Annotated in this window: 45 protein-coding genes, 1 tRNA gene and 2 pseudogenes (1 of these 48 cut by a window edge); 28 read left to right on the top strand and 20 right to left on the bottom strand. The window is 62.1% G+C overall.

Going from position 1 to position 51,018, the window contains the following annotated elements; translation table 11 throughout:
* The 3 genes in view from FJ936_RS03785 to FJ936_RS03795 are tightly spaced (at most 9 nt apart) and all read left to right on the top strand, a layout consistent with a single transcriptional unit that may run on beyond the window.
* On the top strand, positions 1 to 554 hold the 3' portion of the coding sequence (locus FJ936_RS03785; RefSeq protein WP_015316313.1) for an ABC transporter ATP-binding protein. It extends 589 nt beyond the left edge of the window; 554 of the gene's 1,143 nt are visible here — the last part of the coding sequence; its start codon lies beyond the left edge, outside the window; it ends in the stop codon at positions 552 to 554.
* A gap of 9 nt (positions 555 to 563) precedes the next feature.
* Positions 564 to 1,532, top strand: coding sequence for an ABC transporter permease subunit (locus tag FJ936_RS03790; RefSeq protein ID WP_015316314.1), 969 nt, complete (start codon positions 564 to 566; stop codon positions 1,530 to 1,532).
* Complete coding sequence (locus FJ936_RS03795; RefSeq protein ID WP_015316315.1) at positions 1,529 to 2,347, top strand: ABC transporter permease subunit; 819 nt, start codon at positions 1,529 to 1,531, stop codon at positions 2,345 to 2,347. Before FJ936_RS03790 ends, FJ936_RS03795 begins: the two co-directional genes overlap by 4 nt.
* A 25-nt stretch (positions 2,348 to 2,372) precedes the next feature.
* Here the strand turns inward: FJ936_RS03795 and FJ936_RS03800 are convergent, their stop codons facing one another.
* Positions 2,373 to 4,226 carry an AsmA family protein gene (locus FJ936_RS03800; protein ID WP_140614648.1) on the bottom strand — a complete coding sequence of 618 codons (1,854 nt, stop codon included), beginning with the start codon at positions 4,224 to 4,226 and terminating at the stop codon, positions 2,373 to 2,375.
* Between the two features lie 204 nt (positions 4,227 to 4,430).
* On the opposite strand from FJ936_RS03800, the gene FJ936_RS03805 reads away from it, so the two are divergent.
* Positions 4,431 to 6,389, top strand: coding sequence for an acetoacetate--CoA ligase (locus FJ936_RS03805; RefSeq protein ID WP_141906112.1), 1,959 nt, complete (start codon positions 4,431 to 4,433; stop codon positions 6,387 to 6,389).
* 245 nt (positions 6,390 to 6,634) lie between these two features.
* Here the strand turns inward: FJ936_RS03805 and FJ936_RS03810 are convergent, their stop codons facing one another.
* The gene (locus FJ936_RS03810; protein WP_141906113.1) at positions 6,635 to 10,501 is read right to left on the bottom strand and encodes a PAS domain S-box protein; all 3,867 of its coding nucleotides are present in this window, start codon (positions 10,499 to 10,501) and stop codon (positions 6,635 to 6,637) included.
* 248 nt (positions 10,502 to 10,749) lie between these two features.
* Here FJ936_RS03810 and FJ936_RS03815 point away from each other — a divergent pair, with 248 nt between their 5' ends.
* From FJ936_RS03815 to FJ936_RS03845, 6 genes and pseudogenes are all read left to right on the top strand, one after another.
* On the top strand, positions 10,750 to 11,208 hold the full coding sequence (locus tag FJ936_RS03815; protein ID WP_015316319.1) for a phasin: 459 nt from the start codon (positions 10,750 to 10,752) through the stop codon (positions 11,206 to 11,208).
* Positions 11,209 to 11,559: 351 nt separating this feature from the next.
* Positions 11,560 to 11,636 (top strand) — tRNA-His (locus FJ936_RS03820).
* Between the two features lie 129 nt (positions 11,637 to 11,765).
* Positions 11,766 to 13,127, top strand: a complete 1,362-nt coding sequence (locus FJ936_RS03825) for a DUF6538 domain-containing protein (RefSeq protein ID WP_015316320.1) — start codon at positions 11,766 to 11,768, stop codon at positions 13,125 to 13,127.
* A 1,279-nt stretch (positions 13,128 to 14,406) separates the two neighbouring features.
* The gene (locus FJ936_RS03835; RefSeq protein ID WP_141906114.1) at positions 14,407 to 14,898 is read left to right on the top strand and encodes a DUF4142 domain-containing protein; all 492 of its coding nucleotides are present in this window, start codon (positions 14,407 to 14,409) and stop codon (positions 14,896 to 14,898) included.
* Positions 14,895 to 15,482 carry a cytochrome b gene (locus tag FJ936_RS03840; RefSeq protein WP_140793558.1) on the top strand — a complete coding sequence of 196 codons (588 nt, stop codon included), beginning with the start codon at positions 14,895 to 14,897 and terminating at the stop codon, positions 15,480 to 15,482. The genes FJ936_RS03835 and FJ936_RS03840 overlap by 4 nt, the downstream gene beginning before the upstream one ends.
* Positions 15,483 to 15,732: 250 nt before the next feature.
* A pseudogene (locus tag FJ936_RS03845) lies at positions 15,733 to 16,446 on the top strand (zincin-like metallopeptidase domain-containing protein); the annotation flags it as partial.
* A 164-nt stretch (positions 16,447 to 16,610) separates the two neighbouring features.
* On the opposite strand, the gene dinB reads toward FJ936_RS03845, so the two are convergent.
* On the bottom strand, positions 16,611 to 17,696 hold the full coding sequence (dinB, locus tag FJ936_RS03850; RefSeq protein WP_141906143.1) for a DNA polymerase IV: 1,086 nt from the start codon (positions 17,694 to 17,696) through the stop codon (positions 16,611 to 16,613).
* Positions 17,697 to 17,752: 56 nt separating this feature from the next.
* Positions 17,753 to 18,259: an SOS response-associated peptidase gene (locus FJ936_RS03855; protein ID WP_141906144.1), complete on the bottom strand. Its 507-nt coding sequence runs from the start codon at positions 18,257 to 18,259 to the stop codon at positions 17,753 to 17,755.
* Positions 18,260 to 18,319: 60 nt separating this feature from the next.
* Between FJ936_RS03855 and FJ936_RS03860 the strand changes: the two genes are divergently transcribed.
* Positions 18,320 to 18,910: an SOS response-associated peptidase gene (locus FJ936_RS03860; protein WP_141906116.1), complete on the top strand. Its 591-nt coding sequence runs from the start codon at positions 18,320 to 18,322 to the stop codon at positions 18,908 to 18,910.
* A 149-nt stretch (positions 18,911 to 19,059) separates the two neighbouring features.
* Here FJ936_RS03860 and xth read toward each other — a convergent pair whose 3' ends face one another.
* From xth to ligD, 3 genes are read right to left on the bottom strand one after another with little or no spacing between them, the layout of a single operon-like run.
* The gene (xth, locus tag FJ936_RS03865) at positions 19,060 to 19,863 is read right to left on the bottom strand and encodes an exodeoxyribonuclease III (RefSeq protein ID WP_141906117.1); all 804 of its coding nucleotides are present in this window, start codon (positions 19,861 to 19,863) and stop codon (positions 19,060 to 19,062) included.
* Positions 19,864 to 19,867: 4 nt separating this feature from the next.
* Positions 19,868 to 20,128, bottom strand: a complete 261-nt coding sequence (locus tag FJ936_RS31235; RefSeq protein WP_348643151.1) for a hypothetical protein — start codon at positions 20,126 to 20,128, stop codon at positions 19,868 to 19,870.
* Positions 20,043 to 21,698 (bottom strand): DNA ligase D, encoded by a 1,656-nt coding sequence (ligD, locus tag FJ936_RS03870; protein WP_210245815.1) that lies wholly within the window; start codon positions 21,696 to 21,698, stop codon positions 20,043 to 20,045. Before ligD ends, FJ936_RS31235 begins: the two co-directional genes overlap by 86 nt.
* A gap of 602 nt (positions 21,699 to 22,300) precedes the next feature.
* Between ligD and FJ936_RS03875 the strand changes: the two are divergent.
* The 4 genes and pseudogenes from FJ936_RS03875 (at position 22,301) to FJ936_RS03895 (ending at position 24,697) form a co-directional block, all read left to right on the top strand.
* Positions 22,301 to 22,626 (top strand): annotated as a pseudogene (locus FJ936_RS03875) (DUF736 domain-containing protein).
* Between the two features lie 507 nt (positions 22,627 to 23,133).
* Positions 23,134 to 23,817, top strand: a complete 684-nt coding sequence (locus tag FJ936_RS03885) for a hypothetical protein (protein WP_246680399.1) — start codon at positions 23,134 to 23,136, stop codon at positions 23,815 to 23,817.
* Between the two features lie 129 nt (positions 23,818 to 23,946).
* Entirely contained in the window at positions 23,947 to 24,141 is a 195-nt protein-coding gene (locus tag FJ936_RS03890; RefSeq protein WP_141906118.1) for a DUF6499 domain-containing protein, read from the top strand.
* 55 nt (positions 24,142 to 24,196) lie between these two features.
* Positions 24,197 to 24,697, top strand: a complete 501-nt coding sequence (locus FJ936_RS03895) for a DUF2285 domain-containing protein (protein ID WP_140793386.1) — start codon at positions 24,197 to 24,199, stop codon at positions 24,695 to 24,697.
* Positions 24,698 to 24,719: 22 nt separating this feature from the next.
* Here the strand turns inward: FJ936_RS03895 and FJ936_RS03900 are convergent, their stop codons facing one another.
* Positions 24,720 to 24,902: a hypothetical protein gene (locus FJ936_RS03900; RefSeq protein WP_246680400.1), complete on the bottom strand. Its 183-nt coding sequence runs from the start codon at positions 24,900 to 24,902 to the stop codon at positions 24,720 to 24,722.
* A gap of 393 nt (positions 24,903 to 25,295) precedes the next feature.
* On the opposite strand from FJ936_RS03900, the gene FJ936_RS03905 reads away from it, so the two are divergent.
* From FJ936_RS03905 to hxsA, 4 genes are read left to right on the top strand one after another with little or no spacing between them, the layout of a single operon-like run.
* Positions 25,296 to 25,571, top strand: a complete 276-nt coding sequence (locus FJ936_RS03905) for a hypothetical protein (protein ID WP_140793388.1) — start codon at positions 25,296 to 25,298, stop codon at positions 25,569 to 25,571.
* Positions 25,568 to 26,977: a His-Xaa-Ser system radical SAM maturase HxsB gene (gene hxsB, locus FJ936_RS03910; protein ID WP_141906119.1), complete on the top strand. Its 1,410-nt coding sequence runs from the start codon at positions 25,568 to 25,570 to the stop codon at positions 26,975 to 26,977. Before FJ936_RS03905 ends, hxsB begins: the two co-directional genes overlap by 4 nt.
* Positions 26,974 to 28,083 (top strand): His-Xaa-Ser system radical SAM maturase HxsC, encoded by a 1,110-nt coding sequence (gene hxsC / locus FJ936_RS03915; RefSeq protein WP_141906120.1) that lies wholly within the window; start codon positions 26,974 to 26,976, stop codon positions 28,081 to 28,083. The genes hxsB and hxsC overlap by 4 nt, the downstream gene beginning before the upstream one ends.
* On the top strand, positions 28,080 to 28,625 hold the full coding sequence (hxsA, locus tag FJ936_RS03920; protein WP_141906121.1) for a His-Xaa-Ser repeat protein HxsA: 546 nt from the start codon (positions 28,080 to 28,082) through the stop codon (positions 28,623 to 28,625). The genes hxsC and hxsA overlap by 4 nt, the downstream gene beginning before the upstream one ends.
* Before the next feature lie 439 nt (positions 28,626 to 29,064).
* Here hxsA and FJ936_RS03925 read toward each other — a convergent pair whose 3' ends face one another.
* On the bottom strand, positions 29,065 to 29,874 hold the full coding sequence (locus tag FJ936_RS03925) for an SDR family oxidoreductase (RefSeq protein WP_181171506.1): 810 nt from the start codon (positions 29,872 to 29,874) through the stop codon (positions 29,065 to 29,067).
* Positions 29,875 to 30,298: 424 nt separating this feature from the next.
* On the opposite strand from FJ936_RS03925, the gene FJ936_RS03930 reads away from it, so the two are divergent.
* Positions 30,299 to 30,529, top strand: coding sequence for a hypothetical protein (locus FJ936_RS03930; RefSeq protein ID WP_246680401.1), 231 nt, complete (start codon positions 30,299 to 30,301; stop codon positions 30,527 to 30,529).
* An 842-nt stretch (positions 30,530 to 31,371) separates the two neighbouring features.
* Here FJ936_RS03930 and FJ936_RS03935 read toward each other — a convergent pair.
* The 11 genes from FJ936_RS03935 to FJ936_RS03985 all read right to left on the bottom strand — a co-directional run bounded on the left by FJ936_RS03935 (position 31,372) and on the right by FJ936_RS03985 (position 45,088).
* On the bottom strand, positions 31,372 to 32,892 hold the full coding sequence (locus tag FJ936_RS03935) for a zinc-binding dehydrogenase (protein WP_181763088.1): 1,521 nt from the start codon (positions 32,890 to 32,892) through the stop codon (positions 31,372 to 31,374).
* Positions 32,893 to 32,901: 9 nt separating this feature from the next.
* Positions 32,902 to 33,339 carry an SRPBCC family protein gene (locus tag FJ936_RS03940; RefSeq protein WP_141906123.1) on the bottom strand — a complete coding sequence of 146 codons (438 nt, stop codon included), beginning with the start codon at positions 33,337 to 33,339 and terminating at the stop codon, positions 32,902 to 32,904.
* Positions 33,340 to 33,375: 36 nt separating this feature from the next.
* Positions 33,376 to 35,562 (bottom strand): flotillin family protein, encoded by a 2,187-nt coding sequence (locus tag FJ936_RS03945; protein ID WP_141906124.1) that lies wholly within the window; start codon positions 35,560 to 35,562, stop codon positions 33,376 to 33,378.
* Between the two features lie 83 nt (positions 35,563 to 35,645).
* Positions 35,646 to 37,862 (bottom strand): ABC transporter permease, encoded by a 2,217-nt coding sequence (locus FJ936_RS03950; protein WP_141906125.1) that lies wholly within the window; start codon positions 37,860 to 37,862, stop codon positions 35,646 to 35,648.
* Positions 37,855 to 38,640 (bottom strand): ABC transporter ATP-binding protein, encoded by a 786-nt coding sequence (locus tag FJ936_RS03955; protein ID WP_141906126.1) that lies wholly within the window; start codon positions 38,638 to 38,640, stop codon positions 37,855 to 37,857. The genes FJ936_RS03950 and FJ936_RS03955 overlap by 8 nt, the downstream gene beginning before the upstream one ends.
* 22 nt (positions 38,641 to 38,662) lie before the next feature.
* Entirely contained in the window at positions 38,663 to 39,910 is a 1,248-nt protein-coding gene (locus FJ936_RS03960) for an ABC transporter substrate-binding protein (protein ID WP_140793408.1), read from the bottom strand.
* A gap of 50 nt (positions 39,911 to 39,960) precedes the next feature.
* Positions 39,961 to 40,989, bottom strand: a complete 1,029-nt coding sequence (locus tag FJ936_RS03965) for a branched-chain amino acid ABC transporter permease (RefSeq protein ID WP_141906127.1) — start codon at positions 40,987 to 40,989, stop codon at positions 39,961 to 39,963.
* Positions 40,986 to 41,987: a branched-chain amino acid ABC transporter permease gene (locus FJ936_RS03970; protein ID WP_181763091.1), complete on the bottom strand. Its 1,002-nt coding sequence runs from the start codon at positions 41,985 to 41,987 to the stop codon at positions 40,986 to 40,988. Before FJ936_RS03970 ends, FJ936_RS03965 begins: the two co-directional genes overlap by 4 nt.
* A 62-nt stretch (positions 41,988 to 42,049) precedes the next feature.
* Positions 42,050 to 43,381, bottom strand: a complete 1,332-nt coding sequence (locus tag FJ936_RS03975; RefSeq protein ID WP_141906129.1) for an amidohydrolase family protein — start codon at positions 43,379 to 43,381, stop codon at positions 42,050 to 42,052.
* A gap of 52 nt (positions 43,382 to 43,433) precedes the next feature.
* Positions 43,434 to 44,213, bottom strand: a complete 780-nt coding sequence (locus tag FJ936_RS03980; protein WP_140793417.1) for an alpha/beta fold hydrolase — start codon at positions 44,211 to 44,213, stop codon at positions 43,434 to 43,436.
* Positions 44,210 to 45,088 (bottom strand): fumarylacetoacetate hydrolase family protein, encoded by an 879-nt coding sequence (locus FJ936_RS03985; RefSeq protein WP_141906130.1) that lies wholly within the window; start codon positions 45,086 to 45,088, stop codon positions 44,210 to 44,212. The genes FJ936_RS03980 and FJ936_RS03985 overlap by 4 nt, the downstream gene beginning before the upstream one ends.
* 190 nt (positions 45,089 to 45,278) lie before the next feature.
* Here FJ936_RS03985 and FJ936_RS03990 point away from each other — a divergent pair, with 190 nt between their 5' ends.
* From FJ936_RS03990 to FJ936_RS04025, 8 genes are all read left to right on the top strand, one after another.
* Positions 45,279 to 45,950: an FCD domain-containing protein gene (locus tag FJ936_RS03990; RefSeq protein ID WP_140793419.1), complete on the top strand. Its 672-nt coding sequence runs from the start codon at positions 45,279 to 45,281 to the stop codon at positions 45,948 to 45,950.
* A 766-nt stretch (positions 45,951 to 46,716) separates the two neighbouring features.
* Complete coding sequence (locus tag FJ936_RS03995; RefSeq protein ID WP_141906131.1) at positions 46,717 to 47,043, top strand: DUF736 domain-containing protein; 327 nt, start codon at positions 46,717 to 46,719, stop codon at positions 47,041 to 47,043.
* Between the two features lie 287 nt (positions 47,044 to 47,330).
* Positions 47,331 to 47,612 carry a helix-turn-helix domain-containing protein gene (locus tag FJ936_RS04000; RefSeq protein ID WP_141906132.1) on the top strand — a complete coding sequence of 94 codons (282 nt, stop codon included), beginning with the start codon at positions 47,331 to 47,333 and terminating at the stop codon, positions 47,610 to 47,612.
* 17 nt (positions 47,613 to 47,629) lie between these two features.
* Positions 47,630 to 48,685: a replication initiator protein A gene (locus tag FJ936_RS04005; RefSeq protein ID WP_141906133.1), complete on the top strand. Its 1,056-nt coding sequence runs from the start codon at positions 47,630 to 47,632 to the stop codon at positions 48,683 to 48,685.
* Positions 48,682 to 49,173: a DUF2840 domain-containing protein gene (locus FJ936_RS04010; RefSeq protein ID WP_141906134.1), complete on the top strand. Its 492-nt coding sequence runs from the start codon at positions 48,682 to 48,684 to the stop codon at positions 49,171 to 49,173. Before FJ936_RS04005 ends, FJ936_RS04010 begins: the two co-directional genes overlap by 4 nt.
* Positions 49,170 to 49,715 (top strand): S26 family signal peptidase, encoded by a 546-nt coding sequence (locus FJ936_RS04015; RefSeq protein WP_140789503.1) that lies wholly within the window; start codon positions 49,170 to 49,172, stop codon positions 49,713 to 49,715. Before FJ936_RS04010 ends, FJ936_RS04015 begins: the two co-directional genes overlap by 4 nt.
* 36 nt (positions 49,716 to 49,751) lie before the next feature.
* Entirely contained in the window at positions 49,752 to 50,081 is a 330-nt protein-coding gene (locus FJ936_RS04020; RefSeq protein ID WP_140789501.1) for a DUF736 family protein, read from the top strand.
* Positions 50,082 to 50,191: 110 nt separating this feature from the next.
* Positions 50,192 to 50,854, top strand: a complete 663-nt coding sequence (locus FJ936_RS04025) for a lytic transglycosylase domain-containing protein (RefSeq protein WP_246680408.1) — start codon at positions 50,192 to 50,194, stop codon at positions 50,852 to 50,854.
* The last annotated feature ends 164 nt before the right edge of the window (positions 50,855 to 51,018 follow it).

Consider the following 51,018-nt stretch of genomic DNA (forward strand, 5'->3'; position numbering starts at 1 on the left):
ATCTGCAGCAGGAGCTTGGTCTCACCTTCGTCGTCGTCACCCATGATCAGGAAGAGGCGATGACGATGGCCGATCGCATCGCCATCATGGATAAGGGCGAGGTGATGCAGGTGGCGACGCCGCCGGAAGTCTATGAAGCCCCGACCTCGCGCTTCGTCGCCCATTTCGTCGGCAACGTGAACATGTTCGAGGGCAAGGTTGCCGAACAGGCGGCCAACACGACGCGCATTACAGGCCCTAGCGGAGCTCAGATCGTCGTCGAGAACGGTGGCGCGGCTGCGAAGGCCAATGCGGATATCGTCTTCGCCGTCAGGCCGGAGAAGATCAGGGTCTCGTCTAAGAAGCCGGCCGATGCCGTCAACGCGCTGGAAGGTGAGGTTTACGACATCGCCTATCTCGGCGACATGACTGTCTATCACGTCAGGCTGGACGACGGGCAGATCGTGCGGGCAAGCGCCTTGAATGCGGCCCGTGTGACCGAGGATCCACTGACCTGGAACGACCGTGCCTGGGTGTCTTTCCGGCCCGACGCCGGCGTCGTGCTGGCACGGTAGGGGACGGTCATGTCCAACATCGCCGTTACCGATGCCGCCGCGCCACCGACCGCCGCCAATCCGTTCCTGACGCGGCTCGGTGCCGGCTTCGTCAGCCGGCTCGTCATCATCGTTCCCTATCTCTGGCTGCTGTTCTTCTTTCTTGTCCCCTTTGTCATCGTCTTCAAGATCTCGTTGTCGCAGACGGCTATCGCCATGCCACCCTATACGCCGGTGCTCGATTTCAGGGACGGCGTTTCCGGTTTCTTCGCCGGCTTTCGCGACCTCAACTTCGACAATTATGTCTGGCTGACGCAGGACGCACTCTATTTCAAGGCCTATCTCACCAGCGTGGTCATCGCTGCCATCTCGACGGTGCTGACCCTGCTGGTTGGCTATCCCATCGCCTATGGCATGGCCCGCGCTCCGGCGACAATCCGCCCGACATTGCTGATGCTGGTCATCCTGCCGTTCTGGACGTCGTTCCTGATCCGCGTCTATGCCTGGATCGGCATCCTCAAGCCCGAGGGCCTGCTCAACCAGCTGCTGTTGTCGTTGCACATCATCAACCAGCCGCTGGTGATCCTCAACACCTACACGGCCATCTTCATCGGCATCGTCTATTCCTACCTGCCGTTCATGGTGCTGCCGCTTTATTCGTCGCTGGAAAAAATGGACTATTCGCTGATCGAGGCAGCCAAGGACCTCGGCTGCCCGCCGACGTCAGCCTTCTGGAAGATCACTTTTCCGCTGTCGCTGCCCGGCGTCATAGCCGGCTGCCTGCTGGTGTTCATCCCGGCCGTCGGCGAGTTCGTCATCCCCGATTTGCTCGGCGGCTCGCAGACGCTGATGATCGGCAAGACGCTGTGGAACGAGTTTTTCGCCAATCGTGACTGGCCGGTGTCGTCGGCCGTTGCCGTCATCCTGCTGCTGCTGCTGATCGTACCGATCGTGTTGTTCCAGCATGCCCAGGCCCGCGCGCAGGAGCAGGACAAATGAACACCACCTGGAGCCGCTTCAACATCACCTCGATCACGCTCGGTTTTGCCTTTCTCTATTTGCCGATCGTGCTGCTCGTCGTCTTTTCCTTCAACGAGTCCAAGCTCGTCACCGTCTGGGGCGGCTTTTCCACCAAATGGTACGTATCGCTGTTCCACAATCAGGGCCTGATGGACGCCGCATGGGTGACCATCCGCGTCGGTCTGATTTCAGCGACCGTGGCGACCGTTCTCGGCACAATGGGGGCCCTGGCGCTGACCCGCTACACACGCTTCCGGGGCAGGGTCCTGTTCTCCGGCATGATCTTCGCGCCATTGGTCATGCCTGACGTCATTACCGGCCTGTCGCTGCTCCTGCTGTTTGTCGCCATCGGCATGGATCGCGGCATGACGACCGTGATCCTCGCGCATATCACCTTCACGATGTGCTTTGTCGCTGTTGTCGTGCAGTCGCGGCTTGTCAGCTTCGATCGCTCGCTGGAAGAAGCCGCCATGGATCTTGGCGCGCCACCTGTGAAGACCTTTTTCCAGATCACCCTGCCAGTCATTCTGCCGGCGATCGTGTCCGGCTGGATGCTGGCCTTCACGCTGTCACTGGACGACCTGGTCATCGCCAGCTTTGCTTCGGGCCCTGGCGCCACCACGCTGCCGATGAAGATCTACAGCCAGGTCCGCCTCGGTGTGACGCCGGAGATCAATGCCGCCTGCACCCTTCTGATCGCGATCGTCACGGTTGGTGTCATCATCGCTTCCGTCGCCAATAAGCGGCGCGAGGTGCAGCGGCAGCTTGACGAGCGGGCCGCGCAACGCGGTTAGAAGCGTTTCAACTGAGGGCCGGGCCTTATTCGCCCGAAACGCCGCGGCTGATGGGTGAAATGAACGGCGTGCTCCAGGTTCCGCCGACGAAAAACGACGACTGGTTGGGCCCCTGCTGGCCGCTCTTCTGCGTTGCTGGCTGATCCGGCTGGATGACACCGCCCGACAGCGCCAGTCCGCGTCCTGCGTAGGATGCGATGCCGGAAAGCCAGATCTTGTATTTCGCCGAATTGGCCTCGGCCTTGTCCAGTCTGGCCACGCCTCGCGAAATGGTTGCCTTCACTTCGGCGCCATCGATGGGCAGCGTCCCGTCCGAGACATCGTCGAGCGCGAAGAAGCCGCCTTGTTCGGTATGCTTGAGAAAGGCCGGCAGGTTGAACTTGCTGAGCGCGCCAGGGCCAAAGGTCGCCGAGACAGAGCCGTCGGCGTTCTCAAAAACCGAATCCCAGGTCCTTCCTGGTCCCTTGAGGATGACCGAGACGGTGCCCGTGCCGACCGGCACCAGCCGGGTCATCCCGGCCGCGGTGCCGAACGCCCCGCCATCGACATCGGAGGCCAGCAGCCGGATCTCGACCTGGGTGCCCTCGGGCTTGCGGTCGAAACGAAGGCTAGTCTGGATGTTGCCGCCGAAGGCGGAGGCGTCGGATATGTCGAAGACGGAAAGGCCATCCTTGACCTGCGCGGTGGCCGCGACATCGGCAAGCTGGATGCTCCCTGCGGTCGCATGCGCCGCCGACAGCCTGAGATCGAGGTTGACCCGGTCGGCGAAACTCGTGTCGATCTGACCTGGTTCGCCGCTGCTCGCCGGTCCCAGCGACGTGAAGGCGGATAGAAACGACCTGAGGTCGAGCGTGTCGAAGGCAAGTGTGCCCGAGATCACCGGCTGTGCCTCGCCAAGCGACACGTCCAGCGCACCCATGCCCGGATTGTTGTCCAGCGCCAGCGCCGTGTTCTCGAACTTGACGCGTCCGGCCGATGCCGTGACCTTGCTGGAAATGCTGACCGAGCCGATCGCGGCGCTCGGCGCGATGCCGGCCTGCGACCATTCCAGTACGCGGCGCAGCGAAGGTGCCGCGAATTTTACCTGGCCGTCGAAATAGGCGTTTTCGGACATGCTGGCCGTGCCGTCGAAGGAAAAGGTGGCCGGCGCCGCCTTGAAGGACAGGGTCAGCGGCGCCATGCCCCCGGCAAACAGCACCAGCGGCCTCGGCGAGGCGGCGTCCACGGTCACGCTTTCGCCACGCCAGATCCCGGTCGCGGACAGTGTCGCATTGCTGTTCATCGCCGCCCAGTTGGCCTGGCCGCTAAGACTGCTCAGGATCTCTTCATCCTTGCCGTTGACGGACGCCACCATGCGGCCGTCCCTGAACTCCACAGTGCCGAACGTGTCGGCCGGCAGCTTGTCGAGGTCGGGCTTGGCGGGGTCGGCGTTGACCAGGCCACGGGCCGCATCGATGGAGCGCGCGATGCGCCCGCCGGTCGGCGCCGTGGGCAGGAACAGACCGTCCGCCGTGCGCTGGACCCGGATCGTCGGCCGCACCAGCCGTGCCGTGGAAAACACCACATCGCCCTGCAATGCCGCCATGGCCGAGAGGTCGACCTCGACCCGTTCGGCTTCGACGACCGGCGGCGCATCGCCGTCGGTCCATTTTGACAGCGTCACATCTGTCAGGATCGCGCGGAAATTCGGCCAGACCTCGATTCGTGGCGACCCCTCGATGGCAACCCGGAAGCCACTCCAGGCGCTCAATTCCCACGCGATGCGGTCACGCACGATCCGCGTCGAGGCGATCAGCGGCAGGGCCGCGACCACCAGAGCGATGACGATCGCAGCAGCGCCGATCGCCCATACTCCGCGGCGGATCAAGGATGATGGCATATAGCCCCGTATGCTTCCATTCCGACAAAAACGAGCGTCCGACGGGTATAACCCCTGTCGTCACTACGACTTAGGGCCGACGCATTTCAAGTCTTTATGGCCCGGCGATGGCATTTGCGCACACCTGACCGCATCGACCCAACAAAATCTTGCTCTGCCGCGCAGCGATATGCATAAGCGATGGCGACCGTGGGAGGATCGATCATGGCTGGCGAACTACCGCTCTGGACCCCGACGCAAGACCAGATTGATGCCTCGTCATTGACCGCTTTCATGAAGGCCGCGGCAGCGAGTACCGGCAGTCCATTCTCGTCCTATGCCGACCTCCACCTCTGGTCGGTCGAGAACCGGGAGGCGTTCTGGGGTCTCGTCTGGGATTTCTGCGGTCTTGAAGGCGACAAGGGTGAACGACTGCTGCTCGACGGCGAGAAGATGCCCGGCGCCACTTTCTTTCCGGACGCGTCTTTGAATTTCGCCGAAAACCTTCTGAAAAAGACCGGCGCTGGCGAGGCCATCGTCTTTCGCGGCGAGGACAAGGTCGAGAGGCGGCTGTCGTGGAATGAACTGCATGGCCTGGTCTCGCGCCTGCAGCAGCTTTTCCTGTCGCTCAAGGTGAAGAAGGGTGACCGTATAGCGGCGATGATGCCCAACATGCCCGAAGCCGTCGCCGCCATGCTGGCGGCGGCCTCCATCGGGGCGGTGTGGTCATCCTGTTCTCCCGATTTCGGCGAGCAGGGCGTGCTCGATCGGTTCGGCCAGATCGAGCCAGTCATCTTCATCGCGCCGGACGGCTATTGGTATAATGGCAAGGCGATCGAGGTCGCCGACAAGATCAAGGCGGTCGCGGCCAGGCTCGGCGGCGTCCGCAAAGTCCTGCTCGTCGACTATCTCGGCACCTCCGCCGACGTGGCTGATACCATCGACAAGGCGGTGGCGATGGAAGAGGCCCTGTCGCCCTTTGCCGTCAGGCCCGTCACCTTCGAGCGGCTGCCGTTTTCGCATCCGCTCTACATCCTGTTTTCGTCCGGTACCACCGGCGTTCCCAAATGCATCGTCCATTCGGCCGGCGGCACGCTCATTCAGCATGTCAAGGAACACCGGTTGCATGCCGGCCTCGGCGATGGCGACCGCTTCTTCTATTTCACCACCTGCGGCTGGATGATGTGGAACTGGCTGGTTTCGGGCCTCGCTTCCGGCGCCACGTTGCTGCTCTACGACGGTTCTCCCTTCTATCCCGACGGCAATGTGCTGTTCGATTTCGCCGACACCGAGAAGATGACCTTTTTCGGCACCTCGGCCAAGTTCATCGATTCCGTGCGCAAGGCCGGCCTCAAGCCGATCCGCAGCCATGATCTGTCGACGATACGCGCCATATCCTCCACCGGATCGCCGCTTTCGCCCGAGGATTTCCGCTTCGTCTATGATGGCATCAAGAAGGACGTGCACCTTGCCTCGGTGTCCGGCGGCACCGATATCGTCTCGTGCTTCGTGCTCGGCGTGCCGACCCAGCCAGTCTGGACCGGCGAGATCCAGGGGCCGGGCCTCGGCCTCGCCGTCGACGTCTGGGACGATGACGGCAAGCCGGTCCGGCAGGAGAAGGGAGAGCTGGTGTGCACCAGGGCTTTCCCGTCCATGCCGATCGGCTTCTGGAACGATCCCGACGGCAGGAAATACCAGGCGGCCTATTTCGAGCGTTTCGACAATGTCTGGTGCCATGGCGATTTCGCCGAATGGACCGATCATGGCGGCATGGTCATCCATGGCCGCTCCGACGCGACGCTCAACCCCGGCGGTGTGCGCATCGGCACGGCCGAGATCTACAACCAGGTCGAGCAGATGCCGGAAATCCTCGAAGCGCTGTGCATCGGCCAGGATTTCGACAATGATGTGCGCGTCGTGCTGTTCGTGCGGCTTGCCGCCGGCGTCAAGCTCGACGACGATCTCGAAAAGCGCATCCGGGCCAAGATCCGCAGCGGCGCCAGCCCACGCCATGTTCCGGCCAGGATCGTCGCCGTCTCCGACATCCCCCGCACCAAGTCGGGCAAGATCACCGAGCTTGCGGTGCGCGACGTGGTCCACGGCCGCGCCATCAAGAACAAGGAAGCGCTGGCCAACCCGGAAGCGCTGGAACTGTTCCGCGACTTGCCGCAGCTCGCGCAGTGAACGCGACCGGCATGGTTAACGAAATATGTCGCACGAATTTACCTAGATTTCACGAGTGGTACACATTCGTAAATTTTTTGGCGACCCGGTAAGGACTTGTTAAGGCCCGGCGTCGATAGTCGCACGTAACTTGAGGGAGAAATCCCGTTCCTCAGCCCCGAGGATCTGAATTCAGCTCAAGCCCCGTTGTGACAGCAATCCAATTTCCTAAGGCGTCCTTACCGGGCGCCTTTTTTCTTGGCTTGCTATTCCGCGAGCACCCGGGTCGAGGGAAACGCAACCTCCACCAGCGTGCCTTCGCCGGGCGTCGAATTGATGGTGAAGCGGGCGCGGTTGGCTTCCACCATCGCCTTGGTCAGCGGCAGGCCAAGGCCGGTGCCGTCGCCGCGCCCACGCTTCAGCGCATTGATCTGCTTGAACGGCTTCAGCGCCTGCTCGATCTCGGCCTGGCTCATGCCGATGCCGGTGTCGCGGACCCGCATGACGACGTCGCCCGAGGTCTCGTAGGCGGTCGAGACGATCACCTGGCCGCCGGCCTGGGTATAGCGCACGGCGTTGGACAGGATGTTGAGCGCGATCTGGCGCACGCTGCGCAGGTCCGCCACCACTTCCGGCAGCCGCGAGGCGAAGCTGGAGCGGATGATGACGCGTTCGCGGTTGGCCTGGGGCTGCATCATCGCCACGGTTTCGGCCAGTGTATCGTTGAGCGACACCGCCTCATAAGCCATTTCCTGCTGGCCGGCCTCGATCTTCGAGATATCCAGGAGGTCGTTGACCAGATCGAGCACGTGGTTGCCCGAGCGGTTGATGTCGCGCAGATAATCGCGGTAGCGGTCATTGGCCACCGGCCCGAACTTCTCGTCGACCATCAGTTCGGAAAAGCCGATGATGGCGTTGAGCGGCGTGCGGATCTCATGGCTGATGCGGGCGAGGAAATCTGTCTTCTGCGAGGAGGCGCGTTCGGCCACCGCGCGCGCCTGGGTGAGATCCTCTTCGGCTCGCTTCCACTGCGTGATGTCGCGCACCACGGCACAGAAGCCGCTGTCGTTGGGCAACCGGCCGATGGTCATGAACAGCGGGATGAAGCGTCCCTGTGCTTCGCGGCCGATCACCTCGCGGCCGTCATTCAAGACGCTCGCCACACCAGGCTCCGACAGGCCGGTGAGATAGTCGCGCGCCGCGCGCTGGCTCTCGATGGCAAACAGCGAGGCGAAGGGCTTGCCGGTCACCTCGTCGCTGTCGAAACCGAACAGCGCCTCGGCCGGGCGGCTGATCGAACGGATGGTGCCGTCGCTGCCGATCAGCACGACCCCGTCGGTAGCTGTGTCGATGATGGTGCGCATCTCGGCGATGCGTGCCTTCAGCTCGGAAATGTCGGGCTGCGTCGGCTCCTCGCCGATCGCATGCGCTGCCGCGGGCGCATCATCCTCGCCGGAACGGCGAACGACCAGCATCAGGGCCTTGCCGTCGCGCCAGGGCACGGAGCGCAGGATGGCGTCGATCGGGAATTCCTGCCCGTCGCGCGTCTTCAGCCGCAGCGCCCGGTCGCTGCCGTCGGAGGCGCCGTCATCGGCATAGGGATCGGCAAACAAAGCGCCGAGGCCGCCCGCATCCTCGAGGTCCTCCAGCGTCGCGTACCTGGTCAGGTCGAGGAATTCCTCGTTGGCATAGTGCAACTGGTCGCCTGAATGGATGATCAGCGGCACCGGCAGCTTGCCGAGCAGCGATGTATCCGGCGTCTTGTTTTCTGTGCCGACGGAAAAAGCCGACGGCATGAACCCTTCGGTCTTGAGCGGCGGTACCTGCAGCCGTGGCGGCTGGATGAGCGTCTCGGCCGCGTGATGCGTGCCGCCGGTTCCGCCGGTGGCCGCAATCGCTTGATCGCCGGATGCAGTTGCTTCGTCGCCGGCCCAATCCTCGTCATCCTCGGCGTCGCGAAAATCGTCTGACGTCATACTGTCGTCATCAGCCGGTGCCTCGCCATCCTCGGCCGTCGCTGCCTCTTTGTCGCTGTCGTCGGCGGCATAGTCGAGCAGGGAGCCCGAGGCCTCGGTCGGCGGGGATTTGGAGGCCGGCGCCTGTTGTTCGGCCTGGTCCGGTTGCGCACCGTCGAGCCGCGCCAGATCCCTCTGATCCTCGGCATCGCTTGGAGATTCGCCCGCATCCGGCTGGTCTTCCGCATCGGGCGCCGGCATCTCATGCGCCGGGCCGCTCGCCGGTTCCTGGCTCGAATCTGCTGGTTCGGCGTTCGGGGTGGCGGTATCCGCCCGCGGCTTCGCATCGGTCTCCGGCTTGGCCGCTTCGTGCGGTCCGGGCAAAGACCCTGTTCCGGCACCTTGTTCCGCCTGTCTTGCCGGCTCGGCTGCCGCTGGCGGCTCTGCCGCGGAACTGTCTTTCTTCAGCCGCTCGCCGATCTCGCGGAATGCGCTGCGTTCCAGCGAGGACAGCCCCTTGTCGTTGGCCGGCTGCCGGTGTTCGGCCAACCGGATGACCTTGTCGGCAAAGCGCCGCTCCGGTTTCGGGACGATGGTCAGTGCCGGCACTTCGCCCTTGAACGGATCCAATGCCTTTGGTTCTTCGGCCTTTGGATCTTCCGGCACTGTCTCCACGGCTTCCGGCTTGGGTGCCGCCTGCATTCCGCCATTGGGAACCAGGGCCATGCCGATCGCTTCCGGATCGACGACCGCATCCCCGCTTCGCGCGACGCCGAAGCCGCGGAAGCCTTCGAAGGCGCGGCCGCGGCCATAGACAGGCAATGCCGCCAGGTCGACAGGGATCTTCAGGTCGGTACCGACGACCGGCCACAGCACCGAGCGGCCGGACCAGGTGTCGCGCCGCTCCAGCAGGCCGGCGATCTCGCCGGATGCATCAAGGCCGAAGGCCGCCGCCACATCCCGGAAGCGCCGGCCGATCACGTCGGCGGCCGGATGGCCGACGATATCGGCGAATTCCGGCGACAGGGCGCTGAACTTACCCTCGGCGTCGGTCCGCCAGACAAAACGCAGCGGTGCGGCCGAGCGGTCTATCGTCCGGGTGGCCACGGTCGCGGTCGGGGCTACAGGCGAGGTGGCCTCGTCCTGCTTTACACTGTGCGCCGCAGCTTCGGTGCCGACCGCCTCTGCCACGCGTTTCGGTTCGGGCGCGGCTGGCGCGTCGTCTTCTCCGGCATTGAAATACCAATGATCGTGCTGCCCTGGCGTGCCCGCCGCCGGCTGATCATTGTCGGCGGCAACGGGTGTCGGCCCGGCCGGCTCCTCGATTTCCTGCGCTGTCGGTTCCGGCATATCGCCAGCCATGGGCCCGGAAGGGACGTGTTCGTGCTCGGTCGCGGCAACGGCGGGCAACCGCTCGCTCGCCTCTGTCGCGGCGGTTGCCGCCATCCGAACGCCAACCTCCTCGGCGGGGCTTTCCGTGGTCGCGGGCGAACCGTCCGCCGGAGCCGCGCTGTCCTCGAGTTGGTCCTCGTCTATCACCACCAGCAGATGCCGCTCCGGCGTCAGCCGGGCGAGGCCGGCGGGGTAGGAGGTCCTGCCGCCCGGAACGAGGCGCTTGACGATGCGCTCGCCCTCGGCCGCGACGTCGGCCACCAGGGCGGCCAGTGTCGCGGGCTGGATGCCGAGCGCCGAAAATCCCTCCGAGGCGGCCTCGACATTGCCCTTGGCATCGATGAAGGCGATGAAATGGCCGTCTTCGGTAAAGCCGCTGATTGCCCGGCCGGCGATCTCGGCGGCACTGCGCGAGCCGGTCTGCGCGGCCGGCACCGCCAGCATGATGGCATTCTCGCCGTCGGGTAGCGTCACGGCACTGGCAAGAAAGCCGACGGCGCGACTGGTCATGCCGGTCGCCAGGCGCACGGTAATCGATCGATCGACGCCGATCTGGGGAAAACCGCTGGTCGCCATGATCTGGCGGCGTGCGATCAGCGGCAGCCGCGCCGAAGCCCCGATGATCGCTTCGATATCGGGATAGCCGAACATGGCGGCGCCCGGCCCGTTGGCCCAGATCACCTGCTCGAGGTCCACCGACAGGATCGCGATTGCGTCGCCGGCGGCAAACCGCTGGCGGACCGCGTCAAGCACGGCGACGTCGAGGAAGGAATATTCGGACGGCATGCGCTTGGCGAACCCTCACGGAGCGGCGAATTTGCAGTTAACGCTTTGTTAATAAAAGCCGCAGCCACGAAGGTCCACAAGCCAGAACGTGCAAAGGCTGAATTTTGGCCGTTTGGTTAACGGCCCAAAACATTTTTTTGTGCACTGCAACAAAGATATTGCAATGCACAAGATTTGCCTTTATGTTGCCATCATACATGAACGAGACGGCTTTCTGTCAAAGCCGCTGCCGCTGAAAAGGATGGAAAATGTCCAGGACCAAGACCGCCGAGACGATCGAAAACGTTGAATTCCCGAGCTTCGACGCTTCCAAGGCCACCGACCAGATGCGCGCTTTCGCCGAAAAGGGCGTTGAGCAGTCGAAGGAGGCCTACGCCAAGCTCAAGACCGGTGCCGAGGAAACCCAGAAGGCCCTGGAGTCGACCTACGAAACCGCCAAGGCTGTTTCCAGCGACCTGTCGCTCAAGACCATCACCGCGCTGCGCGCCAACGCGGAGGCCGGCTTCTCGCATCTCGAAGCCCTGATCGGCGCGAAGTCGCTGTCGGAAGTCATCGAGTTGCAGACCGCGTTTCTGCGTAAGCGCGTCGAACTGACCGTCGAGCAGGCCAAGGACTTCCAGGCCGTTGCCTCGAAGGCGGCCGAGGACGTCTCGAAGCCGATCAAGACCGCCTTCGAGAAGGCGATCAAGGAAATCAAGGCCGCCTAACAAGTGCGCATCGTCCGCGGATGCAACAAAAGGTCGCATTTTGTCGGACAAATAGATGTGAGACAGTGGCGACCGAGCGAATACCCGGCGAGTGGAACCTCCTCCCTCTGCTCTTCGGGGTGACCAGCCAGCACCTCCTCCCGCTGGCTCGTAACAGGAAAAGGCCGGCACCTCCTCCCGCCGGCCTTTTTCTTTGCCCGGCGAAAGGGGCGCCGCTGTAGGGAAGTGGCCTTTGCTTTGCAAAAGCCTTGAATTAGAATTCATAAGCCCGTAAGGACGCATCGCCGAACGAAAGAGCGGATCGCGGAGAGTGAACCTTCCACCCCGATCCTGCTACTAACGTTAAGACGTGCCGTTGTAGCTCAGATGGTTAGAGCGCCGGATTGTGGATCCGGAGGTCGCTGGTTCGATCCCAGCCAACGGTACCACTAGCATTCTCCACCAAGCTATTGATCTTACTGCATAAAATGTCGCATTCTGCCGAGGGTATTGCCCCGTTTTGAGCTTTTGTGCTACCTATTGTGCTACCTATTGTGCTACAAATGGTACGCTAAGACATGGGAAGACGCCGCGAAGAGCAAGACCCTGACCGCTTCCTTAGGGTGCGAGGCAGCCATTTTCACTACTACCGCCGCGTCCCAAAGGAACTCCGGGATCTCGATGAGCGTGGTGAATTCGTTCGTCGCGCCTTGGACACGATTGACCGGTCGAAGGCCCGAACTGCCCGCGATCTTCATGAGGCTGCCGACAACGCGCTTTGGTCCTCCCTTATGGTGGGAGACAATCCTCAAGCCGCACGCATTCGATACCAGCGAGCGATCAAACGCGCGGAAGCCTTGGGGTTCGTTTACCGGCCGCTCGCGGACATCCTTATTGCCGAGCCGCTCGACACAATCTTGCAGCGCGTCGAAGCCACGATTGGAAAACCTCACAGCTCACCACTGATCGACGCGGTCAGCGGTGCGGTAGCCCCACCTGACGATAAGATATCAAAGGCGCTGCAACTCTATTTTACCGACATTGCTCGCGACGAAATCCGCAGCAAAAGCCCAGATCAGAGAAAGCGGTGGAAGGCAAAACGCCAAATGAGCGTCGACGTCTTCATAGCCTTGGTAGGCGACAAGCGAATGGGCGAGATCACCCGCGACAACGCGCGGACGGTCCACAAATATTGGCTGGACAGAATTGCGCCTGAGAAGGGGAGGGCCGACCGCTCGGCGTCGACCGGCAACCGAAATATGGGTAATCTCCGGAGCCTTTACGCCGATTACTATCGGCATATTGGGCTTCCCGAGCAGAAGAACCCCTTCGCCGACCTGTCATTCAGCGACAAGTCGAAGCGCTCTCGGCCTCCATTTCCAACCGACTGGATTCGCGACAAGATATTTGCACCTGGCGCGCTGGCGACGCTCAATGACGAGGCACGCGGCATCGTGCTTGCCTTCGCGGAAACGGGTGCCAGGCCAAGCGAACTCGCCAACCTCCACGCCGGTGTCATCCATCTTGATCATGAAGTGCCCCACATTTCGATCGAGCCACGTGACGACCCTGATGATCCGCGCGAGATCAAGACCGCTTCATCGGTGCGCAAGGTGCCTCTGATCGGTGTCGCTCTCGAGGTGTTCAAGAAGCATCCGAAGGGCTTTCCGCGGTACAAGGATCGTGAGGCGTCCTTATCAGCGCTGCTCAACAAGCACTTCGAGACCCACGGATTGTTCCCGACCGACAAGCACACGGTGTATTCGCTGCGGCACTCCTTCGAAGACCGTATGAAGAATGCCAGGCTGGACGAGGAACTGCGTCGCATGCTGATGGGCCATACAATTGACCGGCCAAAATATGGCGAGGGCGGTGAGATGAAGATGTGGCAGGAAGAACTCATGAAGATCGTTCTGCCCTTTGATCCCGCGATCGTTTAGCGCGCTGTCGCACCACCGCAAGCCGATCCTGCTTCGCCTGGTAGTCCTGCTGTGCGCGTTCGAGATAATCGTATAACGGGAGCCATGCCTCACCCTGCTCACCTCGCGCGACGATGATCTCGGCAACGCGATCGAGCGCGCGCTCAATCCGCTCAACCGTGATCGGCCGCGCTGTTGGCGAGCGCCGCTTCACGGATCATCCTTTCTGGTCCTCCACGCACAAAGCATATCGTCTGAGTAAGCGGACTTTTTGCAGTACGGGAAGGATGTGTCTCTGGTCGGCGGCGACCGGCGGCTGCGGCGTACATTTCGGACAAATCGCTGACCATACCGGCTAAGAGAGGGTAGCCTCAGAGCGCTACCGCCAATACAGCGCTGCAACTGAGTTCGTCTGTTGAAGCGACTTCGCACGCGGCCAGCAGGTTCAAATCCTATCCCCGCAACCAATTGGGGCGGTTTTTTGGTAGTGGGTCAGTTTGAAAATTCGCCTTCAAATAGCCAGCCCTGAATGCCACAATTGATACCATGAACCCCAAAGTAGAAATCAAGGCTTGGATTGTCCCCGTTTGGACCGAGAATGAGCCTCCCATGGCCTTCTGCTGGATCGCTGGATACGGCGACCCCACCGAAGCACAAGAGGCAGTGAGACGAAAAATAGGGGAAGCCGATATCGGGAGCCCGTCCCCTGTGTCAAATCCTACCGCTGACAAGTTGGGGTCCGGCCCGGCGAGGTTTGGTTACTATGACCGATAAGAAACTGACCCACTAGCGCCGGGTTTGTCGGAGTAACGGAACGGCTTGACTTGTTCTCAATGCGTTCCCATTTTGGTCTTCCCTAACGTAATTGGCCGGCTCAAAAATGTGCGGACGAGTTTTTGTAAAGACCACAATCCCCGACATGGTTCGTCGGTTCGAATTCGCCCATCCTGGCGAGGTCGAACGGCTGGGCATGGCATGATTATCCGAAGGGAACGGCTATGACCAGAAAACAGCGGTTCATCCGCGCGCTTATATGGGGCAGCATGTCTAGCGCCGTCCTTGCTGTTCTGTTCGGGGTCGCCATCAGCATGTTGAACGTTCGATGCTATGATGACCCTGGCAAGGGCAATTGGGACGCCGCAAGCAATATGTGCGTTCCGTGACTGACTATCTGGCAGATAGCCGCCCTAGCGGCTTCATAAATTCAAACTGACCCACTACCGGTTTTTTTGGCCGTTGATGGAACAAGGATCGGGAGCATCCGTTCGGGTCGGCTCCTAGGTCTCCGAAAGGCTCTGCCATGACCACACATCGCATCTTCGCTGTCGTAGCATTCGCTGCCGGCATCACTGCCAGCACCCAGGCACTCGCCAAAAGCGATTCAGATTTTCTGACCGATGCCATCAAAGGCGACAATTCCGAAGTCGCTCTTGGCACCCTTGCCACGCAAAAAGGCGACAGCAAAGGCGTCAAGGCGTTCGGCCAAACGCTCGTAAAAGACCATGGCAAGGCCAAGAAGCAGGCACTGGCTGTCGGCAAGAAAATGGGTGTTGCCGACACCGACGATCTCACCGACGAAGCAACTGCCGAGATGACGAAACTGAACGGACTTTCGGGGACGGCTTTCGATCAGGAGTTTGCCACCTACATGGTGTCCGACCACCAGAAGGATATCGCCGAGTTCCAGGATGAGGCGAAGACCGGCAGCAGCAAGGTCGCTAAGCTCGCCAAGAAGACCTTGCCGACACTTGAGAAGCACCTGAAAATGGCGCGCTCACTGGCCAAACCATGACGAGCGAGTCCGGCGTCAAAAGTCGAACGATCGAGCTGGAATACTACGACCGGCCTACACTCTGGTTTCATTGGCTGACGGTGGTTTTCGTCGTCCTGTTGTTCGGTACTTCGCTGGTATGGAACTACGTCACGCCGCATGACCGATCCTGGCGCCCTCTCTTGGAGGGCACGCATGTCTCACTGGGAATCCTGTTCGCCGTCCTAATTCTTGCCCGGATCACATGGCGGCTGACAGGCGGCCGGCAATTGACGCCGGAGGTCGGGCTTTCGGGAACGCTCTCCCGGCTCATGTACATCGTCCTGTACGTGTTCCTTGCCGCAGAGAGCGGGCTGGGCTTCGTATTGCGATGGGCCCAGGGAGAGGAGTTTACGTTCTTCGGACTATTCACGATTCCTGCCTTGATGGCGCAGAATCGAGACCTCGCCCACACTTTCGAAGAGCTTCACAACTATGTCGGATGGGCGATTGTGATCTTGGCGGCAGGGCACGCCATTGCGGCGCTCATTCACCATCACGTTTTGCGGGATAAGGTTTTTGGCAGAATGTGGGTTCGTCGTCAGCAGACGACTAAGGGCAGGTAGCTACCGTCCGCAGGTCACTCAAGCCGGAGACCGTTTCGGAGCCACATTTTGATCGGATGTTGCCGCACTTCGCTGGATGTCATCGGCCAGTGAGGACAACCCAGATCGGGCTGTCGTCCTTGCTACACAATTCGAGGCTTCGCCTTGGCGCAGCGGCACCAGGGTCTCGGCGTCAAAATTCGAATCCACGATGTGGCCGCCGAGTATGCAGGTTCGAAGCGCAGCGGCACCAGGGCCGGAGCATCGATCTGCAGCACACGGGTACGTGACATTCAAGCAGGCGCTCGAACTTGGCGGCGGGGTTCGCAAGGGCGAGACCGGGTCTATGGTGGTCTTCGCCAGCCGCTTCACCAGGACGGAGACGGACACCAGGGCCGAGGAAATCGACCGCGAGATTCCGTTCCTCAAGGCGTATTCCGTTTTCAACCTGGCGCAAATCGATGGTCTGCCCGACCAATTTTATCGGCGGCAGGCAGAGCCGGTGCGCGATCCGATCGCCCGGATCGAGCATGCCGACCAGTTCTTTGCCAATACCGGGGCGGCAATCCGGCACGGCGGGGATCGCGCCTACTTCGCCCCGGTGACGGACCATATTCAGATGCCGCCGTTCCAGACGTTCCGGGACGCCGCTTCGTACGTTGCCACACTCAGTCACGAGGTCACCCATTGGACGTCGGCGCCGCATCGCGTGAACCGCGACCTTAGCCGCTACGCCAAAGATCGCAGCGAGCGAGCGCGCGAGGAACTGATTGCCGAGCTCGGAAGCTGCTTCCTCTGCGCCGATCTTGGTATCGCGCCCGAACTTGAGCCCAGGCCGGACCACGCGAGCTACCTCGGCTCATGGTTGAGAGTCCTCGGCGACGACAAGCGCGCGATCTTCTCGGCCGCTGCCCATGCGCAGCGCGCCGTGGCTTTCCTGCATGGCCTTCAGCCGGAGGCCGCGGAAGAATGCGAGGCCGCCTGATGTTCTCACGCATCAAACTTCGGAGGGGGAGGCCATGTGCCTCCCGTGTTCTTCGCATGGCCAAGCCCTCCGACAAGTGTGAAACCCTCCAGATAAACTCGCGAAATCGATCCCCACGCGTGCTGATCCGCGGAGCCGGAGGCCATTTCCTTTTCGCGGCCATCCTAAAGTTCGAACCGAAGTTGCCGCTGTTCCGGCGGCAACACATCGCCTAGGGACGAAAGTGTTACGCCCAACAGCCGGATTTCCTTCTGTACCGGAAACACCGACCTCAGGAGATCGGATGCGAGACGTTCGAACTCGAAGAACTCGATTGGCACCGACACGGTGCGGCTGCGCGTGATCTGCTGGAAATCGGCAAATTTGACCTTCAGCGTGATCGTCCGACCGCGGATGCCCTTGCCTTCACAGTATCCCCAGACCTTGGCTGTCAACGGCTTGAGCTCGGCGATTGCTGCAGCGAGCTCGATGATGTCGGCTGCGAACGTATCCTCGGCGCCGATCGATTTGCGCGGCCGATCCGGCTCGACCGGGCGTTCGTCGATGGCGCGCGCGATCTGATAGTACCAGAGCCCTGACTTGCCGAAATGCTGCTGCAGGAAGGGAAGCGAGCGGTCCTTGAGGTCGGCTCCGGTCTCGATGCCCAGCGCCTCCATCTTGGCGGCCGTCGCGGGACCGACACCATGAAATTTCTTGATTGGCAACGTCTCCACGAAGGCCGGCCCATGGCGGGGCGTGATGACGAACTGCCCGTTTGGCTTGTTCTGGTCGGACGCCATCTTGGCGAGGAATTTGTTGTATGAGATGCCGGCGGAAGCGGTGAGACCCGTCACCAGCAGGATTTTCGCCCGGATCATTTCGGCGATCGTCGTGGCAGACGAAAGGTTGAGCCTGTTCTGCGTCACGTCCAGATAGGCCTCGTCGAGCGAGAGCGGTTCGATGAGATCGGTGTGTTCGGCGAACACCTCTCGGATCTGGCCCGAGACCGACCGGTAGACGTCGAAGCGAGGTGGCACGAAGACCAGCTCGGGGCATTTGCGCTTTGCCGTGATGGAAGGCATCGCGGAACGAACGCCGAAGGCGCGGGCCTCATAGCTTGCGGCAGCCACCACGCCGCGCGCGGCCGCTCCGCCAACGGCAAGCGGCTTGCCGCGCAGCTCCGGATTGTCGCGCTGTTCGACGGACGCGTAGAACGCATCCATGTCGACATGGATGATCTTTCGATGTTCGGAGCTGCGGTCAGGGGACATATGGCTGCCATGCGCGTCGGCAGGATATGTGCTTCGTGCCACCGGATCCACAACACTCAGATCGCAAATTCAGCCTGCGCGCGGCCCTGATGGAGGCTAGAAATCCGAAAACTGTCCTTGGGAAGGGGACGAAGCACTTCGTGTTCGGGACGCGTCATGTCCAGCCACGCCGAGCGCTGGTCTCGGCGCAGCACCGCCATCTGGCGATCATGATAAGTCGCGATGTCGTCATTGGCCTGGATCGTGAGGATCGCGTAGGCTTCCGGCCAATCGCGCGTCGCCGGCCGCCAGATGCCGGCGAAATAGAACCAGTCACCGTTGGCGAGCCGAAAGCTGTAGTTCTTCCCCTGGCTGCGGTGCCGGAATTCGGACGCCGGCACGAGGCAGCGATGGCTCGGGAATGATCGATCCTCCGCGCGCACCACAGTGAAAGGGCGCCCGCCTGGTTCCTTCGGTTGAAGTCCCCACGTCAGCTTGAGCATCTCAACATCGCCGCCGTGGCGTCTTATGATGACGCGGGGTTCATCGAGCGGAGTGTCGGAATCGAAAACTGTTGCGCTCATCGCCAAAAGAACATAACAGGAACGCAGCCATCGCGCAATGCCGCAGAGACGAGATGAGACATGTGCAATGATTATCGGCTGATGGTGGACGTCGCCTCGATCGTGGAGGATTTCGCCGATCTCAAGATCAAGATCCGCTTCAGTGAAGGAGCGCCGAACATCCAGGCGCGCGAGGACATCAAGATAACCGATATCGGGCCGATCATCCGCCCGGTCGACGGCGCGAGCGGCGAGGCTGACCTTGTTCAGCGCCGGTGGAGCTGGCCTGGACCGAACAAGAGGCCGGTCTACAACTTCCGCTCGGACGGTCGCGAGTTCGCGTCAAACCGCTGCCTAATACCAGCCGATGGGTTTTATGAATTCACCGAACCAGCAGAGAAGAGCAAGAAGCGCAAGGACAAGTGGCTCTTCACCAAGCGCGACGAGCCGGTCTTCTGCATTGCCGGGGTCTGGCGCGATACCAGTGATGTCGGGGAGGCGTTCACCATGCTCACGATGGAACCTGGCCCGGACATCGCGTCATATCACGATCGGCAGATCGTGATCCTGGAGCGCAAGGATTGGGCGAGCTGGCTTGATCCCTCCGTGTCCGCCAAATCCCTGATCAAGCCGCTTCAGGCGGGGACGCTGGTCGTGGAGCAGGTCGGGTGATGTGAGGCGGTGCGCCGCTCAATGCTGCCGCGATTTGGGCGGAGGCATTCTAGGCGCACCAAGCCTGTGGGCCCCGCGGCTATATGGCGCGAAGGTTTCATCATTGGCGAGCAACCAACGCCCCAGCCGAGACCGGAGCTGAATCGTCGTCAGGCCTTCGAACGGACGCGAGGCGGTGCCTTTTGCGAGAGCTCGATCCAGACCGGCGCGTGATCGCTGCTTCTTTCCCAGCCGCGCACCTCGACGTCGACCTGGGCGTCGATCAGCCGCTTCTTCAGTGACGGGCTCAGCAGAAGGTGGTCGATGCGCAGGCCTGCGTTGCGGCCGAAGGCATTGCGGAAATAATCCCAGAACGTGTAGATCTTCTCACCGGGATGACGCGCGCGCAGCGCGTCGGCCCAGCCTTGTCTGAGCAGCGTCGCGTAGGCGGCGCGCGCCTCGGGCGCGAACAGGGCATCGTCCAGCCAGCGCTCCGGCTTGTAGACATCGAGTTCGGTCGGCATGACGTTGAAATCGCCTGCCAGCACCACCGGCTGATCGGAGCCGAGCAATTCTGCCGCGTGGTCAATCAATCGCTCGAACCAACGCAGCTTATAGTCGAATTTCGGGCCAGGCTTCGGATTGCCATTCGGAAGATAGAGACACCCGACAATGATGCCATTGACTGCTGCTTCGATGTAGCGGCTATGGCCGTCGTCGGGGTCGCCCGGTAGGCCGCGCCGCGTTTCGTGAATCTTGCCGACGCGGCTCAGGATCGCGACGCCGTTCCAGCTTTTCTGGCCATGCCAGATCACGTCATAGCCAAGGTCGCGGATTGGCCCTTCGGGGAACTTCTCCTGCGGCGCCTTCAGTTCCTGAAGACAGGCAATGTCCGGCGCTGCCTCTTCCAGCCAGCGCAGCAGCACTGGCAGGCGGCCGTTGACGCCGTTGACGTTGTACGTCGCGATCTTCATGGCGTTATAGATCCGGGAGGAACTGATCGGCCCGGCCCCATCCCGCGAGGGCCTTCGATGCGGCGCGCTTCTTCAACTCGGGCGCATCGCCGACATGGAAATGGGAGGGCGCATCGATTGTCTTCATCTCCGCCCAGGTGACCGGTGCCGCGACCGGGGCTCCTGGCCGCGACCTGGCGCTATAAGGCATGATCGCCGTTGCGCCGCGCTGGTTGCGCAGATAGTCGACGAAGATCCGTCCCTTCCGTTTCGCCTTCGACAACACGGCCGTGAAGTGGGCGGGGTCGCTCTGCGCGACCGCCTGTGCAAGGCCCTGAGGCGAAGGCCTTTACCTCAGGCCATTCAGCTCGCGGCGTGAGCGGCGCGATTACATGCACGCCCTTGCCCCCGGTCAGCATCGGGAAGGTGGTCAACCCAAGGGACTTTAGTATATCGCGGAACTGGAATGCGGCAGCGCGAACCGCCTCGAAATCCAGTCCCTCGTCGGGGTCGAGGTCAAAGACGAGGCGGTCGGCCTTCTCGACGTCTTCGATGCGCGCTCCCCATCCATGGAACTCGATCGTTCCCATCTGGACACAGGTCACAAGCCCCTCGGCGTCGTCGACGTAAAGATAGGGCTCCTCGTGACCATCCTTTTCGGTGATCCCGACGTGATGGACCTTGTCGCCGAAGCTCCCCGCGTCATGCTTTTGAAAAAAACATTTCTTTGCTCGGCCCTGCGGGCAGCGGACAAGACTGATCGGCCTGCTGCCGGCCCAGGGAAGCATGATCGCGGCGACGTCGGTGTAATGATCGGCAAGCTGACCCTTGGTGATGTTGGATTCAGGGTAGATCACGCGGCCGCGATTGCTAATCGCGATCGTTGTCGTTGTCGTTGCCGGCGGCAGTGTCGCTGTGCGGTGTTCCGTCTCGAGCACGACCGCTTCCGGTTTCTTGTCCTCGCGCAGGCCGAGATAGCTTGGATGCCGCAGTGTTCCTTCATTGGTCATCTCGGTGAAGGCGATCTCGGCGACAAGCCTGGGAGGCAGCCAGTGCGCGCCGCGAACCTCCGCGCGCGGCGCTTCGACCGTGGCGTCCTTCTGCTCGAGTGGGGCCATGGTCTTCATCAGCCGGGCCATCTCGGCAGCATCAAAACCGGTCCCGACTTTGCCGGCATAGCGCAGCTTTCCGCCGTCATGGACCCCAAGGATCAGCGATCGAAAGGCGCGATCCTTGTCTGACGGGGTCCAGCCGACGAGCACGAATTCCTGACGTTTGATGCACTTGATCTTCAGCCAGCTTCCATCGCGGGCTCCGACATAGTCCGAATCCGCCAGCTTCGAGACAACCCCCTCGAGGCCGGCGCCGCAGAAGCGGTTCAGCAATTCTTCCCCCCGGCCCTGGATGTGATCGGAGTAGCGAAGGATGGGGCTCTTCGCCGGCAGGATTGTCTCCAGTTTCTCCTTGCGCTGCAGAAGCGCCAGCCTCGTCAGGTCTTCCCCGTCGAGTTGGAGCAGGTCGAAGGCATAAAAATCGATGCTCGCGGGAGCAGCCTTTAACGCGTTCTGCAGCGCCTGGAAACTGGATCGTCCCTCGGTGTCGATGACGACGGCCTCACCGTCGATGAGGGCGGAGCGAACCTTAAGCCTTCGTGCCTCGGACAGGATTGAGGGAAAGCGGTCCGACCAGTCCAGACCGGAGCGCGTATAGGCGCGCGCCTCGCCGCCGCCCACAGCGACAAGAATACGATAGCCATCGTATTTCATTTCGTGGATCCAGCGGTCGCCGGCGGGGACTGTGTCGACCAGTTTTGCAAGCTGGACCGGCTGGAATGCAGGTGGCGCCAGAATGGCCAAGCCGCGCGAGGCTGGCTTCGTGGGGCGAGTGGAAACGCCTTTGATGATTGGGCGACGCGACGCTGACTTGCTCACTTGACCTGGCTCAAACCAGACCCAACTGTGTCTACCATTATCGTCTTCCTGTTCCGTAGCTGCGCCGTCAAGACGTTCTACCTGTAACGCTTTGGTGCGATTTGCGATCCTGAGCCGGGCAGAATTCGGCGTTTCACCTGAAATTGCGCGTCTTGACCTTGATGTTGTCGATGTGGGCGCGGTCGCGCGACTTGCTGCCAATTCATGATCCGCTCCATCCTAAAACTCCGCCAACGCTAACGCCGCCACAGTCTTTGTGTTCGATTGCACGGAGCGCGCCGATCACCTCTCGAACGGGCTGATCTGGCCGAAGGGCGGCTGAAGCCTCGATCGCCTATGCCGCAATGGCGCGTCGCGGGTTTCTTCCCCTGGGCAAAGCCCATTCCTCGCGGAACCAAGAAACGCGCGCCTGCGCCATCCTCCGCTGTGCTGCGGTCGCAAGCGATGCGGCGGCGGTCGCCTCCGGCCTCACGATCCCAATCGAGGCCGCATGGTGCGGGCTCGCAAACGAAGAACGGAGACTGAAAATGGCTACCATCGGCATCTTCAAGAAGACCAATGCGAACGAGTTCACCGGCGAGATCGTCACTCTCAGCGTCCAGGCCAAGGGCGTGCGCATCGTCCCCGACACCCGGGCCAACGGCGAGAATGCCCCAAGCCACCGCGTCCTGGTCGGCAAGGCCGAGATCGGCGCCGCCTGGTCCAAGCGCTCCAACGAGGGTCGCGATTATCTCGGCCTCAAGCTAGACGATCCGAGCTTCACCGCTCCGATCTACGCAACCTCTTCGCCGACGAGGAAGGCGAGGGCCACAGCCTGATCTGGTCCCGCCCCAGCCGCCGCAACGGCGAGTGAATTGGCAGACGCCCCGCCCGGTACCGGGCGAGGCGTCTCCTGATGATGACTGCCAAACCTTGCTACGATCGATCAGAACGGCTGGCGAGCCGCACGCCCGCACCACCACCATTCTCCGGGATGAACTGAATACCTGCGGATTCGAATGCGCGTCGCAACGCGTCAATGGTCACTCTGTTTGCACTTATTGGACCGGTTAGAGGCTCTAGTCGTTTGATTGTAGCGAGCGAGACCTTGGACCGTTCGGCAAGCGTTTTCTGATCCCATTGAAGCAAAGCACGCGCGGCTCGAACCTGTCCGCTTGTAAGTTCGTATATACCAAAAGTATCATTTGATGCCATAGGGCTTGATTTTTTACCTGCATTCACTTAAATCACCGCTAGTTGCCACCGCCGGCGACCCAGGAGAGATGATCTCCAGGTCGCTTGGGCGGCGGTGAAACGGTCGAGCAGGTGCAGGAACACCTTGCCCGACCTGACCAATGCCAAGCTGTGTGGAGCTCGGATCATGGCTGATTCCGACAATACCACGACTTTGCCTTCCGTCACGCGCGAACGGGAGCTGCAATCTCCGTTGGTCAGGGGCGATCTTCGGGCGTCCACCACTCCGGTCATCGACGACCAGCCGTCAGCCGATCCCGCGTTTGTCCTATCCCTTGCCTGGATTGAAGCGCACGTTGCTATGCTTGCTTCCTGTGTCCGGCAGCAGCAGGCAGAGGACGTGCTCTTGGAGCGCGGCGCGCCCTTGTCTATCGGCGAAGTCATCGGGCGCGGGGCGGGGGCTAACGCCGACCGAGATTATATTGATTGCTGCGAGGAAGAGCAGGACGATGCTGCAAAGGCTGACGCCTTGTTGGCTGAGATTGCGGCGACGCCTGCCCAATCGCTGGCAGGTGTGATCGCCAAGCTTGCGGTCGTGGTTCGGGAAGCGAATGACAACACCGACATGGTCGAATTTCCCCTGCCGCACATCCGTTCGGCCTTGGCCGATCTCCGGGGTCTTACGCAGGACGCGATGTGCGATCAGCCGGCCGGCTGGCCCACCGGCGACCAATGGAACGGCTCGCTGTTCGAACAGTCTGCATCATCTTTCGCCGCCTGGCGCGCCTTCAGTGCGTGGAGCCAGGGTGATGATGACGCCTATCGTGCCTGGACAAACGTGTTCAAGGCACTGCAAGGCGCGAGCCAGTAGGTCTCCCAAAAGTTCTAACCTGACCGCCTGACCCGGGGTCTCTCCTCGTCCATTCGTCAATGACGGAATCCAAGGATTTCGCTCAACACCGCGTCCCCCTATCAAATCCTTGAGAAGGGAAGGACGCGGATGAAGCCCGATACATCGCAGTGGCGTGACCCACAGGCATATGCATTCATCAAAGGCGCAGCCGCCGATGAGATCGCCTGGGAGTTCCTGCGACGCAACCCGCACTATCAGCAGGACTTCGCAACCTCCCGCTCGGCTAAGTCGAGGCGCGCATTAGGCAAGCGCTGGGGTTTGCAGTTTCGCCGCTCGGCCTGACCAGTCCGCGGTCGAGCAGCCCGTCTATTGGGCGCCTCAGATCGATCCTGGGGTCGTGAACCTTGTCGAGGTTCCACCGGATCTGCAAGCGCGGGAGGGCAGCGCCTTCGACGTACCGTTGGCCATGGGCCGGCATGATGAGGTCGGCCTTCACATGCGTTCGTCGCTTGGCGGTATGCAACTGGCGCTTCTTGGCGATACGAAGCCAGGCGAACCGCTTGCCGCCATCATACCGCTGGACGACATGGCGTACGACCGGCTGCAAGCCATTGAGCGGTTCATCCGCTCGATCCACAGGCAGCAGCTTCCCGACGCTCGATTGACCGCAGCCCAACGCCGGCGCCTAAGCCATATGCTGCGATGCCTCGATGGCCGGGAAGAGCAGGCATCCCATTTTGAAGTCGCTACCGCCTTGTTCGGTCGGCGACTGGTCAGTGCCGTCGACTGGCACGACTCGGCTTTTCGATATCAGACGCATCGCTTAGTGCGGGACGGCCTGAACATGGTCGAGCGCGGCTATCGCCAATTGCTGCGCGCGCGACGGCGCCTTTCCTGAAGGGGTTTCGACGCCGCCCGGCTCACGTGTTGCGTGGTCTGCAGGCCAGGCCTGTGAAATCCAGATGGTTCGCACCGCTGTTGTCGACCATCTTCAGCTTGTTGTCGGAACTACCGTAGGAGATGGTGTGGCCGACGCGCGGCGCGGTCAGCGCCGCCTCGACCAGGCACACGCAATCGGCAAAAGACAGGTACGACCACAACACGCGGCGGCGGCAGGAATTGAGTTTTTATGCTTACCGGGTGATGGCAGGAGTCGGCCGGTAACTTGCGTAGGTGAGTCTCGCGGAGAGGCCGAGGGGAAGAATAGCCACAGGCGCCGCCAACAGCCCGTTGCCGATGACTTGCTCGCGAAGCAACGCCGTCGGCCATCAGAAGCAGGGTGAGCACGATCGAGATGCGGAGCATCAGGTAGCTCATTTTGTTGCGTCCTCCTTTGGAGCACTCATCCTTGAAATAGGTATTCTGGCGGACCTGCAAGTATGGGTTGGAGCTGAGTGTGCGAAATACGCCGTAGTCAACGCCGATTCTGAAAGCGCTTGGTCAAATATGCCATTGATTGTTTATTCCGACCCGCGCATTATCGCGCGGGGCGGGATATGACAAAATTGCCTAGAGCTGCTGAATTAGACTTCGTGGTGGATGTTTCGCCACAATTTGAAAAGCACGTCAGTTCGGCGATGCTTCGCCTTCAGGTACATTACCCCGCGTGCAGGTTTGCTTGGCGCGACGGCGGGATATCAGTACGCGGTTCAAGCGACGTCACCGAAGAGCGGTTTCGAAAAGACGTTTTGCACGCTGTCTATCGTGAAAAGGTCTACGCCGAAACACTGACTATGCGCCAGGCGCTCGTCGCCGCGGTCACCAGCCGATGAACGTCTGGCCGTTGAAGTTCCGCGACATGTCGGACGGTTCGGTATTGTTCTGCGACGATGCAGGCGGATTCTTCAAGTCAACCCATGGCTTCCTGGATCGGTATGCCGCCGACAGCCTGGCTTCACTCGATGGAACGTTCCTTAGGGAAGGCAACCACGTATTCGATCGAGAGTTCGACCTTCAGTGGACGTCGTTCGCCTACAGGTGGGCGAGGCGGCAGGCGCGCACGACGAGAATGAACTACGTCATCCTCGTGCCGACGCTTAGGTGCAATCTCGCTTGCGGTTATTGCCAGGTCTCTCGCGCTGCTGAGAATGCTCGCGGATTCGATTGGTCGGACGAGACCCTCGCCAGTGTCCTTTCGTTCCTCGACCGCTTGGAAGGCCCGGATATCAAGATCGAGTTCCAGGGAGGTGAGCCCTTGCTTCGAGTTGATATCCTAGAAGCCGTTCGGGACTTCTGCCGCGGAAAGTTTACGCGGTCTCAATTCGTCGTCTGCACGAACCTGCAAGCACTGGAGGAGCGTGAATGGGCCTTCCTGGATGCCGACGACACTTTGATGAGTACGTCGCTTGACGGAGACCGTCTGACGCATGAGCGTCAGCGGACCCACAGCAGTGCAGTCACCGATGTCTTCTTTCGAAATCTCGAGGCAGCCGTTTCCCGCTATCCAGAAGGGAAAATTTCGGCCCTGCCCACCGTCGATGTCGCCAACCCGCCGGACTTCGACGCGCTGCTGGACAACTATGAACGCTACGGAATTCGTTCAGTCTACCTGCGCCCGATCAACCACCAAGGATTCGCACGAAAGATTCAACAGGGCGTCAATGTCCTCGCGCGCTGGAATCGCCTCCATTCCGACTTCATCGACCTGCTGATCGCTCGCAATCACCGGACCGGGCGTTTCATGGAAGAGTACTACTTCAGCCAGTGCCTGAGGCGCGTGCTCCGCTTCGATGCCGATAACCACGTCGACATACGAAACCCGAACTTCTTCGCCTCCGACTATGTCGTGATCGATCACGACGGCCGCTTTTACCCGACCGACGAGGCCCGGATGCTGTCCAGGATTGGCCGCATCGATCTCAGCATTGGTGACGTCAGCACTGGAATCGACAGAGCGAAGGTCGACGTTCTCAATTCGGGAGCACTCAACCACTTCGATCCAGATTGCGTCCACTGCGCCTACCAGCCGTTCTGCGGCACTGACGTCATCGACGACATTTCCCGGTATGGCCGGATTGACGTTCCGCGGCCTGACACATGGTTCTGCGGCCGCCACTTGTCGCTATTCGACAAGGTCTTTGAGGTCCTCTACCGGAATGACGAGCCGACGCGCGCCTCGGTGGCCGCCTGGCTCGGCGTGGGTCGCTGGGACGACAGCATGGCGCCCACACACCAATGATACCCTTGCGCATCAAGGTGGAGGCAAACGCTGACCAGCCTTTCGTGGTCCGGCTTCGCTCGTTTGAGGCCGATGGCCGCGAACAAAAGACTGAACAACTGAATCCTTTCGACGTGGCGCTGGAGCGCGTCGGCCCGGAAGGCGCCGACTACGTCGGCGAGGGCGGTCCGATACGAATTCTAGGCATCGATCCTGCCAAGGTCGATGGAGACGTGCTGCTCGTAAACCCGTGGCGCGGAACCGCGGACCGCCTCATCCGCAGTTCATCTCTGCACAACACCTTCCTGGTGACGGAGCGGTGCGACCAGGTATGCCTGATGTGTTCCCAGCCACCCAAGAAGCATCATGTCGACCTGTTCACGTATTTCGAGACGGCGGCGTTGCTGGCCCCAGAAGGCGCGACGATCGGTATTTCCGGCGGCGAGCCGACGCTTTTCAAGGCACAGCTCTTCGAGCTCTTGAGGAGGGTTTTGGACGCTCGCGCTGACCTATCCTTCCACGTCCTGACGAACGGCCAGCATTTCGAAGAGGGCGACTGGCACGCGATGAACCTTATCGATCGGGGCAGGGTTGTCTGGGGTATCCCTCTCTATTCCCGCGATCCGGCCGTTCATGACCAGATCGTTGGCAAAGAGGGTGCACATACGCAGCTGCTGAAGAACCTGGCGCTTCTGTGTTGTCTGGGTGCGCAGGTTGAACTTCGCACGGTGCTTATGCATCCGAACGCTGACGGACTGCCAAGTCTGGCACGATTCATCACGTCGAGGCTGCCCTTCATCCGAACCTGGGCGCTCATGCAGATGGAGAACATTGGCTTCGGCCGCATGAACTGGAAGGACCTCTTCTACGACAGTTCGGAAGGCTTCGATGTAGTCGGCCGTTCCCTCGATCTCGTGAGGAGCCGCGGGATAGACGCCTGGCTTTACAATTTCCCGCTATGCACGGTGCCCGAAGGATACCGTCATCTGGCGCCGGCCACGATCTCCGACTGGAAGCGTGCCTATCGAGACGAATGCGACGGATGCTCGTTAAAGGCCGTGTGCGGAGGATTTTTCGATTGGCATCCAGCTAACCATGGATACAGCAATTTGGGGGCAATCCAATGAAGAAGCGGCTTTTCACGATACCGTCGCTGCTCGCGGCGGGATTCTTGCCAGCCAATGCACAGGCGCTGCCTACTAAGCAAACGTTGGACAGCGACCTCGGACAGACGAAATCCCTCTTCGACACCTTCAAGCTTGACCACCTGTACACGCTGGCCGGACATAGCAGTCACAGCAGCCATAGCTCGCACTCGAGCCATAGGTCGTCCACGGGCGGCTATTCCTACGTCGCGCCGGCGCCGAGCGAAGCGGCTCCGCTGTATAGCGCTCCCTCAACGCCCGCGCCGACTTACCAGGCGCCCGCGACCGCCCCAACGCCTGCGCCCCTCAAGACGCTCCCGGGCAATGCCTACAAGTTCAAGGAGATCGTCCAGGAGGTCCAGTTCGCCCTGCTCGCATTCGGCTACTACAGCGGCGAGCTAGACGGCGAGATGAATCCTGAATTAAGGGCGGGGCTGCTGCGCATGCAGGCGGACTACTCGCTGAAGGTCACCGGGACGATCACGCCGGAGACGCTGACTGCGCTGAGGATAGAGGCCAGATAGGGCTCCTACCCTGCAGGGCGCAATAGAACGAGGCCAGGCCGATTTCGAAACCGTGAACCCACTTAGAAGCCGACACAGCGATAGCCCTGTTTCCCACATGTCCGGCCGCACCTCTGATCCCACCACAGGCGGTAATCACAGGATCAAAGCAATCGGCAAATCGAAACTGCCGCGGGATCGTGGCCTAAGAACCTTGAAGCGGATTGCATACGTCCGGCCCAGGAGTGACCGCGGTCGCCTCATGTCGGCCGTTAAGGTCAGCTTTGCCCTGCCTGAAGAGACATCGCTTTCAACCACGCCGGACGTCGCCTTTGCGCCTTATCCTGGCCGTTCACAGTGCATGCTGAGCACCCTGTGAGCGGACCGGCCGCTTCGGTGGGCTCGCGGCACGTCCACTTGGCTCTGGTGCTCAAGTGGGACAGAACGGGCCGGGCTGGCGTTAGCGATACCGAGACGCTAGTTCGGCCCCGCGACCGGCATCGAACAGGACCCGATTTGCGTCCGCGACAGCGGAGAACTTGCCCTTTTGCTCCAAGGCCGGAATGCAGACCGTGTCACCCTGCCGGAGGCCGGCCAAGGATGCCTTAACGACGTCGGCCGGCTCCATCACCGGCACATTGGGCCTGAGGACCGGTTTGCCGTCGATGTCATGGAATTCTGTCCTGACGACTGCGGGACAGAGCGCCTGGACGAGAATTCCTTTGCCTTGGAGTTCAGCCGCCAGGAGCTCGCTGAAGGTGGTGACGAAGGCTTTGGTGGCGGCATAGACAGAGCGCTTCGGCATGAACGGGGAGTTCATGCTTCCACTGAAGCTGAGCAGTGAAGAGACATTGATGATGGCGCCTTCGCCGCGCGCAATCATCGCAGGAAGTGCCGCATGCGACAGACGCATGACGGCAGTTACCTGCACGGCAACCTCTTCCTGGGCGCGGTCGATCGAGAGTTCGACAAACGGCATGTAAGTCTGGAATCCGGCGTTGTTGACGAGTAGCGATACGTCCCCGGCCCGGATCCGCTGCTCTACCGTGTCGATGCCCTCCGACAGCGCCAGATCGGCGACGATGATTTCCGCGTAGGCGCCGCCGGCCTTGATCTCGCGGGCTACCGACTCGAGCCGGTCGCGTCGGCGGGCGACGAGCACGATGTCGTAGCCGTCGCTGGCCAGGCGCTCGGCAAAAGCTTTGCCGATTCCGGAGGATGCGCCGGTAATGACAGCGACGCCCAAAGAACTCCCTGTGGAATTGGTCACGTCCGTCCTCCTATGGCTGGTGCCGATGAATTGACCATGATCGTCCAACAATACCGCTTGCGGTCGGTTTTGTACTGCCAATCTCGTCCTGAGCTCAGAGCGGAGCTGCTCCTTGAAGGCAAGATGCGGCTTTCTAACGGGCATGCCGAAAGCGGATCGTTCGCTTCAAGGCGGTCGAGGGGCCATGGGGGAATGCCTTTGTGCGGGCAGGCATTAGAAGCTCCTAAATGGGAGGGATGTCCTCTGTTAAAAAAGTCAACTCACCACATTTCCCGAGTGCACACGCGCGCCTGACAGCACACCCGATCACGCCAAAATCAATTGCGGAATTCACACGCCTGTCGCACTGTCCGGGGTTCGTAGCTTTCGAGGAGGAAAGGCTATGTTGTACCCCGGTCAGTGCTTGGGGCCGTGCGAGATCGATATGCTCTCTCGCGTGTGCCGCATTGTATGCAACGAGAACGGCACTCCCCTTAAATCGCAGCAGGCCCAGCGCATCGCGTCCCACCTGCTCAAGCTGTTTATGAACGGCCTGATAACCGAGGAGGAACTGCTGGACGCCGAGAGGAACCGGGCCGGACGGCTAAAGCAGCCGCTCCAGCATCAGCCTCCGCCCCAGAACGTCGTGGCCGACAGCCAGCTGCACCTCGGCTAGGAAGTTGCCCAGCTCCCCGGCCGGTGCCGCCTGCCTTTTCATAGACGGAGCGAAGCAATTGAGGCAGAGCTTGTGAAGGCTGGAGCAGGCGCTGAAGCCAGCCAGTTCACAGCCGCTGTCCTGAACGAGGTAATTAAAGGTTGGGTGATGTCGGAGCTCAAGTTCCGCACCTCGTCGAGCGAGAGCAAGGTAGCGCCCAAACTAAAGGTCTGGATTGACGTCCGCTCAGCCTTCCCACTGTTGGCCACGCGGCGCGGTGCCGCGGTGGCCGCCAAGACCGGCCGTAAGCGCCGAGGCTTTCCCCGTGCTATTTGCCTACGATCCAGTCCAGCAATCCGGGATCTACGATCGGAGAGCCGGTATATACCCGGACAAGTTCCTCAGCGTATTTTCGCCACTCGCTCTCCGGGATGCTTTCTTCCAAGACCGATTTTTGAAAGGTCCTCCTCAAAATATTCGCATCGAGTGCTGACAGTCCGTGTTCGCCATTTTCCCTCGTGCCCCACGAAGGCGAAAGTCATTCCTCGTGCGCGGCCGCACGATAGCAATTGGAGATGGTTCGGCGAGTCAAAATCCCGTGCTGGCCTGTCAGTCGGCCCAGAAACGGACTTCCGCTGCAACGCCAGCTTTGCGCCTCATATCGGTCGTCGAAGCCCGTCTGAGCGTTCTCCAAAACGGACCCTGCGAGCGCTAGCGGTTGGTCGGGGTTACGCCGACAGCAACCATTCGCAACGCCTTGAAATGAATGGCGGCAATAGCGACCGCCAGCTTCGTGTGACGCCGCTGCGCGGGCGGCACCGCGAAGGGCGGTGCCGCCCGTACTCCGATTGTGAAAACTTGTCTCAAACCTTTAGCACCAGCGCGCCGGTCGTTCGTCGAGACTCCAGATCGCGATGGGCCTGAGACGCTGCTGCAAGATCGTAGGGCCGTGGATGCTCGACCTTGACAACGCCCAGTCGGAGCGCGGCAAAGAACCGGTTCAATTGCGGAGCAAGCTTTTGCGGTGTGTCCGTATAGTGAGCGTAGTTGGGCCGGGAAATCGTGACGGACTTCGAGGAGAACCGACCAATGTCCCAGTTGCCGACTGGGCCTGAAGCCTGGCCAAAACTAACGAGATGGCCTCGTACCCCGAGCGCTGCCAGCGACCCGCCGAAGGTGTCGTTTCCGACAGCATCATAGGCGACATCCGCCCCGGCGCCGCCAGTCAATCGCATAACCGCCTCGGCGAAATTCTCTCGCGAATAGACGATGACGTGATGAGCCCCCAGCCGTTCGACGATCCGCGCCTTGTCGTTATTCGACACCGTCGCAATTACCGTCGCACCGAGATGGCGAGCCCACTGCACCAGCAATTGGCCGACGCCGCCGGCGGCGGCATGGACAAGCACAATCTCGCCCGGACGGACAACATGGACGTCGTGCAGCAGAAAACTCGCGGTGATGCCTTTGAGCAGCCCGGCGGCGGCAATGTCATCGGAGATATCATCGGAGAGTTGGACCAAAAGATCGGGCACCATGTTGCGCCGCTCGCAATAGGCGCCGACCGGTGGACATGCATAGGCGACACGGTCGCCGACAGAGAAGCCCGACACCGCCGACCCAACCGTCTCGATGACGCCCGCCGCCTCCATGCCCGGAACGCCAGGCGGCTGCAGAAGGTCGAAATAGCCGGTGCGGCAATAGACGTCGATGAAATTGACACCGATCACCGTATGGCGGATCTGCACTTCGTTCGGCGCCGGCCACGGCAGTCCGATTTCCCTGAGCCGCAGCTCTTCGGGTCCGCCATAGCGCTCGACAACGATCGCCCTGGTTGTTGCGGCCTGACCCTCAATGACCGTTGGCACGACGGGCGGCACACCTGCCGATGGCGCAGGAGCGGCAACCGCCCGGGAAGCCCTCACATCGATCGGCGAGCCGACGCTTCGCTCTCGTAGAAGATTGCGCATGGCCGCGAAGCCGGTCTGATAGATGCCTTCGGTGACCAACCTCACCAGCTCGTCGCGGCGATGCGCCGGCGGGGTGAACTCGGAGCGCCATTCCCAGAAAGTGGCATTGCCGTCGGTCACCGGCTTCAGCCGCATCGAGGCGACATAGCCCATCAGCGGCAGCGGCGCTTCGAGCAGGCAATAGCTCAGCCGCCGGTCCTTGTCGGACAGCGCCAGCAATTGCTCGCGCAATTCGCCGCCATCGTTCAGCCTGAAGTGGCGCACTGAGCCTACCGCGTCGATCGGCTCGCCGCCCTCGATCTCGCTGAAGGCAATCGCCGGATGCCAGCGGTCATGGCCGTTGAAGTCGCGCAGGATCGCCCAGACCTCGTCGACCGGTGCCTCGATGATCGTGCTCTGGCAGACCTTGACCATCGGCCGGCGTCAGCGCCCGAACCGATGTTTCAGCGCGGCCAAGGCGGTCTGGAACACGCCATGGCCGATCTGATGCATCAGGGCGGCCTCGCGATCCGGCGCGCAGTCGAACTCCGCCTGCCATTCGGCGAGCGTCAAATTGCCGTCGGTGATCGGCGTCAGCGACAAGGTGGCGACATAGTTCTCGACCGCCATCGGGCTTTCAAGGATGGCGTAGCTGCAGGATAGGTCGTAGTCGGACAGCGCCAGTAGCCTTTCGCGGATACGCCCGCCGTCCTTCAGCGTGAAACTCCGGATGCAGCCGATCTGGTCTGCCTGCGCGTTCTGCTCGATGCGGCTCTCGACGACGAACGGCGCCCAGCTTGGCAATGCGTTGAAGTTGCGCACAAGCTTCCAGACTTCCGCCGCCGGCGCTGGAATGACCGAGGAGACATAGACCTTGGTCATTTCGAATAGCCGCCGATATTTGCCACTGCAATCCCGTCAGTGATCGCGGTCGTCATCGTCGTCCTTGGTGGGTTTGCCCTTGCCCTTCTTGTCGCGGGTCAGGCTGGCAATATCCTTGGCGTCGCGCAGCACATCGGTCATGCGGCCAAGCGAGCCGCCCTCGATGCCGATCTCCTTCATCAGATTGTCGATCATCGGCGCCTGCACGCGGTAGCGCAGCGCGGAATCGATAACCTCGTCGGTGACGTTGCGGTTGCCGCCAGTGCCACCGTTGAGGCCGTCGACATGCAGGATCTTGATGCCGTCGATCTTTTCCATCGGCTTGACGCTTTCGCGGATGATGCCTTCCATGTGGTCGAGCAGCTTGCCGCGCAGGCGCCCGGCCCTCGCGCCTTCGGAAAGGATGTTCTCGGCCTCGTTGAGTTGGCGGTGGCCAGCGGCGTCGACCTCGTAGCGCTGGGCGGCGGCAAGGGCGTGGATCTTCTCCGATTCGGCCGAAGCGACGGCGGCGATCTTCTGCGCCTCGGCCAGACTCTTCGCCGCCTTCATCTCGGCGTCCGCTGCGGATGTGATGCGCAGCGCCTCGCGTTCGGCCTCGCGCTGCGCACCGATCAGGTCGGTCAGCTTGCGACGCTCGGCGATCTCGCGTTCGCGGGCGGTGAAGGCCTGCTCCTCGGCCTGGACGGCCTTGGCGCGCACGGCTTCGGAAGCGGCGATGGCGGAGGAACGCTCCTGCGTCTTCTTGGCGATGTCGATCGCCTTCTGGATCTCGGCGATCTCGATCTTCTGGTCGCGGTCGACGCCGAGCTGCCTGATGTCGCGATCCTTAATCAGCCGCGCTTCCTCGATGCCGCGCTCGGTGGTGATGCGGGCGCGTTCGACCTCTTCGCCGGCCGAAATCTCGGCCTCCTCGAAGGCCTGGCGCTTCGCGATCTGCAGTGCTTCGAGATGACGCTCCCTTGCGATCCTGACCTCGTCGATGGCACGGTCCTGCGCGATGCGCGCCGTCTCGGTCGCCTGGTTCTCGACGATCTCGGAACGACGCTTTTCCGCCTCGGCCCGGGTCACCTGCAGCGCCTTTTCGGCGAGGGCGATCTGGCGCTCCAGCTCGGCGACCTCGAGCAATTTCTTGCGCTCGATCTCGAGCTGGCTCTGCGTGCCCTCGCGCTCGATGCGGGCCTTCTCCAGCGATAGTTCGAGCGCGATCTGCTCGCGCTCGGTCAGCTCGCGCATCTTCATCTCGGTTTCGTCGAGTGAACGGCGGCGCGCGATCTCGCGGCGCTGCGTGTCTTCCTCGCTCTTGATGCGCTCCTCGGTGATGTTGCGCTCCTGGTTGAGCCGCGATTTCTCGACCGCCTCGCGCGACGAAAGCTGTGCCTGCTCAGATTCCTGGTCGCGTAGCGCCCGATCGATGGCCAATTCCGAACGTTGCGCGGCGCGGCGGATCTCGACCTCGCGCTCCTGTTCGAGGCGCGCATATTCGCTGTCGCGGTCGATCTCCAGCACCTTGCGTTGGGTATCGAGGTTCTGGTTGCGGATATCGACCAGCGTGCGCTGCTCGATCTCGTTGCGCATGCGGCGCCGGGTCTCGATCGATTCCGTCAGCTGGGTCAGGCCTTCGGCGTCGAAGGCGTTGGACGGGTCGAAATATTCGAGGCTGGTCTGGTCTAGATCGACGATGGCGACGCTTTCGAGTTCCAGGCCGTTGGCGGCAAGCGACTCCTCGGCCAGCCTTCGCACCTTGGCGGCGTAGTCGCCGCGCAGTTCATGCATTTCTTCCAGCGTCATCTGGGCTGCGACTGTGCGCAAGGCACCGGCGAACTTGCCTTCCAGCAATTCACGCAGGCTGTCGGGCTGCAGCGTGCGGCGGCCAAGTGTCTGCGCGGCGGCGGCAACCAACTCGCGGCTGGCGCCGACACGGACGAAGAACTCGGCGATCAGGTCGACGCGCATGCGGTTCCTGGTGATCAGCGCATGCCCATCTTCGCGGCGCACCTCGATCCGCAGGACGTTCATGTTGACCGGGGTGATCTCGTGCAGCACCGGAATGACGAAGGCGCCGCCATTGACCACCACCTTCTCGCCCAGGAAGCCGGTGCGCACGAACGCCGTCTCCTTGGTCGAGCGGCGATAGAGCCAGCGCAAGATATAGACCGCGATCAGCACGACGACTGCGGCAACGATCAGCCACAACAGGAAAGCGCCAAAGGTCTGCGCGTCCATGATCTATCCTCCCCAAGACAATGCGGCCGGCGCGAGGCGACCGATTTCAAACATCCACCCGCAGGGCGGCGAAGTCCAATTCCTCATGCCCGCCTCTGCAGCTTCGGCGTGATCGCGTGGAACGCGGAGATCACCGCATCGACGAAAAGCGTGTCATTGATGTTGGCCCGTACCCGCTCGACATGACGTTGTGGCGTCTGGCGGACCGTCTTCTCGATCGCCTCGAACAAAGCATTGTCGGCTTCCGGGTCGTGAAAGGGCTGGCCTGGCGCATCGAGCATCGAAACGCCGCCTTCAGGCAGCAGGAAGCGAACCGGGCCGTTCATGGCGTTGAGCCGCGCGCCGATCCATTCGCCGAATGCCCGGTTCTCGTCGCGCGTGGTGCGCATCAAGGTGACATTGGGATTATGGATGACGAATTTGCGGCTGCGGAATTTCTCGGGCGCGCTGTCGCGCGGCCCGAAATTGACCATGTCGAGCGCGCCAGTGGAGCCGACATAGGGTAGCCCGGTGCGGATCGCCGCGCCGAAACGATCCTGGGTCGCAGGGAAGACGCCACCGACAATCATGTCGGCCACCTCAGTGGTGGTGAGGTCGAGGAAGGCCGAAATCAGCCGCGAGTCGCCAAGGTTTTCCATAGCTCGCCCGCCTATGCCGGTGGCGTGGAAGACGAGGCAGTCATAATCCGCTTCAAGTCGTTTCGTCACCGCTTGCACCAGAGGCGTGGTGACGCCGAACATGGTGATGCCGACGGCCGGGCGTGCCAGCTTGCGCCTGGCTTCCCACGCTTCGGCGTTGGGCAGTTGCGCGACCATGCCGGCCATGGCGTGCGCGGCATTGGACAGCACCTGCTCGGTGATCGAATTCAACCCCTGCACATCGGCGACCGAGTGAAACATCATGATGTCGGCGCCGCCGACATATTTGCCGACGTCACCGGCAGCCACCGTCGAGACCATCAGCTTGGGGATGCCGACCGGCAGCACGCGCATGCCCGCCGTCGCCAGCGTGGTGCCGCCGGAACCGCCTGCCGAGATGACACCGCCGATACGAGGCTCGCGCTCGATCCAGCGCGCGAAAGCTTCCGCCATGGCGCTGACCGAGCCGCCGCGATCGTTGGTGAAGACGGCCGACGATCCCCGCGCGTGCATGCCGGCCACCTGCATCGCCGGCACATCGGCGCTTGTCGGTTTGCCCGACGTCGACAGATCGACGGTGCGAACCGAGATGCCGAGCGACTTCAGCCGGTCGGCGACAAACCGCAATTCTTTGCCTTTGGTGTCGAAGGTGCCGACGACCAGAACGGTCCTGCCAAAACGCTCGGCGAAGGGGATGGAGAAGACCTTCTTCAGCTCGTCTTGCGGTACTGCCTTCTCGACCGCCGCTTGCCGCAATTCAGTGACCGGCACATTCCAGCGATTGGGCAATTCGGTGACCGGGCGATAGACGCCATTGCGAGGCTCCGGCTCGGCCGAGCCGTTGGCCGTCCGGTCGATGCGATAGACTTCGGCCAGTTGTTCCTTGGCCTGCGCGGACTCCACCGGCGTGACGGGTGCGTCTTCGGCATGGCGGCCGACGCCGAGCAGCCGCTGCTGCAGCTCGCGATCGGCGGCAAGCGCCTTTGCTTCCATCAGCCGGTTGACGCGGCCATTGACCATGATAGCGACCTGGTTCGACACCGCTGTGGCCACGCCGATATTCTGTTCGATGACGAGGATTGCCATCTCGCCCTCGGCGGCGAGCTCGACGAGCATCCGTTCGACCTGGTCGACGACAACAGGCGCCAGGCCTTCGGTCGGCTCGTCCATGACCAGCAATTTGGGATTGCTGAGCAAGGCGCGCGAGATGGCCAGCATCTGCTGTTCGCCGCCCGACAATTGCGAGCCGCCATTGCCTCGGCGTTCGGCCAGGCGTGGAAACGTCTGGTAGACGCGCTCGACCGTCCAACTGGCATCGCGGCTGTTGCCGGCCGCGAGACGCAGATGCTCGTCGACCGTCAGGCTCGGCCAGACCCGGCGCCCTTGCGGCACATAGCCGACGCCGAGACGATGGATTTCGTGCGGCTCGAGCGATGTGATCTCACCGCCATCGACACGGATCGAACCGGACTTCGCTCGCTTCAGGCCGACAATGGTGTTGCAGAGCGTCGATTTGCCCATGCCGTTGCGCCCTACCACCGACAGCACGCCGCTTTCCAGTGTCAGCGAGACACCTTGCAGCGCATGGCTCTCGCCATAGAAGACCTGCAGGTCTTCGACGCGCAACATCGCCCTGGCAATTTTCCCGGGACGCTCAGCCATGCTTGCCCCCGAGATAGATCTCCTGGACTTCCGGATCGGCCTCGATCTCTTGCGGCGTGCCTTCCTTGAACAGGCGGCCATTGTGCATCATCGAGACATATTCCGAGACGCGCAACGCCACATCGAGATCGTGCTCGATGATGATGTAGCCGATGTGTTTAGGCAGCGCGTTCAGGATGGCCACGAGGTCGCGGCGTTCGGTCGGCGACAGACCCGCCGCCGGCTCGTCGAACAGGATGAAGCGCGGTGCACCGGCGAGCGCCAGCGCGATCTCCAGTTGGCGCTGCTGGCCATGGCTCAGCGTCGCCACCAGCGTGTCGCGATAGGCTTCCAGATGCACGGCGTTGAGGATCGATTCAGTCTGCACCATGTTGACGTCAGATATGGCCGGGCGCAGCAGCGAAAAGCGCCGGCGCGAGACGCCGCGGCAGGCGAGGAATATCGAATCGAGGACCGACAGGCCCTTGAACAGCTGCGATATCTGATAGGTGCGCCGCAGGCCGCGCCGGATGCGCTCATGCGGCGGCAGATCCGTGATTTCCTCGCCGAAGAAACGGATGCGCCCCGACGTCGGCATGAAGTCGCCGCTGACGGCGTTGAACAATGTCGTCTTGCCGGCGCCGTTGGAACCGAGTACCGCGCGCCGTTCGCCGGCCGCGATCCTCATATTAATGCCCGAGAGCGCCACCAGCGCCCCGAAATGCCGCGCCACGCCATCGAGCTCCAGCGCATAGGCGCCGGAGCTCTGGAGACGATTCGCAACGAGGCTTTCGGTCACCTGCGGCTACTCGAAAGCGCGATCACGGACAGCTTGGATTGTCGCGGCTGACCGCGCCAAGCTTGGTGAACTCGTCCTCGGGAATGCCGAGCGTCTGGTTCACCTGCGGCACGACCTTGATCAGCTTGTTGAGCAGCGTGCCGTCAGCGCCTTCCGTCACTTCGGTCAGGAAGATGTCGGCGATGGCGTTGCGGTTCTTGTCGAGCGACACCTTGCCGGTCGGCGTTTCGAAGGACAGCGTCGAAAGCGTGTCGCGCAGCTTGGTTCCGCCGTCGGACACATCGCCGCCAACCTTGTCGAGCCCAAGCAGTGCCGCCTTCATGTTGATGTAATAGGCGTGCGCGAACAGCGAAGGCGACGGGAACGCACCCGGCTGCTTCTTATAGGCATCGACAAAGGTCTTCCAGGCGGGAGAGTCGTTGGTGTCGGCGGTTGGGCCTGCCGAAGGCGTGCCCTTCAGCACATCCTTCAGCTTTCCCTTCGAGGTCAGCACCGTCTGGTCGACGGTGATCGAACCGCCGATCAGCGGAGCCGCGCCGCCGGACTGCTGGTACTGCGTCAGGAAGTTGACCGCGTCCGCGCCGCCAAGCGCGACATAGATCGCATCGACATTGTCGGGAATGGCCGCGATGACGGAGGAGAAGTCCTTGTTGCCGATCGGCACCCAGGACTTCGACGGCACATGGCCGCCGGCCTTGCAGAATTCGGCCATGAAGCCGAACACCTGCGTGTAGGGGAAGGAATAATCCTCGGCGACGGTGGCGACGTTCTTGTAGCCCTTTTCTTTGAAAGCGTAGGTGCCAAGGCCCGCCATCCATTGCGCACCGTCGGTTCCGAAGCGGAAGAAGTTCGGCGCAGGATTGCGGAAGGTGGTGTCCTGCGCGGCCGAAGCGCCGTTCAGGAAGGTCACGCCGGGCTGGGTCTTGGCGTAGTCCTTGACGGCCAGGCCCTCGTCACCCGAAAGCGGGCCGATCAGGACCTTGACACCATCCTGTTCGACCAGCTTGCGCGCGGCACGCACCGCGCTGTCGGGCGAGGCGTCGGACGAGCCCTTGACGATCTCGATCTTCTTGCCGGCGACCATGCCCTTCACCTCTTCGACCGCGGTCATCGCACCGCGTTCGCCATCCTCGCCGAGCACCGTGAACGGCCCCTCGAACGTGGCGAGCAGGCCGATCTTGATGCTGTCGTCGGCGGCGAGCGCCATCGATGGGGCGGTCAGCCCGGTGAACACCGCGAGCGCCAGCAACGTACGTCTATGCATCCTCATGATTTTCCTCCCTTTTGATTTCGTTTGCAGTGGTTCATCCGCCCCGGCACTCATGGCCCGGGACGCAAGGACTCCTGGGCAAGATGTGGCTTGATCCTCCCCCACAACCCAAGAATTCCATCTGGTGAGACAAAGACGATCACCAGGAACACCATGCCGATCAGCGTGTTGAAACGCTCGGCGCCAACGATGTCGATGGCGAAGGTCTGCATCAGGACGACGACGACCGCGCCCAGAAACGGCCCGATCGGATGACGCAGGCCACCAATGACGGCGATGATCAAAACGTCGATCGCGGCATCGACGCCGATGGTGCCGGGCGAAACGCGGCCGTTGAACCAGACCAGCAGAACACCCGCCAGCCCGGCAATTATTCCGGCCAGCAGCCAAGCTAAGACCTTGTGCGCGGTGACGTGGTAACCAAGCGCCCACATGCGCCGGGGGTTATCGCGGATCGCCTGCAAGGTCATGCCGAAGGTCGAGCGCGAGCCGTAGAGCACCGCTCCATAGGACAGCACCGCGAGGCCAAGGCAGAGATAGTAGAAAGGCTTGGGGTCGCGCCAGTTGATGCTCCAGAAGGCCGGCGCGCGGATGCCGGCATACCCGGAATGGCCGTTGAAGATGGCGTAGTTCTGCTGCGCGAAATAGAAGGTCGCGGTGGCGATCGCCAGCGTGATCATGATGGTGTAGATGCCCTCGGTGCGCACCGAGATCCAGCCGATCAGCGCCGATGCCAGGGCCGCCGTCGCGACCGCGAACGGCACGGCCAGCCACCACGGCCAGCCGAAGCCGAGAATGTTGGAGTTGTTGTTGCCCAGGATGGCGATGGCATAGGCCGATATGCCGGCAACCGTGATCTGTGCCAGGCTGACCATGCCGCCATAGCCGGCAAGCAGCATCAACGACAGGCCGATCATGCCGAAGATCAAGGAATAGCCGCCGATCTGCGTCAGGAAGAAATCCGAGGCCACCAGCGGATAGAGCACCAGTGCGACGGCAAGGATGATGTGCCTGGCGCCAAGCTTCTCCAGCCAGTTCTGTTGCGGGGTCGCGCCAACGGGAGCGATGGCCAGGCTCATCGGGCCTTCCCCATGATGCCTTGCGGCCGGATCGCCAGCGTCACCACCATGATGACGAAGGTGAGCACGACGCCGTAGGTCGGGAAGTAGACAAGGCCGATCTGTTCGGCGAGACCGATCAGCAGCGCGCCGATGGCGGCACCCGTGATCGAGCCCATGCCGCCGACGATGACCACGACCAGCGAGGCCAGGAGATAACGAACATCTTCACCCGGCGCGACGGACAGAGCCGAACCGCCGACGACGCCGGCAAAGCCGGCGAGGCCCGCGCCAACGGCAAAGACGATGGCAAACACGGCATGCACGTTGACGCCGGATGCCTGCAGCATGGCGCGGTCGTCGACGCCGGCGCGGATCATCATGCCGACGCGGGTCTTGTGCAGCATCAGCCAGAGCCCGACGCCGATGACGATCGCCGCCGCCAGGACAACGACGCGGTAGAGCGGATAGGTGAGGAACACCGAGGCGCCATTCGAGCGCACGGCGGTGATCACGGGCAATGTCAGCGCGCCATCGAGCCACTCCGGCGTGGTGATCTGATAGGTGCCGCCGGCCCACACAGCCAGCATCAGGTCGGCGGCAACGATCGAGATGCCGATCGAGACCAGAGTCTGCCGGAGATCGTCGCCCTCGAGGCGGCGAAACACAAAAACCTGCATCACGAGGCCAACCACCGCCAGGGCGGCGAAACCAGCGGCGACGCCAAGCAGCCAGTACCCGGTTCGGCTGGTGACCTCGTAGCCGATATAGGCGCCGAGCAGATAGAGCGAGCCATGCGCGAGATTGACGTTGCGCATCAGCCCAAAAATCAGCGTGAAGCCGCTGGCGACCAGGAAATACAGGCCGGCCAGCGTGATGCCATTGAGGATGGCGCTGACGAAGGCCTTCTTCGAGATCAGGATGGCGTTCAGCCAATCCGGCCAGACGGCGAAGACCAGCCATGCCAGCACGGCGGCGGCAAGCAGGCCGACCACACCCCAGATCTGCCCATGCGTCATCCCGCCATTCGCTATCGACGGCGAGGACAGCTGGGACGGCGAGGATGGCCGGTCGAGCAGACTCATGCGGTCAGCCGCCGGCGCTGCTCGTTCAAACGCGGCGCCTTGTGAAACTTGCCGTCTTTCATGATGGCAAGGATGCGGTTCCTGTCCTGCAGGATGCGCACGTCGGAGATCGGATCGCCGTCAACCAGCAGCACGTCGGCGAGGTAGCCTTCCTTGATCATGCCGAGCTCGTCGCCCATGTTCATTATCTGGCCGCCATATTTGGTGCCGGCCTGGATTGCTTCCATCGGCGAGAAGCCGAGCATCTCGACGAAGGTCTGGATGTCCTTGGCGTTGGTGCCTTGCGGCGTCCAGGCAAAGCCGTAGTCGCCACCAATGCAGACACGAATGCCGCGCCGGTGCATCTTCTTCATCGTGTCGACGCACATCTCGAGTTCGCGCTCATATTCGAGCGACAGCGGTGAGCCCGGTTTGATGCCCCATTGCTCGGCATGGCGCGCGGTGTTGATCAGCCAGGCGATGCCGGGCGCGACAAAGTGCTTGTCCTTGACAGCCTCGAGCATGTCGAGCGCTTCCTCATCGGCGAAGGAGGCATGGTAGATGTTCTGGATGCCGTGGCGGACACACTGCTTGACCGAGCCGGACGAGCGCGCATGCGCCGACAGCACCTTGTTACGGCAGCGCGCCTCGGAAGCGGCCATGGCGACTTCTTCCTCCGACATCGGCGTCTCCTCGGCGCCCATGCCGGTGATGCTTTCCCCCGACAGGTTCAGCTTGATGGAATCGACGCCGTATTTGATCAGCTGGCGCACGGTACGGCGGATTTCCTCCGGGCCGGAGACGACCAGGCCGAGGTTCAGACCCTCATGCGGAATGTGCGAGGGCGAGGAATCGCCGAGACCGCCGACTGTGGTGATCTCGGGTCCGGCGGCGAGATAGCGCGGTCCGGGGAAGCGGCCCTGGTTGATGAATTTCTTGGCGACCACGTCAAGGCGCGGCTTGGCGGCGGCGGCACCCCGGCCAGCGGTGAAGCCGGCATCGAGCACCAGCTTGGCCATCTCCATCGTGACCAGCATATGCTCCTCGACCTCCATCATCTGGATGGGGTCGATGCCTGGCGCATTGTTCCACGACAGATGCAGATGCGCGTCGATCATGCCCGGCATCAGCGTCGCGCCCATGCCGTCGATCACGGTTGCACCGCCATTGTAGGACGAGGACGACGAGGACGAACCGTAGCGCGACGAGCCCTTGGTGATCTGCTTGATACGGTTGCCCTGCACCAGCACCTCGCCGGTGTAGGGATATTCACCCGTGCCGTCGAGCACGCGCACGTTGGTGAACAGCGTGCTGCCCGAACCGTTGCCGTTCCAGCTGTCGTCTGCCATCACAAGCCTCCCAACTTGCCGAGCGCATAAGTCTACGCTCGATCGGAAATTCTCACCTATCAACCCGTCTCAAAAAATCGGCCAGTTTCTGGCTGCTTTCGCGCGGGTTTTCCACCGTCGCCCAGTGTCCGCACCGATCCAGTGACGAGAATACGGCGCCCTTGATCTTGTCGGCAAGCGCCTGTCCGACACCGGGCGGATTGACGGTGTCTGCGTCGCCGGTGACGAGCAGCGTCGGCGCTGCTATGCGGCGTGCGTCGACAGCGGTCGCCTTGGCCAGCGCCTCGCAGGTACGGGCATAGGATTCCGGGTCCTGGCGCGTGATCGATTCCCGCACAAAGGCGACGGCGGCCGGCGAGGTTTCCCTCGTATGCGCCGAAATCGCGTTGGCGACGATCTGGTCGGCGATATCGGCAATGCCGCCCGAGCGTGCCAGTTGCGCGCGTTTGGCGAGGCCTTGCCGTGTCGCTTCTGCGGGCTCGGCCAATGCACCAAACAGCGCCAGAGAGGCGACAAGCGAAGTTTGCGTCGCCGCGATATGCTGGCAAACGATGGTGCCCATGGAATGGCCGACGAAATGCGCAGAGGTGGCACCCATGCCGGCCATGGCGCGGATGACCGCCTCGCTCATCCCTTCAACGGTGAGCGGTTCGATCGGCCGCGGCGAACGGCCCGAACCCGGCAGGTCGAGCCGGATGACGCGATAGCCCGACAGCGCCGCCATCTGCGGCTGAAACATGTTCGACGTGCCGCCAAGGCCGTGGATCATCACCACGGCAGGGCCTTCGCCGACCACCTCGGCGACGATATGACCAACTGTCACCGTGGTCATCGAGTATGCTCCACAAAGCGGTTTTCCAGCGTACCGATGCCATCGATCTCGATGCGCACGACGTCACCGGCCTTGAGGTATTTCGGCGGATCAAAACCGATGCCGACGCCGACCGGCGTGCCTGTGGCGATGATGTCGCCTGGCTTCAGCGTGATGCCTTGCGACAGCGTGGCGATGATGGTCGGGATGTCGAAGATGAGCAGCGATATCTGCGAATTCTGGCGCAGGTCCTCGTTGACGAAACAGCGGATGCCGGTGGTCGCCAGATCGAGTTCGTCCCGGGTCACAGCCCAAGGCCCCATCGGACAGAACGTGTCCTGCGATTTGCCGATCAGCCACTGGCTATATTTGCCCTGCAGGTCGCGCGCCGTGACGTCGTTGACGATGGTGTAGCCCCAGACATGGTCGAGCGCATTCTCCCTCGAGATGCCGCGGCCGCCCTTGCCAATGATGACGGCAAGCTCCGCCTCGTAGTCGATGGCCGTCGAGACGGAGGGATCGATCAGCACGCTGGCATGGTTGGCCACGACCGATTCAGGCACTTTGGAAAAGATGATCGGGTGTTTCGGTATCGCTCCAGCGCCGGCGCTGGAATCGAAACCACTGCGGGCAAACTCGTGCGCATGTTCATGATAGTTCTTGCCAACGCAGAAGATGTTTCGCGAAGGCAAGGGGATGGGGGCTTCAATATCGACCTGCGGCAGCGGAATGGCCGAAAGCGTGCGCGGCACACCGGCGTCGTTTCGCTCGATTAGCGCCAGGATGCCGTTCCTCGCCTGATCGACGGCGAAATCGAATGGTGCGACGGTCTGGGCATCAAGATCGACAAGGCCTACGCGACGTTCGCCGGCGATCGAAAATGTCGCGACCCGCATTCGATTCCTCCCTGAACCTTTTCTGAACCAATACCGGCTCTTTCGTTACACGCTACCGCCGATTGGTTCACGCTGCAAGAGGGTTTCTGCTCACCACTCAACAAAACAATCCCGTGTCTGGGCACTGGACCGAATGGCAATCAATCGATAACATTGGTCCAACATTGGATCAGGTAAAAGCCATCATCGAATGCCGAAGCTCGTCGCCAACGATATCGCCACAATGCTCAAGAAGCGGATTTCCTCCGGCGAGTGGATTGAGGACGGCCGCATGCCGCCCGAGCGTGACCTTGCCGCCGAATTCGGCGTCGCGCGCAACACGGTGCGCCGTGCTGTCGGCTTCTTGGAGGACGACGGAACAGTCGTGCGGCATGTCGGGCGGGGCACCTTTCTGACCGCGACGAACCCCACGTCAATCGCATCAATGGTCGCACGAATGGAAGGCACCAGCCCGGCTGACATGATGGAGATCAGGCAGTTGCTCGAACCAGCAGCGGCAGCCTTTGCCGCGACCAACGCAAGTGCTGCGGAACTGAACGCGGTTCGCGAAGCCCATCAGACAGCACGCGAGGCCCAGGACATGCCAGATTTCGAGCATTGGGACGCCGAATTCCATCATCGGGTGTTTGCGTGCTGCCGTAATGATTTCCTCAAAGAGATTCACAATCTCATGCGCGCCATTCGTAACCAGTCACCCTGGTTCGAAATGAAGAGGCGGTCATTCTCGGAGGAACGGCGTCAGGTGTATTGCCGAGAACATCAGGCGATTTTGGAAGCGTTGTTACACCGCGATCCGGAAGGCGCGAAGATGGCGATGCTCGGGCACCTCAAGACAGTCGAGAAGAACTTATTGGGCAGGTGATCAATCGGGCTGCCCTACTTTGGGGTGGCATCATTTCGAGGCGTCGGTCAAAAGCTGACAGCACTAAACGTCAGTCATGAACCAGATAGAGACGAAACGCATGTCGACTCGAACGTCCGCTTCCGCCACGCTGGCGCCGAAACCTGCCTGACCGGAATCGGCCTCTAATGAGACATTCAGACAATGCCGCGCGACGAAAAAAGGTAGCATCAAAACGCGTCTTTCGCCGCCGATTCCCAAAGTGTCCGGCAAACGTCATGATAGATCTGCGGGAAGGGCGATCCAAATGGCCTTGCGCCCGTAGCACGACCCGTCGACGCTGCCGCGCGGGCGAAGGCATCTCGATCCGAGCAGTAAGCCGCTCAAAGTTTGCGTGCGCTTGGCACTGGAGGGAAAGAGGCTTCGATGCAGTGCTTGCCGAGTCCGTGTCAGGAAATCCGCTGGCGAAGCAATCCACTTAATCTTTGTTGATCCCGCATGCCGCCATTGCCTCCGTCGGCCATTTCGCGGAGCGGCACCTACGACCTCTCGAACGGGCTGATCTGGCCGAAGGACGGCTGAAGCCTCGACCGCCTATGCCGCAATGGCGCGTCGCGCGTTTCTTCCCCTGGGCAAAGCCCATTCCTTGCGGAACCAAGAAACGCGCGCCTGCGCCATCCTCCGCTGTGCTGCGGTCGCAAGCGATGCGGCGGCGGTCGCCTCCGGCCTCACGATCGCCATCGAGGCCGCATGGTGCGGGCTCGCAAACGAAGAACGGAGACTGAAAATGGCTACCATCGGCATCTTCAAGAAGACCAATGCGAACGAGTTCACCGGCGAGATCGTCACTCTCAGCGTCCAGGCCAAGGGCGTGCGCATCGTCCCCGACACCCGGGCCAACGGCGAGAATGCCCCAAGCCACCGCGTCGTGGTCGGCAAGGCCGAAATCGGCGCCGCCTGGTCCAAGCGCTCCAACGAGGGTCGCGATTATCTCGGCCTCAAGCTGGACGATCCGAGCTTCACCGCTCCCATCTACGCCAACCTCTTCGCCGACGAGGAAGGCGAGGGCCACAGCCTGATCTGGTCCCGCCCCAGCCGCCGCAACGGCGAGTGAATTGGCAGACGCCCCGCCCGGTACCGGGCGGGGCGTCTCCTAATGACGCGAAAGCTCTCCGCGGGCTGCCATGCCCGGGCTTTCTGTCATCAGCTACGTTGATGATGCGCGCCTGCGTGAAGATGGTCGCGCGCGGCGATATTGCAGCACGCGTCGGCGCCACTCCCGAAGGCCCCTTAGCGGTGCGAAATAGCGCCTCTCAATTGCGCACCTGATCATGGTGCCCTTGCTCCTCCATCCTGGCCATCGATCGCCGTTCAACCGCAACGGCCGGAAGGAGACACCTCATGAACACCGACGCCGCGCCATTGCCGCCGCGCTACCTGCGCACCTCTGAAGCCGCGCATTTCCTCAGTCTCTCGGCGCGCACACTTGAGAAACATCGCACCTACGGCACAGGGCCCGCCTATCGCAAACTCGGCGGCCGTGTCGTCTACGCCGTCGACGACCTCCAGGTCTGGGTCCAGCGCGGCGCGATGACATCGACGTCCGATCCGCATGGCTCGCTGCTGCCCGCCAAGCCTCAGGCCGCCCGCCTGATCCCCGATGTCGGACGCGAAAGGCGCTGAGCCCGCCGATCTTCCCCATGTCGGCACGACCACGCCCACCATTGGAGCGCGAACAGCTCGACCTGTTCCAGGCGCTGCCGGGCGTCGTGGCGCCACGCGATGCGCAGGACCTCATGGCCTATCCCTTCTTCTCCCTCGCCAAATCCAGGCGCATCGCGCCGATCGACTTTCACGCTGGCGATCTGGCGATCCGTGTCGAAGCGATGCCCGACCACGGCATGGCGACGATCTGGGACGCCGATATCCTGATCTGGGCGGCGAGCCAGATCGTCAACGCTCGGGACGCCGGATTGCGCACATCCCGCCTGATGGCCGCGACGCCATATGAGATGCTTACCTTCATCGGCCGCGGCGTCTCGAAGCGAGACTACCAGCGCCTCAAGGCGGCGCTCGATCGCCTGCAGTCGACAAGCGTCGTCACCTCCATTCGCCAGCCGGCCGAGGGCCGCCGACATCGCTTCTCGTGGATCAATGAATGGCAGGAGCGCTGCGGTCGAAACGGTCGCCCGCTTGGCGTCGAAATGATCCTGCCCGATTGGTTCTACCGAGCCGTCATGGATGACGCACTAATCCTGACCATAGACCGCGCCTATTTCGGGCTGACGGGCGGGCTGGAGCGTTGGCTCTATCGGCTGGTGCGCAAGCATGGCGGACGCCAGCGCGCCGGCTGGCGTTTCGACATCCGGCACCTGCATCGGAAGTCCGGCAGTCTCTCGCCGCTCAAGCGCTTCGCCTTCGAGCTGCGTGACATCGTGCGCCGCCAGCCTTTGCCGGGGTATCTTCTCTTCACGGAGGTGGAAGCCAGCGGGCGTGTGTTGTTGGCTTTCGAACCGGCGCCAAGGCCTGTTGACAGGATCGTGCCATCGGGAACCCGCACCATCGTGCCATCGGGAACCGCACCATCGTGCTTTCGGGAACCGCGAGCGGCCTTAAGGGACGGGTCCGAAACGGCAAATCGCGCTCCTAACTTTGAGTCTAACTCCCAATCTAACATTTATGCGGAGAAGCCGCGGACTGGCGGCGGGGAGGAGAAGCCGCGACTTGTCGGCCGACGCGGTGGAGACGGCGAATGACGCGGTCTCCTCAATCGACTGCGCGCGGCAATCTCACTGTGGTCGAGCTGATCTGGATCGAGAAGCGGATCGAGCATCGCATCCGCTTCGGACGCCCTGCGCATGAAACGATCCTCGACAAGCGGCGCCGCGTCATCGGATTTGCGCCGGGCAGTGTCTTTGCGTTCGTCCGCTGGGCGGCGAACGACTTTGGCACCATCGTTTCGCGCATCGACATCGTGCGCGCCGTCTTGCCCGCCGAACCTTATCAGACGCTGCCCTATGTCCGGCCAGGCGGCGAGATCCTGCTCAAGATCGCAGGTTGGGACAAGGTCGAGCGGGTTCTCCAGCTGATCGATGCGATCGAGGCGATCGGCCTCGATCCGGCCGACTCCGCCCCTGACTATTGGCGTCAGACCCACAACCGACTGGTTGCCGGCGAAACGCCCTGTGCCTATTCGCTCGAGCAGCATCGGGCCTTTCTGTTGCGCAAGCGAGCGACCTCATGAGCCGCGCCGCTTGCATGGCCGCAACGCTCGCGGCCGTCGTCGCGACGGTCGCTCCCGCTGCCGTGGACATGCCGCCGCTGCTCGTATGGAACGCATCGGCCAGCGCGCCCCTCGGCCTCTATGCGATCCGGAGAATGGCCGTTCCAACGGCAGGCGCGCTCGCCGTCATCGAACCGCCAGAGAGCGTCGCTCGGTTTGCCGCCGAGCGCGATTACCTTCCGCTCGGCGTGCCGATGCTGAAGCACATCGAAGGGCTTCCTGGACACGAGGTTTGTCGCGTTGCTGGCATCGTCATGATCGACGGGATCATGATCGGCACCGCACTGAAGCGCGACCGCAAGGGACGCGCGCTGCCTGACTGGCAGGGCTGCCGCATCATCGCCGCCGCCGAAATCTTCGTCATGAACCGGCAGGTCCAGGACAGTCTCGACGGCCGCTACTTCGGCCCGTTCCCGGTGGGTTCGATCGTCGGACGTGCGATGCCGCTTTGGACCGACGAGAGCGGCGATGGCCACTACACCTGGCTCGCTCCTGCGAACTGAAATTCAGCCCAGCCAACAAGACGAAGGAGATAGTCCATGGCCGAGATCGGCGTCTTTCACAAAACTGAATCTGGGTACCGCGGGCGCATGCGAACGCTGCTCGTGGATGCCGAACTGGTGCTCCTCCCCACCAAAACATCCGACGGCAAAGCGCCGGATTTTCGTATCCATATCGGCGATGGCAGCGGCCCCGAGGTCGGCGCGGCCTGGAAGGAAACCGGACAGACGGCTGGCGACTATCTGTCGTGCCGATTGGAGGATCCGCTGTTTAACCGGCGCTTTCGCGCCAGCCTCGTGCGATCCGACAATGGGTCCTGGTCGCTGCGCTGGATCCGGCCGAAATCGCGTCCGGAGCGTGCTCGATGAGTGGGTCATCGACGCCGCAATGTGCGGACGAAAGCCGCCGCGTCGGTTGGTTGCCTGGTCGCAGGGAAGCACGTTGGCTTGTCGCTGGCATGCTGATTTTCTGTCACGCGATGACGGGGGCCGTCGCACAATCCGCGCCGGTCTCGCGCAAATCGGCGGACGATCCTTATGGCGCGCATATCGCCGAAGCGTCGCACCGCTTCCGCCTTCCTCAGCTCTGGATACGGGCAGTCATGCACTTCGAGAGCGCCCGCGACCCACGCGCCGTCTCGCGAAAGGGTGCAGTGGGTCTGATGCAGATCATGCCCGCAACCTGGGCCGAGCTGCGCCTCCGTCATCAACTCGGCCACGATCCCTATGATCCACACGACAACATCCTTGCCGGCACCGCCTATCTTCGCGAGCTGTATGATCGATACGGTTCACCGGGCTTCCTGGCCGCCTACAATGCGGGGCCGGGGCGCTACGAAGCCTCCTTGAGGGGCCGCCCGCTGCCGGCTGAGACCCGGGCCTATGTTGCGATGCTCCGCCCTTTCTGGGGCGGCGGTGATGCACCCGGCGCGCTCACCGACGCTCATGCGAAGGCCGTCACCTGGAAGGTCTCGCCGCTGTTCATTGTGCGGTCCGGGCCCTTGGCCGCTTCCGGTCCTTCGTCCAGCGAAGACGCTTCCGTCGAGGTCTCCTCGCCACCGTCGGTGCGCAAACTTTTCACCGCCAGTTCGCAGCCGCGCCAACTGTTCCCTGGGTCCGACCTCCGGACATCACAGCGATGACGAAGTCACCGTCAAACCCCGACCCGTCGTCTCTTTGGACGTCGCAGCCGTTGGGGCGCATAGGGCACAAGGCAACAACCGAGGGAATGCCGCCCGTAATCGGCAAGCGACGCCAGCGCCTGGTGAGTTGGCCTCAAACGGCGCTACGGCTGCTAAAAAGCCTT

The sequence above is a fragment of the Mesorhizobium sp. B2-4-13 genome (assembly GCF_006658535.1).
Lineage (GTDB): Bacteria > Pseudomonadota > Alphaproteobacteria > Rhizobiales > Rhizobiaceae > Mesorhizobium > Mesorhizobium australicum.

Excerpts from the sequence above, each read along its gene's own strand:
- FJ936_RS04010 (WP_141906134.1), top strand. The coding sequence starts at position 48,682 with ATGACGCGGTCTCCTCAATCGACTGCGCGCGGCAATCTCACTGTGGTC.
- FJ936_RS04015 (WP_140789503.1), top strand. The coding sequence starts at position 49,170 with ATGAGCCGCGCCGCTTGCATGGCCGCAACGCTCGCGGCCGTCGTCGCG.
- FJ936_RS03825 (WP_015316320.1), top strand. The coding sequence starts at position 11,766 with ATGGGAAGACGCCGCGAAGAGCAAGACCCTGACCGCTTCCTTAGGGTG.
- FJ936_RS04005 (WP_141906133.1), top strand. The coding sequence starts at position 47,630 with ATGTCGGCACGACCACGCCCACCATTGGAGCGCGAACAGCTCGACCTG.
- FJ936_RS03970 (WP_181763091.1), bottom strand. The coding sequence starts at position 41,987 with ATGACGCATGGGCAGATCTGGGGTGTGGTCGGCCTGCTTGCCGCCGCC.
- FJ936_RS03790 (WP_015316314.1), top strand. The coding sequence starts at position 564 with ATGTCCAACATCGCCGTTACCGATGCCGCCGCGCCACCGACCGCCGCC.
- FJ936_RS03835 (WP_141906114.1), top strand. The coding sequence starts at position 14,407 with ATGACCACACATCGCATCTTCGCTGTCGTAGCATTCGCTGCCGGCATC.
- hxsA (WP_141906121.1), top strand. The coding sequence starts at position 28,080 with ATGAAGAAGCGGCTTTTCACGATACCGTCGCTGCTCGCGGCGGGATTC.
- FJ936_RS03975 (WP_141906129.1), bottom strand. The coding sequence starts at position 43,381 with ATGGCAGACGACAGCTGGAACGGCAACGGTTCGGGCAGCACGCTGTTC.
- FJ936_RS03935 (WP_181763088.1), bottom strand. The coding sequence starts at position 32,892 with ATGGTCAAGGTCTGCCAGAGCACGATCATCGAGGCACCGGTCGACGAG.
- FJ936_RS03950 (WP_141906125.1), bottom strand. The coding sequence starts at position 37,862 with ATGGCTGAGCGTCCCGGGAAAATTGCCAGGGCGATGTTGCGCGTCGAA.
- FJ936_RS03815 (WP_015316319.1), top strand. The coding sequence starts at position 10,750 with ATGTCCAGGACCAAGACCGCCGAGACGATCGAAAACGTTGAATTCCCG.
- FJ936_RS03855 (WP_141906144.1), bottom strand. The coding sequence starts at position 18,259 with ATGAGCGCAACAGTTTTCGATTCCGACACTCCGCTCGATGAACCCCGC.
- FJ936_RS03795 (WP_015316315.1), top strand. The coding sequence starts at position 1,529 with ATGAACACCACCTGGAGCCGCTTCAACATCACCTCGATCACGCTCGGT.
- FJ936_RS03810 (WP_141906113.1), bottom strand. The coding sequence starts at position 10,501 with ATGCCGTCCGAATATTCCTTCCTCGACGTCGCCGTGCTTGACGCGGTC.
- FJ936_RS03800 (WP_140614648.1), bottom strand. The coding sequence starts at position 4,226 with ATGCCATCATCCTTGATCCGCCGCGGAGTATGGGCGATCGGCGCTGCT.
- dinB (WP_141906143.1), bottom strand. The coding sequence starts at position 17,696 with ATGTCCCCTGACCGCAGCTCCGAACATCGAAAGATCATCCATGTCGAC.
- xth (WP_141906117.1), bottom strand. The coding sequence starts at position 19,863 with ATGAAGATCGCGACGTACAACGTCAACGGCGTCAACGGCCGCCTGCCA.
- FJ936_RS03840 (WP_140793558.1), top strand. The coding sequence starts at position 14,895 with ATGACGAGCGAGTCCGGCGTCAAAAGTCGAACGATCGAGCTGGAATAC.
- FJ936_RS04020 (WP_140789501.1), top strand. The coding sequence starts at position 49,752 with ATGGCCGAGATCGGCGTCTTTCACAAAACTGAATCTGGGTACCGCGGG.
- FJ936_RS03885 (WP_246680399.1), top strand. The coding sequence starts at position 23,134 with ATGGCTGATTCCGACAATACCACGACTTTGCCTTCCGTCACGCGCGAA.
- FJ936_RS03980 (WP_140793417.1), bottom strand. The coding sequence starts at position 44,213 with ATGACCACGGTGACAGTTGGTCATATCGTCGCCGAGGTGGTCGGCGAA.
- FJ936_RS03805 (WP_141906112.1), top strand. The coding sequence starts at position 4,431 with ATGGCTGGCGAACTACCGCTCTGGACCCCGACGCAAGACCAGATTGAT.
- hxsB (WP_141906119.1), top strand. The coding sequence starts at position 25,568 with ATGAACGTCTGGCCGTTGAAGTTCCGCGACATGTCGGACGGTTCGGTA.
- hxsC (WP_141906120.1), top strand. The coding sequence starts at position 26,974 with ATGATACCCTTGCGCATCAAGGTGGAGGCAAACGCTGACCAGCCTTTC.
- FJ936_RS04025 (WP_246680408.1), top strand. The coding sequence starts at position 50,192 with ATGACGGGGGCCGTCGCACAATCCGCGCCGGTCTCGCGCAAATCGGCG.
- FJ936_RS03985 (WP_141906130.1), bottom strand. The coding sequence starts at position 45,088 with ATGCGGGTCGCGACATTTTCGATCGCCGGCGAACGTCGCGTAGGCCTT.
- FJ936_RS03960 (WP_140793408.1), bottom strand. The coding sequence starts at position 39,910 with ATGAGGATGCATAGACGTACGTTGCTGGCGCTCGCGGTGTTCACCGGG.
- FJ936_RS03995 (WP_141906131.1), top strand. The coding sequence starts at position 46,717 with ATGGCTACCATCGGCATCTTCAAGAAGACCAATGCGAACGAGTTCACC.
- FJ936_RS03945 (WP_141906124.1), bottom strand. The coding sequence starts at position 35,562 with ATGGACGCGCAGACCTTTGGCGCTTTCCTGTTGTGGCTGATCGTTGCC.
- FJ936_RS03990 (WP_140793419.1), top strand. The coding sequence starts at position 45,279 with ATGCCGAAGCTCGTCGCCAACGATATCGCCACAATGCTCAAGAAGCGG.
- FJ936_RS03860 (WP_141906116.1), top strand. The coding sequence starts at position 18,320 with ATGTGCAATGATTATCGGCTGATGGTGGACGTCGCCTCGATCGTGGAG.
- FJ936_RS04000 (WP_141906132.1), top strand. The coding sequence starts at position 47,331 with ATGAACACCGACGCCGCGCCATTGCCGCCGCGCTACCTGCGCACCTCT.
- FJ936_RS03940 (WP_141906123.1), bottom strand. The coding sequence starts at position 33,339 with ATGACCAAGGTCTATGTCTCCTCGGTCATTCCAGCGCCGGCGGCGGAA.
- FJ936_RS03890 (WP_141906118.1), top strand. The coding sequence starts at position 23,947 with ATGAAGCCCGATACATCGCAGTGGCGTGACCCACAGGCATATGCATTC.
- FJ936_RS03965 (WP_141906127.1), bottom strand. The coding sequence starts at position 40,989 with ATGAGCCTGGCCATCGCTCCCGTTGGCGCGACCCCGCAACAGAACTGG.
- FJ936_RS03905 (WP_140793388.1), top strand. The coding sequence starts at position 25,296 with ATGACAAAATTGCCTAGAGCTGCTGAATTAGACTTCGTGGTGGATGTT.
- FJ936_RS03930 (WP_246680401.1), top strand. The coding sequence starts at position 30,299 with ATGCTCTCTCGCGTGTGCCGCATTGTATGCAACGAGAACGGCACTCCC.